The sequence below is a fragment of the Halorubrum hochsteinianum genome (assembly GCF_023702125.1).
Lineage (GTDB): Archaea > Halobacteriota > Halobacteria > Halobacteriales > Haloferacaceae > Halorubrum > Halorubrum hochsteinianum.
In genome coordinates, this window is the sequence record NZ_CP098416.1 from 57048 (window position 1) to 101378 (window position 44331).

At 56.6% G+C, this 44331-nt stretch carries 37 protein-coding genes and 1 pseudogene; 24 read left to right on the forward strand and 14 right to left on the reverse strand.

Translation table 11 applies throughout. From position 1 onward, the window contains the following. Nucleotides 1-56: 56 nt before the first annotated feature. Entirely contained in the window at nt 57-629 is a 573-nt protein-coding gene (locus NAF06_RS15255) for a hypothetical protein (RefSeq protein WP_008580586.1), read from the forward strand. Nucleotides 630-642: 13 nt separating this feature from the next. Here the strand turns inward: NAF06_RS15255 and NAF06_RS15260 are convergent, their stop codons facing one another. Further along, nucleotides 643-2007 (reverse strand): restriction endonuclease, encoded by a 1365-nt coding sequence (locus NAF06_RS15260; RefSeq protein WP_008580589.1) that lies wholly within the window; start codon nt 2005-2007, stop codon nt 643-645. Between the two features lie 119 nt (nt 2008-2126). Between NAF06_RS15260 and NAF06_RS15265 the strand changes: the two genes are divergently transcribed. The 8 genes from NAF06_RS15265 (at nt 2127) to NAF06_RS15295 (ending at nt 7444) form a co-directional block, all read left to right on the forward strand. Continuing rightward, nucleotides 2127-2813: a DUF6166 domain-containing protein gene (locus tag NAF06_RS15265; RefSeq protein ID WP_049908476.1), complete on the forward strand. Its 687-nt coding sequence runs from the start codon at nt 2127-2129 to the stop codon at nt 2811-2813. Continuing rightward, nucleotides 2813-2944: a hypothetical protein gene (locus tag NAF06_RS15510; protein ID WP_008458061.1), complete on the forward strand. Its 132-nt coding sequence runs from the start codon at nt 2813-2815 to the stop codon at nt 2942-2944. Before NAF06_RS15265 ends, NAF06_RS15510 begins: the two co-directional genes overlap by 1 nt. Nucleotides 2945-3060: 116 nt before the next feature. Beyond that, nucleotides 3061-3606, forward strand: coding sequence for a hypothetical protein (locus NAF06_RS15270; protein ID WP_174955913.1), 546 nt, complete (start codon nt 3061-3063; stop codon nt 3604-3606). Next, complete coding sequence (locus tag NAF06_RS15275) at nt 3603-4145, forward strand: hypothetical protein (RefSeq protein WP_080507124.1); 543 nt, start codon at nt 3603-3605, stop codon at nt 4143-4145. The genes NAF06_RS15270 and NAF06_RS15275 overlap by 4 nt, the downstream gene beginning before the upstream one ends. A gap of 126 nt (nt 4146-4271) precedes the next feature. Then, complete coding sequence (locus NAF06_RS15280) at nt 4272-5477, forward strand: hypothetical protein (RefSeq protein WP_192813786.1); 1206 nt, start codon at nt 4272-4274, stop codon at nt 5475-5477. 97 nt (nt 5478-5574) lie between these two features. Then, nucleotides 5575-5886 carry a hypothetical protein gene (locus NAF06_RS15285; protein ID WP_008580596.1) on the forward strand — a complete coding sequence of 104 codons (312 nt, stop codon included), beginning with the start codon at nt 5575-5577 and terminating at the stop codon, nt 5884-5886. A 139-nt stretch (nt 5887-6025) separates the two neighbouring features. Then, on the forward strand, nt 6026-6247 hold the full coding sequence (locus tag NAF06_RS15290; protein ID WP_008580598.1) for a DUF8129 domain-containing protein: 222 nt from the start codon (nt 6026-6028) through the stop codon (nt 6245-6247). Between the two features lie 123 nt (nt 6248-6370). Continuing rightward, a complete protein-coding gene (locus tag NAF06_RS15295; protein ID WP_008580600.1) occupies nt 6371-7444 on the forward strand; it encodes a DUF6610 family protein in 1074 nt (357 codons plus the stop codon). Between the two features lie 124 nt (nt 7445-7568). Here the strand turns inward: NAF06_RS15295 and NAF06_RS15300 are convergent, their stop codons facing one another. Continuing rightward, nucleotides 7569-8801, reverse strand: a complete 1233-nt coding sequence (locus tag NAF06_RS15300) for a hypothetical protein (RefSeq protein WP_137692898.1) — start codon at nt 8799-8801, stop codon at nt 7569-7571. A 210-nt stretch (nt 8802-9011) separates the two neighbouring features. On the opposite strand from NAF06_RS15300, the gene NAF06_RS15305 reads away from it, so the two are divergent. The 3 genes from NAF06_RS15305 to NAF06_RS15315 all read left to right on the forward strand — a co-directional run bounded on the left by NAF06_RS15305 (nt 9012) and on the right by NAF06_RS15315 (nt 11827). After that, nucleotides 9012-9821 carry a helix-turn-helix transcriptional regulator gene (locus NAF06_RS15305; protein ID WP_008580602.1) on the forward strand — a complete coding sequence of 270 codons (810 nt, stop codon included), beginning with the start codon at nt 9012-9014 and terminating at the stop codon, nt 9819-9821. A 9-nt stretch (nt 9822-9830) separates the two neighbouring features. After that, entirely contained in the window at nt 9831-10652 is an 822-nt protein-coding gene (locus NAF06_RS15310) for an IS5 family transposase (protein ID WP_008580603.1), read from the forward strand. Nucleotides 10653-11344: 692 nt separating this feature from the next. After that, entirely contained in the window at nt 11345-11827 is a 483-nt protein-coding gene (locus NAF06_RS15315; protein ID WP_080505575.1) for a hypothetical protein, read from the forward strand. A 249-nt stretch (nt 11828-12076) separates the two neighbouring features. Here NAF06_RS15315 and NAF06_RS15320 read toward each other — a convergent pair whose 3' ends face one another. Next, nucleotides 12077-13390 carry an RNA-guided endonuclease InsQ/TnpB family protein gene (locus NAF06_RS15320; RefSeq protein ID WP_008580604.1) on the reverse strand — a complete coding sequence of 438 codons (1314 nt, stop codon included), beginning with the start codon at nt 13388-13390 and terminating at the stop codon, nt 12077-12079. A gap of 38 nt (nt 13391-13428) precedes the next feature. On the opposite strand from NAF06_RS15320, the gene NAF06_RS15325 reads away from it, so the two are divergent. Next, nucleotides 13429-13572 (forward strand): hypothetical protein, encoded by a 144-nt coding sequence (locus tag NAF06_RS15325; protein WP_158413898.1) that lies wholly within the window; start codon nt 13429-13431, stop codon nt 13570-13572. 640 nt (nt 13573-14212) lie between these two features. Here NAF06_RS15325 and NAF06_RS15330 read toward each other — a convergent pair. The 3 genes from NAF06_RS15330 to NAF06_RS15340 are packed head-to-tail and all read right to left on the reverse strand — an operon-like array spanning nt 14213 to nt 15659. Continuing rightward, nucleotides 14213-14866, reverse strand: coding sequence for a hypothetical protein (locus tag NAF06_RS15330; RefSeq protein WP_137692896.1), 654 nt, complete (start codon nt 14864-14866; stop codon nt 14213-14215). Continuing rightward, entirely contained in the window at nt 14866-15333 is a 468-nt protein-coding gene (locus NAF06_RS15335; protein WP_152418717.1) for a hypothetical protein, read from the reverse strand. The genes NAF06_RS15330 and NAF06_RS15335 overlap by 1 nt, the downstream gene beginning before the upstream one ends. After that, a complete protein-coding gene (locus NAF06_RS15340; RefSeq protein ID WP_160162863.1) occupies nt 15291-15659 on the reverse strand; it encodes a hypothetical protein in 369 nt (122 codons plus the stop codon). Before NAF06_RS15340 ends, NAF06_RS15335 begins: the two co-directional genes overlap by 43 nt. 140 nt (nt 15660-15799) lie before the next feature. Here NAF06_RS15340 and NAF06_RS15345 point away from each other — a divergent pair, with 140 nt between their 5' ends. The 4 genes from NAF06_RS15345 to NAF06_RS15360 all read left to right on the forward strand — a co-directional run bounded on the left by NAF06_RS15345 (nt 15800) and on the right by NAF06_RS15360 (nt 19363). Further along, a complete protein-coding gene (locus tag NAF06_RS15345; protein WP_137692894.1) occupies nt 15800-16576 on the forward strand; it encodes a hypothetical protein in 777 nt (258 codons plus the stop codon). A gap of 498 nt (nt 16577-17074) precedes the next feature. Then, nucleotides 17075-17422, forward strand: a complete 348-nt coding sequence (locus NAF06_RS15350) for a DUF8013 domain-containing protein (protein WP_008580607.1) — start codon at nt 17075-17077, stop codon at nt 17420-17422. Nucleotides 17423-17509: 87 nt separating this feature from the next. Then, nucleotides 17510-18457, forward strand: coding sequence for an ArdC-like ssDNA-binding domain-containing protein (locus NAF06_RS15355; protein WP_049908502.1), 948 nt, complete (start codon nt 17510-17512; stop codon nt 18455-18457). A gap of 90 nt (nt 18458-18547) precedes the next feature. Further along, nucleotides 18548-19363 (forward strand): hypothetical protein, encoded by an 816-nt coding sequence (locus NAF06_RS15360; protein WP_008580610.1) that lies wholly within the window; start codon nt 18548-18550, stop codon nt 19361-19363. Nucleotides 19364-19374: 11 nt separating this feature from the next. Here the strand turns inward: NAF06_RS15360 and NAF06_RS15365 are convergent, their stop codons facing one another. Next, complete coding sequence (locus NAF06_RS15365) at nt 19375-20178, reverse strand: DUF6036 family nucleotidyltransferase (RefSeq protein WP_049908482.1); 804 nt, start codon at nt 20176-20178, stop codon at nt 19375-19377. Beyond that, nucleotides 20175-21101: a helix-turn-helix transcriptional regulator gene (locus NAF06_RS15370; protein WP_008580613.1), complete on the reverse strand. Its 927-nt coding sequence runs from the start codon at nt 21099-21101 to the stop codon at nt 20175-20177. The genes NAF06_RS15365 and NAF06_RS15370 overlap by 4 nt, the downstream gene beginning before the upstream one ends. A gap of 138 nt (nt 21102-21239) precedes the next feature. On the opposite strand from NAF06_RS15370, the gene NAF06_RS15375 reads away from it, so the two are divergent. Both NAF06_RS15375 and orc4 read left to right on the forward strand, forming a co-directional pair. Next, complete coding sequence (locus NAF06_RS15375; RefSeq protein WP_008580615.1) at nt 21240-21563, forward strand: DUF6788 family protein; 324 nt, start codon at nt 21240-21242, stop codon at nt 21561-21563. Between the two features lie 633 nt (nt 21564-22196). Further along, entirely contained in the window at nt 22197-23429 is a 1233-nt protein-coding gene (gene orc4 / locus NAF06_RS15380) for a DNA replication protein Orc4 (protein WP_049908483.1), read from the forward strand. A 139-nt stretch (nt 23430-23568) separates the two neighbouring features. On the opposite strand, the pseudogene NAF06_RS15385 reads toward orc4, so the two are convergent. Together NAF06_RS15385 and NAF06_RS15390 are read right to left on the reverse strand one after the other, a co-directional pair. Next, nucleotides 23569-23757 (reverse strand): annotated as a pseudogene (locus NAF06_RS15385) (DNA polymerase domain-containing protein); the annotation flags it as partial. 320 nt (nt 23758-24077) lie between these two features. Beyond that, nucleotides 24078-26324, reverse strand: coding sequence for a hypothetical protein (locus NAF06_RS15390; protein ID WP_049908486.1), 2247 nt, complete (start codon nt 26322-26324; stop codon nt 24078-24080). A gap of 302 nt (nt 26325-26626) precedes the next feature. Between NAF06_RS15390 and NAF06_RS15395 the strand changes: the two genes are divergently transcribed. Further along, nucleotides 26627-30748 carry an AAA domain-containing protein gene (locus NAF06_RS15395; protein ID WP_008580621.1) on the forward strand — a complete coding sequence of 1374 codons (4122 nt, stop codon included), beginning with the start codon at nt 26627-26629 and terminating at the stop codon, nt 30746-30748. An 87-nt stretch (nt 30749-30835) separates the two neighbouring features. Here the strand turns inward: NAF06_RS15395 and NAF06_RS15400 are convergent, their stop codons facing one another. Next, nucleotides 30836-35521, reverse strand: a complete 4686-nt coding sequence (locus NAF06_RS15400; protein WP_008580622.1) for a sacsin N-terminal ATP-binding-like domain-containing protein — start codon at nt 35519-35521, stop codon at nt 30836-30838. A gap of 45 nt (nt 35522-35566) precedes the next feature. Beyond that, nucleotides 35567-37015 carry a hypothetical protein gene (locus tag NAF06_RS15405; RefSeq protein WP_008580624.1) on the reverse strand — a complete coding sequence of 483 codons (1449 nt, stop codon included), beginning with the start codon at nt 37013-37015 and terminating at the stop codon, nt 35567-35569. 192 nt (nt 37016-37207) lie between these two features. Here NAF06_RS15405 and NAF06_RS15410 point away from each other — a divergent pair, with 192 nt between their 5' ends. Continuing rightward, nucleotides 37208-38542, forward strand: a complete 1335-nt coding sequence (locus NAF06_RS15410) for a hypothetical protein (protein WP_049908490.1) — start codon at nt 37208-37210, stop codon at nt 38540-38542. A gap of 8 nt (nt 38543-38550) precedes the next feature. Here NAF06_RS15410 and NAF06_RS15415 read toward each other — a convergent pair whose 3' ends face one another. Next, nucleotides 38551-38865, reverse strand: a complete 315-nt coding sequence (locus tag NAF06_RS15415; protein ID WP_008580628.1) for a hypothetical protein — start codon at nt 38863-38865, stop codon at nt 38551-38553. Between the two features lie 305 nt (nt 38866-39170). On the opposite strand from NAF06_RS15415, the gene NAF06_RS15420 reads away from it, so the two are divergent. From NAF06_RS15420 to NAF06_RS15430, 3 genes are all read left to right on the forward strand, one after another. Continuing rightward, a complete protein-coding gene (locus NAF06_RS15420) occupies nt 39171-41144 on the forward strand; it encodes a DNA cytosine methyltransferase (RefSeq protein ID WP_008580629.1) in 1974 nt (657 codons plus the stop codon). Between the two features lie 250 nt (nt 41145-41394). Continuing rightward, nucleotides 41395-42705, forward strand: a complete 1311-nt coding sequence (locus NAF06_RS15425; protein WP_008580631.1) for a hypothetical protein — start codon at nt 41395-41397, stop codon at nt 42703-42705. Nucleotides 42706-42807: 102 nt separating this feature from the next. Next, a complete protein-coding gene (locus tag NAF06_RS15430; protein WP_008580633.1) occupies nt 42808-43194 on the forward strand; it encodes a hypothetical protein in 387 nt (128 codons plus the stop codon). A gap of 25 nt (nt 43195-43219) precedes the next feature. On the opposite strand, the gene NAF06_RS15435 is transcribed toward NAF06_RS15430, so the two are convergent. Continuing rightward, entirely contained in the window at nt 43220-43870 is a 651-nt protein-coding gene (locus tag NAF06_RS15435; protein ID WP_152418718.1) for an HhH-GPD family protein, read from the reverse strand. Between the last annotated feature and the right edge of the window lie 461 nt (nt 43871-44331).

Sequence of the window (44331 nt, forward strand, 5' to 3'; positions counted from 1 at the left end):
AGAGGTTGTTTCTGCGCCGGCGATGGGTGCCGGCGCACAGGCGTCGGCGGTGATCGATGTCGACACGAAGTCAACTCCGATTCATCCAACGGAGCGAGACCGCAGGCGAACAGTCCGATACCGACCGCATCGCACAAATCTACCGACACTCGGACGGCTATCCCGATAGCGTCCTCCATGACCTTAATCAGCTGAAGCAGCTGCTCGACGAGACACGAACAGAGCGCGGGCCTGCGTACGCCGCTGCCCAGTTCCTGTTCCTCGACACACTTTCGACGATGACCCTCTACGTGGACGAAGGGCGTGATCGGAGCATCCACGCTGACCACCCCTCGGATCTCCTCGAGCCGGACAATATGGAGCACCTCGACCAGCCGATGTTCCTGCTCGGACACGGCGTCGAGAACCCAGCCGACGGCATTCACGGCGACGAGGAGTACCTCTACGTCGTCGAGCTCCCGACCCGGAACCCGTTCGAGGAGCCGTCCGAGTGGACCGTCAAGGTGAGTGGTCATTCCGCGTTCCCCCGGTGGGATGGTCCGACCGAGGAAGCCTTCGAGCGGGCTAGCTGGCAGTTCCACGGCCCGCTTGAGCACGCGCTCGAAGAGCTGGTCGCTGAGCCGGCGTAAACACCGAGCCCGCTCAGATGATGCCGCCGATGACGAGTAGTCCGACGACAAGCAGCACCGTCGCGACAACGCTCCCCCCGGCCAGCCACTTGTTCTCCATCGCCTTTTCGTGAAGCGGCATGTCGGCGTACTCCTCGCTGAACGCCTCGAGATTCTCCTCGTCGTAGAAGTACTTCGTCTTCAGCGCGAACCGTTCCGTCACCGCACAGCCTGTACAGATCGGCTCGCCTTCCAGCCGCTCCGTTTTGATGTGGCTGGAGCAGGCGATTGCCCCGCAGTTCGAACAGTAGGTGTACGTCTCGTCGCCGCCGCTTGTGTCACAATGGACGCAGCGGTGGATGCCATCCTCGGCTGTCACTCGTGACGGACCTGCCGCGTAGTACTCGTAGGGGTAGGTGTACTCCTGGAGGTCGGTCGTGTGCCGAACCTCGGGGAGGTATACGGGCTCGATCGACTGCACGGAGATGTCCGAACGATTCGGCTCGCAGGTCTTGTTGTACGTGACGTTGTTGTCGCCGGTGTAGGTCACCGTCGTCGTGTGGTGCTGCTGGAGGCGCTCGACGGCCCACTCCTTGTACTCCGTCTGAGTCTGTCCGAACCGGCGCTCCTCGACATCGTCGAACACCTCGCCGAACTGCTCGGCGTCGAGGTCGACCGTCGCGTGGAGGTTCTCGGTGACCAGCGTCGCGACGTCTTCGTCGACGACCTGTGGCTGCCCGCGCTCGGCGTGGGCGACGAATCGCGTCCGGTCGTTGATCCGGTGGATGACGCCCACCGACGTCTCGAAGACGGCGTTCGTGTCCGCGGTGACCGCGACCACCGGGCGGAACGTTACCGACGAGTGCGGTTCTGGCAGGTCGACGGCCTCGATGTTCTCGACGTCGCGGAACGCCTCGATGACGGGCGCGTCGACGTCGGCAGCCGGGTCGTGCGGGCGGAGCGTCTCGTCGCAGAGAATCTCGATGCGCCCGTTGTAGAGGTCGAGGCCGATCTCATCGGCGATCTCCCGGAGGTCCTCGCCGTCGAGCAACTCGATTGGATGGGGGTCGTCGTTCTGCTGAAGGCGGTCGGCGTACTCCCGAGCGGGGTTCGTGAACCGGCCGGTCGTGACGACCATTCCGCGTTTGGGGCCGTCGAAGTCGAACGTCGCGATCGCCGAGTGGAGCTTCTGGACGACCGGCCGTCCGACCGTCCCCGTGTGCTTGCACTCAACGATGATCGCACGCCGCGTGCCGTCGACGACCTCCTCCATGATGACGTCGCGACCCTCGTCAGCCGTGCGGTCGGCCTGGCGGACGTTCTCGTAGCCGAGGTTCCGGAACACGTCCTCCATCACGTCCTCGAACTCGAACCCCGAGAGATCGTCCAGTACAGCCATCCTCAATTATGTGGACAGTACGTTGCAACTGCCAAATACGTTGCCGAACGCTACGCCGTCCTGTTTGTTGAACCCCCTGAGAGGGGTGCGGGGGTCACCGAACCGCCCGCGAGCAACGAATGAACGGGAATGTACCTGTAGCCAGTTCGGAATCGGTTCCAGTCGCATCGCCAGGTCAGGCTCACCGAGACGCAGTCGAATACGTCGGCTTCCGCGTCGACGGCCAAGCCGTCGTGCTGAACCTCTCGGAGCATCGGCGACTCTCCCTCGAGCGCAGTCTGGACCTCGTCAACCACAGTCCAAGCGGGTTCGAGTGGGGGTACAGTGGTAGCGGGCCCGCCCAGCTCGCGTGCGCGCTCCTCCTCGACTACTACGACGATGAGCAGTTCGCCCGTGAGCACTACATCGCGTTCCGGAATCAGGTAGTTTCGCAGCTGGAGTGCGACAGTGCCGCGGCGTGCTGGCACCTCCCCGGCGAGGAGATCAACGCCGCGATGGCGACCCTTACCGACGACGTCGTCGCCCTCACCGACGGCGGACGGCCGTCACCGACGCTCCCCGAGAACTGGCGAGCCGTCTCTCGCCAGGACCGGCGGGTCTTCCAGCGCGCTGATCGCGACCACTACATCGTACTCGGGGATGGAACCGACGAGTGGCTGGTCGTACTCTGCAGCCAAGGCGACCGTGCATATCCTGCCCCGCTCGCACATCGGACGGTTGCCGAGGATGCTGACGTGGAACAGGTAATCCGGGAACTCGCCGAAGTGAGCAACGACCTCATCGAACCCCCGGAGGGGGAGCACTGATGGAGACGCTTCGACTGGCGCGAGCCACCCATCAGCTCCTCGAACGTGGTGTCGAGGCGCTCGAGAAAATCGGGCGTGAACTGGAGCGATACAACGACCGACAGGAGCGCACCGACGACACCGACTCGTGACCGAAACTCACTCTCTAGACCAAATACGGAGTACCGGCTTCCAATATACGCCTACCCCCGAGGGGTGCTCGTGTCCCATCCATCGGGAGGGGCAGCCGGTCACGGCGCCGCTCGGTTTGCGGTTCGCAGAGCGCGTCCATATCGAATCGATCCCGCGCCATGTCGCCGGCGCGATCTACGAAGCACATCACTCCTATATGGACGATGTCCCCCGGACGAATCTCGTCCATCACGGACTCTGTTACCAGGACCAGCTACTAGGTGCGATTACGTGGCGCTATCCGCTGATTCGCTCGCTGGAATACGACGGGACGCGATTCGAGGGTGACGAAATCGTCGAGGCAGCACGGATTTGCATCGGGGTCGATTTCCCCAATCTCGCCTCTGCCGCCCTCGCCCGGTCGATGGAACGATTCGTGCGTCGTCACGGTCGGCGACGAGGCGTTCGGCTCCTGCTGACGTTCGTGCGAGCCGACTTCGACGGCTCGATGATCAAAGCGCTCAGAGACAAGGGCTGGCACTGTGCCGGTAAAACGGACCCCGGCCAAGCGGGAAATCGCCCCGATAAGCAGATCCGAGAGCAGCCAAAGTGGCGGTTTCTCTGCGAAGTTCCAGCTGAGTCCGACCGGGAACAGGCCTCACTCGGGAGGTGGTCCCCGTGACCACGAAAGCCAGTCTCGATGAATTCGTAGCGGAGGCTGATTCGGACGGCCATACAGATGACGGCCCATCGGTCGTCGACCAGCTTTTGAAACCGGTATCGCCGTCGCTCGGACTACGGCTCGTCCCGGGCAGGGGTGACCCAATATACCTCCAAAACAGGGGGACCGAACGCTACCTGTTCCGAGATGACCACGAGCGATGGTTCATCCTCCAGCCCTCAGCCAAGAAATCGGTCGACGACTTCGTTCGCTGGGTGTATCTCCCCGAGGACAAGCCAACCGAGATCGCCCGAACAGCAATGGGTCAACGGACGGTTCTCGGCTACAGGTACGTTACGCGGAGCGAGGCTCCCGAGCCGGTGGCGACGACGGTGACAGCGATGTTCGTCAGCGAGCCTTGGCCCGACGCCACCTACGAGTGTGGATCGTGTAGTAGAGAGTTCGACTCACCGCATAGTCACGCTCGGCATTGCTGGGAAGCACACCCCTGGATTCCAAATCCTGAGCAGGTCCGGGTACGGAGAGACGAATCTGAGTAGTTCCGACATCTGATCCGAGCCTTGGACTGGATCTGGATTAACCAACACTCCCCGCCATTTAGAGAGGGGCGTTGGTTAACGTGGTGTTGTTTTTGCGCCCGGGAGAGGGGCGCAGGGCGCGAGACGATGCAGTCGCACGTCGACGAGGATTCCTTAAGTGAGGTGACTGAGATGAAAGATCCAGAGTCCAGAACCATCTTCGCTGGCGTCGATGGGCGTACCGACACCGAACTACCCGAGTGGTACCGAGAGCGTCACGGGGATGCAGACCCCGTGACCTTCGGCGAGGCGGTTCGTGATCTTCCGCAGGCCGTCGAGACGACCGTGGCGTACCAGAATCCCTACACCGACGAGTGGGTTGAGACGGAGCGGTTCAACGCACTCGTCGAGCCGAGTCGCGCTCGGGAGCAGGCCCGAGATGAGGACGCGGACACGGACCCGTTGTTCCACGTTCCCACTGACAGCTACTCGATCATCAACCCGGTCGACGTCTACGGGCCGCTGGAGGAGGTTCTCCGCGAGGAGACCATCGACGGGACGCCGCTGGGTGACGTGATGTTCGGCGAGATTCGGCGCTACCGGGGCGGCGGCGAGGTGCATATGGACATCATGTTCGACGGCCTCGAGGTGCGCCTCCCCGGCCGGTCGGATCCGATCACGATGGGCGTCACGTCGGGCTACGACTTCTTCGGCGAGCACGCCGTCTACGTGGAGGGGTTCGCCCAAGACGGCTACTGCTCGAACACGATGCGTTCGCTCACCGACAAGGAGGTCATCAAACACGTCGGCGACGTCCGGAACTTCCGGACCTGGTGGGAGGAACTCCTCGCACAGGTCGAACTCGTCGCCGATGACCTCTTCGAGTTCATCCGGGACGCCCAGGACATCGACCTCGACTTTTCGGAGCTCCCGTTCACTGTCACGGAGTTCTACACCCTGCTGGGCTTCCCGGACTACCTGGCCGAGCGTGCCGCCGGCGATGCAGAAGCCAATGCGGCGTCACCCTTCGAGATCGATATGTGGACGCTGCATTCCGGCGCGACGTACGCTCTCACCCACTTCTTCCAGGGGAAAGAGGGGGCATCCCTCGATCAGTACGTTCGGATCGCCAACGACATTCTGTTCAACCCGGAAGGCACGATCGAGCGCGTCGAGCAGGCGTACGAGCAGCAGCTAGAGGCGGACGGTGACGACGGGTCACAGGCGTCGCTGGCCGGCGAGCGAGCGCTGGCGAGCATCGAGCGCGTCAGCGACGACCTGCAGGAGAAAGTCGAACAGTTCGAAGAACGCGAGGACGCGCTGCGCGAGCGGTTCCAAGAGGCGATGGGCTAAGAGCAGTCGAAGAGAAGATTCGCCAGGCGTGCTTCCGTTCTAGCGGCTGGAATCCACTGCTGACAGTATTAAGTGAGTAGGGGCGTACCCAGAGACCATGTCTATTGAGCATAATCCGACTCACGACGCGCGAGAGCCACAGCAGGGGGATATAGAGACTTTTGAAGAGTTGGAGTCTGGTGACTCGGTCAAATTCTTTGAATGGCCCGTCGAGCCGTTGACCGTGATCGGCTGGGAAGAAGACGATAATGTCGGGAAGCGGGTACGAGTTGAAGCAGAAGGCGGCGAGTCGTTTCTCTACCAGGTAGACGGCCACCTCTGGCATTACGTCCCTGAGGACGAGTTCGCCGGCGAGAATAACCCATACCCTGTTCAGAACCTCGTTTTGCTCGAATCCTCGGAAGCCTGATTGGGCTTCGAGACAGCGCGAATCCTGTCGTGAAGGCCTCTATTTTGATGGCCCCATTCGCAGTGGGTGCACCTTCCCAAGATCTACTGCTTCAATTCTCTGCTGTTGCTCGTGCCCTCGATAGGTGGAGGCATCCGTTATGGGTACTTCTACAGACGACTCAGAGGCGTCAGACGAATTTCCACCTGAAAAGCGGCTTGAAGCACCGAACACGCGCCTGATCAAGGCAGGGATCGCGACGATTCCGGATATGGAAACCCTCCAGGAGTGCGTTGCCTACGAGAACGCCCACCAGAATCGAACGCAGATTCTGCGCCGGCTCAAGTGGAAGGCTGAAGAGCTACGTGAGGGCGAAGAGTAAGTTCTGGTCTTAACCAACATATTCCGCGTGGATTTCCTTATTGTTGGTTAATTGCCTGAGTCTCGGTTTTTCGGGCCCCTGAATGGGTGCGGGGCAGCCAGCAGCGGCCTCGCGAGCCTAATCATGTCCCTCGAGCTGAGATCCAGCGCCAGCACCGCTCGCGAAATCGCCGCCGCCAGACAGGCAGACTACGTGGCGTTTCTGCATCGAGCCCCGTTTGTCGTCGACGCTGTCGACCTCGGCTTCCTTCCCGGCTTTCGCGAGGATTGTGGGTATCAGGAGGCGCAGTATCAGAACCTTAGCCTCCCCGTCGGGATGCTCGACAACGATTTCCGGAATCCCGATCTGGAGCGGTTCGTCGACCGTTTCTTCGAGTACGAACCTCAGGTCGGGGTCATCGGGGACGTCGACGAAATCGACGACGTCGACGCCCACGTCGCTGCTGCTCGTGAGATCCAAGCGAGCTACCCCGAGGCCGAGCTCATCGTCGTTCCGAAGTCGCGGGCGGTAATCGACGCGATCCCCGAGACCCTCGTCCTCGGATATTCACGAGGATACGCCGACCGCCTGGCCCACGAGTTCTCCGACCCAGCCGATTGGAGAGGGCGGCGCGTCCACATCCTCGGCGGGAGTCCGCCCAAGCAGCTCGATGCCATTCGACAGCTTACCCGACCGACACTCACGGACGAGCCACCAGCCGACATCGTCGGCGTCGACTGGAACGGGCTGCATCGCGGCGCACAGTTCGGTGAGTTCTGGACGGCCGACGGCTGGGACGACAGCGGTCGCGACGCCGACCACGTCACCGTCCGAAAGACGGTGCGCCACAGCCTCGCTCGCGTCCGTGAGTTTTGGAGGGCCCACGGAATCTGGCCCGAAACGACACCGCAAAACGAGGGGCTCAACGTCGAGTACGAGGGTCCGAGTCCTGCCGATCTCGAGGACGCTACCTGTACCGAGTGCGGGACGAACGTCTGGCGAACTCGCCGCGGCCCGTACGTGGCCGAATACGATACCGGCGCAAGCTGTGGATACTGCAGCTACGAAGGCTACTTCAGCCACCGCCACCGGAACAACCTGGAGGAGATCGCCAGCGAGCAGAGCGTCTACCTCCCGCCGGCGTGGCTTCGCGACCTGTTTTTCGTGCCCCCAGAGAGGGGTGCGGGGGTCACCGCCCGCGAGCAACGATGCTGTTGAATGATTATTCTGTGAAATAAGACGTCAAGCCAAGCAATCATCAAAAACGTTAATTCTCGGAGAACCTAGCACAAACAAAGCTTATTACAGAGTATTTTTATAAACGCTCATATCTAATATTATTTTAAATATAGGTGTACCCTTTGTTATTCTTGATAGAGTAAGCTGATTGGCCATATACGATATATCTATTAACAGGGTCCCACCCGTTACAAGTTCCAGCAACAGCAACTTGATCACTTCCCACCTTCTGATAGACTATGGATCCGCTATCACCCGGGTCAAAGTCACCATCATCTTTTCCCCATTTCACTTGATGATTTCGGAAACCGCACCCTATGTCAACAGGCCCAATATATCCATTAGCCGATCGGATCTTTCCAGTAGTTTCACAGGTTTTAACACCTCTTTTGGTCAATTCTTCATCATTAGCTACTTTATCATGAAGCGCATTTTTTGTAAACTGCTCAACGATAGTTAGGTCCGAAAGGGTTCCATTGGGATCTGCCAACCTATATGTCGGTGTGTGGCCATTGATTGGCTCAGCAACAACAAAATCGTACGTGCAGTATGATTCTATAACGTCACCAATCGCAGCATCATCATCTTGATTGTACAACTTTCTTGATTTAGGATCGTCATTATAAAATATATGCTGGCATGTCGAAAAGTATGAGTTCCCGTCCTTGTTCAGTTGCGCTCCCATAGTACAATAACCGGTCTCATATCCGACCTCCATTTCGGCACCTGCTGGGACACTATCGCCGTAATCGTATTCGTAGCAGCCGTTTCTAAACTCAGTGACTTCGTGGACATCAACTGGAATTCGCTCAACTTCTGTAGGAATCTTGTCTTTTGCCTCCTGAGTAGAGGGAAGATCAGGATGAGCTGAGCCGTCGGGATTCTGAATGACTCCAACCTGAATTTGTGGTCCTGCTCCACCGTGTATTGGTGGAATCAGATCAACCTCACCTACATATGGTTTTGATTCAAAATTTTTTCTCTTACGGACTTTTTCACTCCTCTTGAGCGAACGGTACCAGTCTCGAGGAACTCTCTTAGTCCGTTTTGTGATTGCGGAGGTTGGGTCTCCTGGCTCTTCTCGACGAAGTGCGTAGTCGATTTCTTTTTCATCTGATTTTTTCTCAGAAGATGCGACACCCACCCGTGAAAAGCCAAATGAACCCACTCCAAGTATACCGACGGTTTTTAATGTGGACCGTCGACTAGATATTGTCCGTTTCTGAGTATCTGTTGAGCACTCTTCATTTCTGCGCGAGCTACTCTCAGTAGTGGTCGCTTCATTCGACTCGTCTTGATTTTGACCAGCTTGAACGTCTTTTTGTTTAGTGGCCATGTGATCACACCACACACAAGGAATAATGCCATGTTATATTCACCTTACCGGCCGATAATTTTTTCATATAATGAGATACCACCCTACATATTGATGCCCACTCCTCCAGTTTGATTTTCTTGAATATAGTGAATAGTATTATTTTACTCCTAGTGAATTAACCTATTTAAATGTGAAAAATTTAACTGATTGCTGGACTAAGGAGTAAGTATGGGTTATTCATCAAGCGATGACCCCGACAGTGTCCTCTCCGAACGCTACTCGTTCCTTCACATCCTAATGGATCAGCCTCGCTCAAAGAGCGAACTGGAAGAGGTGGTTGATGTCTCACGTTCTACGCTGGACCGCGCTTTGCGTGACCTCGCCGATAGTGAGTTCGTGGTCTACAAAGACGGCGTGTGGAAACCTACGCCACTCGGAAGGTGTAGTTACAGGGCACGAGAAGCATATCTGGGTCGGCTGGAGAGTCTTGTTGAGGCAGGTCCACTAATCAACGAACTTTCAACAACGGATATGATTGATTACCCGTTTCTTGAGGGGGCAAGTGTCAACAGAGCTGACCCGTCGATGCCAGATGCCATTATACAACTGTTGCTAGATAGTGTCGAAACTGGTAAATATATTACCATTATTACCCCAGTCGTGATTACTGGCTTCGCTGAGGAGCTCTACGAACGTGTACGCAGTACTGAAGATTACTCTCTCGATTTAATTATCCCACCCGACGTATTTGAACGGATGCGTGCCGTATTTTCATCACTTACAAATAAACTACAAGACGACAGTAATGTCAGTTTACACACTGCTACGATGCCGTTTAGTTTTGGCCTCTGGATTGTTGATTCGTCTGAGGCAGGTGTCATCATTTTCACGGAACAGGGAGTGCGTGGAATTCTCATGAATGATACCCCAGATGCGCTTGATTGGGCGGAAGATCAATACAATCGCGTGAAACAGGAAGCTAATTCGGATTTTCTGGCTCTGTTGAAATCCTCAGGGAGTTACATGTTCGCCATGTAATTCGACGAGATGAAGTCCCTCCCGAAGTCGCAGATTCTTCGTTTTACTGAGAAGGCGATCCATCTGGCACGCCGAGCGGTCTCTCGATACTCCTCGAAGTTCTCTAAACACCGCTACACACTTCCCCAGCACGTTGTTCTGCTGTGTCTCAAAGTTCGGAAGAACACGACATACCGTGGCCTGCTTGACGAACTGATCGAGATGCCACGCATCCGACGAGCTCTTGGATTAGCCGAACTTCCGACGCCATCAACGCTCTGTAAGGCGTTCAATCGACTTGGTATGGCCGTGTGGCGTGTTATATTGACTCTCTCAGCGACGCTACTTCCGACGAGTGGAGTTGTTGGAGTTGATGCGTCAGGGTTTGACCGCAGTCACGCTTCGAAACACTACACGAAACGAGCTGAACTCACGATTCAGCAGCTCAAAGTGACGCTGCTGGTCGATACGAAAGAGAACGCAATCCTCGATCTCCACGTGACGACGACACGAAAACACGATAGTCAGATCGCTCCGCCGTTGATCAAGCGTAACCCGGAAAACATCGATATTCTGCTCGGTGACAAGGGCTACGACGACCAGAAGATCAGGCGACTTGCCCGGCAACACGAGGTTCGGCCACTGATAAAGCATCGTGAGTTTACATCGCTTCACAAGGCATGGAACGCGCGCTTAGACGCTGATCTCTACGGCCAGCGGAGTCAATCCGAGGCGGTCAACTCAACGCTCAAGCGGAAGTACGGTGCGTTCGTCCGGTCACGACGCTGGTGGAAACAGTTCCGTGAACTCACCATCGCCTGCCTCATTCATAACGTAGAACGATCACTCTGAACGGTCAAGACAGAAGAACAATGAACCACACAGTACGGGCAGAGGGTTGCCAGATGAGGATATATCTGAAGGAGAAGATTCAATGGAGCCAATCAGCAACAACCTTACTAAAATCCGACTTTTCGCAACGGGTACCACAGTATAAAAGGGAGAGAGACCCCTGCGAGAACGATTAGTAAGAAGACTGTTGAATCTGTAAGGCCGAGCTCGTTCTTACCGGTCGTCACAATTGTGGCGTTCACGACCAAGATAGCAAGCCCGATCAATCCGTAGCCCGCAATACGATGGTCAAAATCGCCATCGGCTTCTCGATATTCCTTTCTGTAGTCTTCAATCAAATTTTCGAACATTGAACTAATTAGCTTTACTCCCCGTAACCGGAACAGCACATTTCACCTACTGTAGATTTCAATGGAGCCATCTCAATCACTATGTACTAATTCTACCCCACTGTGTATATTCTCTTTGCCGTTCAGTTCACAGCTCTCATCGACCGGCTGTTTCAGGTGAGAATATATTTGAAGAAGAGGATTTCAACAGAGCCGATTTTCTTTGAGTCATCATCTGAAAGAAAATAGGGGTTGTTGAATTCTTGTAAAACACCTCAACAGAGTATCTCGCCTGAAACAGGCGGTCGACAGGAATTGCGCACTCGGCCAAACAACTAATAATCCGGAAGTGAAACAAAGGGTATGAGACATCTCAACAATGGTCGGGTCCGGAGACACATCCTCGGTGACCGTCTCCCTCGTTGGGCTGTTATCGGTTCTGTTGTCGGTCTTTTGAGTCTCGCGTCCGTCGCGTTCCTCCTCGGTGTGGGTGTTCGCCTCTATGAGTTCTGGGGCTGGCTTGTGATTGTTCCGGGAACTGCCGTCATTGCGGGGATATTCGGTGCGGGCTTAGTCCCAACCGTCGGCACACTATGGCTGGTTAGCCTCTGGGGGTACGCTTTTCCACCACTCGTCGGTTATCTCTCTGGTGAGTGGATGGGGGCAGGCCGGTACACCTCGCCGAGAATGTCGGGGTTCGCATACGGGTCTGCCCGCGCCGAATTACTTGGGGGACTCGAAACAAGCGTCAATTTTGGCCTAGCGCTTGCGGTCATCATCGGAACAATCGGCTACGTTGCGGGGTCCGGCATCAGATGGATGGCGACGCGTATACAGTCGGCTTAATTGTTGAACAGCCTGTACTGTCCGCAACGCAATAGAAACGGTCACTTCTGAGGATTCCAACGGAACCAATCTAGTTCAAAAATCACGCCGGCGAACAGAGCGTCTACCTCCCGCCGACGTGACGTCGCGACCCGTTTTTTGTGGCCCCAGAGAGGGCAAGGACTCCTTCAAAAGCTCTCAGAGGTGACTTCCAGTGATTGACATCCTCCCACCCCTGAAGGGGTTGGATTCCTCCGGTGGGGATGTTGGCTATGCCGTCTCCACGGAGGCAAGTTTCCCCGTGCGGGTACTCCGGTTTGTGCGCTCCTCGTTGGGACTGGCCCTCTCGGGAGAGCGTGGTGACTCCGACCAGTTGTGGTCGTCCCACATGAGGCGCACGGGCCGTGCCATCGACCCGACTTCGGATTCGCCAGCCTGTCGTTCAAGGAATGTCCGTGACGCACCGAGGTCGGCGTGCCCCTCGTAGCCACACAAACAGCGGAACACGTCGCCGTCCCGCTCCGTCATCTCTCGTTCGCCACACACTGGACACTCCGCCGTCGTGTATGCTTCTGAGCGGACTTCGACCGTGATACCGTACTCCTCGGCGGTAGTCGCAAGCCGGTCGATGAACGACCGGTATGCCCAGAACTGGTGGTTTTTGTCGTTCACCTCTGCGGACCAGTGCTTGGATAGCACGTCGGTGAGATCGCCCACATATACGGTCGCAACGCCTTCTTCAAATAGTCGTTCGATCAGGTCGCGGACGAGCGCATCCTGTGCGTGGTCGCGTCGGCGTGTCCGCTTGCGGTACAGGCGTCGAATCCGGCGACTGCTGTACCGACCCTCACGGAGTTTGGACTGTAAGCGGGCGATCTCCTCGGTGGTTTCCCGGAAGCGGGCGAACAGATCGCGGCCCTCGTAGAGGTACTGCTGGCCGGTCGTGGTCGTACAGGCGACGAGGTTGTTCGCGCCGACATCCAAGGCAGCCGATTCCTCGGCTAGTGGTGAATCCCGTCGAGAATCAGGTACGGTGACGGGTTGAATAGCCCTGAACGTGTCATCGACCTCGTCGTAGTACAGTTCTAACCGGCCCTGTTCGCCCTCCCAGTTTGGGTCGCCAGCAACTTCGAGGCGCAGTCGGTCGTGGTAGCCAAGCCCGTACTCGTTTTTCAGGTCTTGGCCGATGGGGATTTCGAGGCGGCTCCGCTCGCCGGTTTCGAGGGTGTACTGGTCGTTACGGATGTACGTTCGCAACTCCCTGCCGTCGTCCTCGTTGCCCCAGTAGCCGGGCGGGGCGGTGTCCTCGCCATCCTCTCTGGCTGCGAAAAAAGACCGCCACGCCTCGCTGTTCTTACGGATGACCTGTTGAGCGGTGGCGGAGCCGAGGACGCCGACATACTGCTTGCGATAGTCGGCGGTATCCCACACACTCTCGCCGTCGAAAAAGTTCCGGCGACGCTCGTAGTTCAGTTCGTTCCAGAGGCTGGCAGAGGCGTCTAACAGTTCGCGGAGCAACTGCTCATCCTGCTCGGAGAGAGGGCGCACCGCGAACGTATTGGTTCGCCTCACGACAACAGACATTTGTTCTTGACTGTCTAAATGTCTTTTGGACATTAACGATGCGACCAAACATCGACATCTCGCACACGCTGAACGGGCGCGTGAAAGACTACGCCGAACAGCAGGACGTGACTCTCGAAGAAGCCTATCGGGAGATCATCGAAGCGGGGTTGGGAGCGATAGAACATCCAGACGAGCAATAGAGCCCGGATTGCCGAGCCATGCTGTCGGTTACACCCTTTTAGGGGTGGCTTTCGCTCGCCATGTGTCACCTTGCGACCGACACGCCTGGTGACGTCGAGCGGTTCGACGAGTTCCTCGAGTACCTCGTCTCGGTTGGCTTTGCGGACGAACGTCACGAGCTCCGCTGACCGACAGAGCGGTTTTTTGAACGCCCCTGAGGGGTGCGGCGCGGTCTGAACAGACGCAGTCGCCGGGTTGGCGCTGATCTAGGTCGGCGCGACTCTGTTCGTGGCAGTACTCTTTGATCTAGAGTTTGCGAGCCGACAGCTTGGACTTCCAGCACCCATCCACGATGTATTGTAACAATTGCTGGCCAAGGCGGTCGGTGTCAGACTTTTAGCGGTGATCACCACTGCGAAGACGTACGCGTTCTATTTCCAGTTTGAAGGCGTTACTAAACGGACGGACACAGACTGGGCGCCCGCACGGACAATGTACCACATCCTCACGGTACTGGACCCTTTGTACAGACAACGGTATACTTCCCGTTTCACCGGCCATAGTCGGTGTCTACGTACTCGACAAAAAGCGGAATCTCGACCAGCCCACGGTCAATCAGCGGCCAAGTTCGACGACGTTTACCCCCACCTGTTCAATATGCTACAAGTTTTGATCCATATGATACCTGACGGCGGTATGTGCGCAACCGTGTACATTCCTAGTTCTAACTTCTTTTTCACCTTCGTCATAACACTGGTTTGTATCGTCGGCTATGGAGACCATTAACGAAGTTTCGTCATCATTATATATTCCTCCATCGGAGTGAACCGCATCATACAGGTGACAAACCTCATGGAATGAGGTCCCATAATACTCAACCTCATCAAAGAAATTGCTTGGGGATCCACCCTCAAAGGGTTCCATATTGACTATTCCAGTCTTGTTTTGGCTATCGCCCGCTGTCCCAATGTAAGCATATCCGAGGAGACCATCAGAGAGTGATTTATAATCAATAACCAAAACAGCGTCACACTCATCGTAATATTTCCAGTTGTTTTGGAGCCAATTATCAGCGTCTGTCCTTCGCTGTGACAACGATGAGTTTGAGAGTGTAGACTCTGGAATTTGACCTCCGCGCGCATTCCAATTAGATTCGTATCCTAATTCTTGGTCAACCCAATCAGACCAAGTCACCTCACACCAGTCTGCGATATTACCCATCAGAGATGCCGGATATTGTTCGGGCCACTGACTAGAGTCGTAGTTATCATAGTAGTTCTCCGTTCCAACGAGGTAGATATCCGTAGATGGCATTATTTCAACACCTCATTGGGAATCACGACAAATGAAGGCCCATCGGGGATGTTAAGATTGCTAGCCTTTTCGAAATAATCAACGATCGACCGTCCAAATGGATCTCTTGTGTCCGCAGGGACAATCGCGTTGTTACGACTGCCATAGATATCAACCAAACCATGGTTAAATACGTTGAGAATAGGCGTCACTGATTCTCTCACTACTTTAGTGTCTCCATTTTCATTCCGTTCCAAAACGTTGATTTTCTGATCAGAAATTTCGATTTTTCTTTCCTCACCAGGAGAGACATCTATTACTTGATCATCTACTTCAAATCGGATTTTTCCATCGTCCCTTTCCTTGGTTACTACTGTTGGAGTGGAGTATTCATCTTCAAGTGTTAGTGTAGTTTCTTCAAGATAGCGGTAATCTCGGTCAATAATCAGTGATTTTTGAGAGGGGGAATCAAAATCAACGCTTCCCAATTTATTGTATTTTTTTCCGGTGGTGACGATAGTTTTATTATTTTTGATTGTTTCAATGGGAAATTTATTAACGAAAGTAATGAATCTTCAATAATATAATCTGCTACATATCGATGCCCCTGCGATCTCGGGTAGTCGGGAGCACCTTTATGTGTCACTGAAGTTTCGATGAATCCTCGCTTTCCAAGGCTAAACCGATCAACCGCCTCGTCGGAGGCTTCGACAACAGTGACGCTTGTTCCAGCAAGTGTCGCTGTCGTAGCGAGGAAACTCCGTCTGCCGATCTGTACAGCTTTCTTCCGCGAGGATCTTTGGTTAGATCCCATGAAATCTTATTAGCAAACTAACTACTTATAATTTACGGGCAGAATCTAGTACATTAATTAATTCGAACGTAGATGTAACTATTAGACGTGTAAAAATACATTCTACACAAAATATAAGAACCGGTGGGAAAAGAATCTGTATGAATCGTCGAGCGTTTCTCGCAACATCGGCGATTGGGACTAAAATTGCGCTCAGCGGCTGTCTATTCGGTAGACCGTCTTCAATTGAATCGAAGGAGCATCCCGAGGCTCCAGATGAGTTAGATGAGGAGTCTGCCATTCGGTTCGCAAAAATGTATGAAGAAGTAACCAGATATAATGAATATATCCAGAATGATAGCAATATAATTGACCTAGATTACGATTGCTACGCCGCTATTGAACGCCAGAGCGGAAATGCGTTCTGCGTTGTTGTACAATGTGCCTTTTCGGTCGAGTCTCGTGATGAAAGCGGACGGTCAACTGGCGAAGGAATTACCAACCCGACTCTGTACTACCTCACCCGAGGAGAATTCATACGAGCAGAGACTAAGCGCATCAGGGCCAGGACCCCGACTGAGTCGAGCAACGACAGATACCGTGGGATTCGATTAGTCAACTTTAGCCAGAAAGAGCAAACAGTAGAAATTGAGATAGCACCAGCTAGCAGTCGAACGGATAGTAGGAAAACACAGTTTTCCGAAACCTACACTGTTAGACCTCATAATGGATTCACAATAGAACGTGCCGCAATAAGCGATGGGATCTACTTTGTAACTGTAACCTCTGATAATAGCTTGTCTGTTACTCACGAATGGGAAGTACCTGGTCAGGACGGTCCAGATTTGGGAAGGATGTGGTCCAGTACTGAGATTAATCTCGGGGCATACATCTTACCAAACGGAGAACTCGAAGTACGCGACATTCCAGAGCAATAACGACTTTCGTATCGGCGCTACAGACGACATTCTTTGATTGCTCTCCAGCGCCCACGACACGGAATTTCCGAACCTTGTCGTCGATGTCCCGTGTATCAGTCACTCGACGGTGTGGCTGGCTGTCGAGCTTCTCAACAGTATCGGTGCGATTCCCATTCAAGAGTCTCCGGAGCTGAATTACACTACGAAGGGCTCAGACCGGTTTCAAAAAACGATCCGATTCTTGCCATTCCACAGTCAGAGTTCCATATACCGAATTGTCCGTACGTTATTCGCGTCCAAGCCACTCTCACCGACGCCGACTACGTTAACAAAATCCCGGTATAGTTATCACCGGGAGAGTCGCTCGGGGCAAGGCAGACCTACAGTGCGACATCGATTGGTTGGTCTTCATTGATGCTGACCGGTCAAAAGCCCTCCCACGTAACTGGGTGGCCTGTTTTTCGTGCTCCCGGAGAGCGCCAGAGCTTCTTCGAAAGCTTTCCGAGGTGACGTCCATTGAGTCAACAACAGAGTCCCGACAACGTCTCGATCGACGAGATCCCAGTCGATATCGACACCACGCAATCAGCGGAGGTCGATCCCGCCGACGTCCCCGACGAAATCGAATCCATCACCCGTGGGCTCGCCGGTGAGCAGCCGCCGACGAATCCCATCGTGGTTCTCAAGGCGGCTCGCTGGTGGTATCTACACGGCAAGGGCGGCACGGATCCCGCCTTCCAGTGGGCCATCGAGTGGGCGCGTCATCTTGCGACCGACACGCCCAGTGACGTCGGGCGGTTCGACGAGTTCCTCGAGTACCTCGTCACGGTCGGCTTTGCGGACGAACGCCACGAGCTCCGCTGACCGACAGAGCGGTTTTTTGAACGCCCCTGAAGGGTGCGGCGCGGTCTGAACAGACGCAGTCGCCGTGAACTCGATTCGGTGATCACGATGTCTACGACCAGAGACTCGTCGGTCTCCTTCGACCAGACCGACACGCGATCAGACGAGATGAACAGTACCATCGAACAGTGGATCGACGACCTCGTCGCCGGCGTCGACGACGCGCAGTCCAGCGCGGAGTTCCAGGAGTGGCTCGATGTCCAGAGTCGTTTCCACGACTACTCCTACCGGAACACGCTCCTCATCAAGCGGCAGTGTCCCGAGGCGAGCCGGGTGGCGGGCTACCGGACGTGGCAGGAGGAGTTCGACCGCCACGTCAAGGAGGGTGAGTCGGCCATCTGGATCTGGGCGCCGATCATCACCAAGCAGTGCCCGGAGTGCGAGAACTCGCCGAGCTACCACGAGGACAGCGACTGTGAGTACGACGAGACGCCGCCCGAGGAATGGTCGGAGGGCCTAGTCGGATTCAAGCCTGCGCCGGTGTTCGATGTCTCCCAGACCGAGGGCGAACCGCTTCCTGATCTCGACACGGAAGCGACCGGGGACGCCGGCGATCTCGTCGAACAGTTGACTGCCGCCGCTGATGAGCTCGGCGTGACGGTGCGGATCGTTCCAGTCGAGGAGTGGACACACGGCGAGGCGAAGGGCATCTGTGAGCAGCTGAGTCTCGTCGATATGCAGCCGCGTGTCGAGGTTCGGGATCGGGAGAACGAGGCCGACCTTGCGCGGACGCTGGTTCACGAGTACGCCCACGCCCTGCTCCACTTCGATGTCGACGACGACACCGAGCGGGCGAAACGCGAAATCGAGGCCGAAGCCGTCGCGTACGTCGTCGGGCGCTACTGTGGGTTGGACACCAGCGGGTCGGCGTTCTACCTCGCTGCGTGGGAGTCGGACGATTCCGAGGTCGTTCGCGAGCGCCTCGGCCGGATTAGTCGAACGGCAGAAGAACTCATCGACGTTCTCGAGAGCGAATCCTCGTCCCAACCTGATTAACCAACAGAGTGATGGGCCCCTTCCGTTCTGTTGGTTAATTTTTTCTGCGCCCGCGGAGGGGCGGAGGCGCGTTCTGACCTCCGTCGAATAATGACTGAACCCTATCTCACGACGGTCCTCGAGGAAGCCGAGTACGTCGCCGAGCAGCACGAGCAGGTCGCCCGAACGACGGACAACCAAGCCCACGAATACCTTCGATACGCTGTCCTCCGGATACTCGAGGGACAGGCAGACCACCTCCCGACGGGCTGGACGCCGATCGACGGCGTCACGGTGGGCTACGGCAGCGACGACGCGATGTTCGACAGCTGGAGCGCCAGCGAAGATTGGTGGGAAACTGTCCCGCCCCAGGAGGCGTGTACCCGCTTCCGGGTGTTCGTCCCGGACGACCACCAGACGGTTCCCCGCGACATCGTCGACGTGATGGCCGCGCTCGGGGCCTGGCGCGTCTGGACCGGGAGCGCAGCGGCGTGCGGCTCCTACGACCATCGCGAGCGCCACGAGGTCCACTACCTGTGGCCGGAAGGCCATCCGGTGGAGGAACTGCTCCACGAGCGGCTCAGTGGCCCTGCGGAAGCCGTCGCTCCGGACGGGGGTCGAACGGGCGACGTTCGCGACCGACTGGTCGTGGATGAGAACGCAGAGTCACAGGACGATCTCGAGCCCCGAACGAAGCGTGCTGTCGCCGAAGCGATGGACGTCTCGCTCCTCTCGAAAGGTGGCCGCTACGAGGTGCAGTCTGCGTCCGGGAACCGGTACGAAGTCGACGTCATCGACGAATCGTGTACCTGTCCCGACTGGCAGCAGCGCTCACCCGAGGGCGGCTGCAAACACCTGCGTCGCGTCGATCACGAGATCAAACGGGGCCGTGTACCCCGACCAGACGGCCGCCTTCCCTCCCCGTAGTCGTGACCAGACTACTCCACGGGACGGACTGTGTCGCCATCCTGACGGACCCGGTCGAACGTTGAGAGATACGCGATCCGGTCGTGAACTTCGTCGGTATCCAGTTCCAGTTCGGCGGCCAGTTCGTCGACGGTCATCGGTTCATCGAGTGCCTGGAGGACTTCGAGCCCCCGGTAGTACCTGTTCGTGAGTTCCTGGACGCGGGCCTCGATCGGCGTGGTCACTCCGTACCGCTCCTCGAGTTCGACCAACGCCTCGTTCGCGAACGTGGCGAACTGATCGTCCCCCAGGCGTTCGATCTGGGCTTCGAGTTCATCCCGGACGACGTCGTAGTCGAGGCCAGCCTGTACGAGCATATTCATATCCTCGATGTCGTCATCCCGACCGGCGATCGCCTTGAACAGGAAGATGTCCTCGTTGCTGACCAGCCGGACCGTCAGTCGATCCGTGTCGAGGAACGGGTCGCTGCGCTCTTGCATCCCGTCGGTTAGTACGAGCTTGTTCGCGACCTGCTGGTTGAAGATGTCGATGCGACACCCATCGTCGTTCTCGACGCAGCTCGTCGCCCCCAGCGCCCGATAATCTGGACCCAACGACTGGACCTCCGCATACCCGAGGTCCATCAGGACGGCCCACAGCTGGCCGTACGCGTCGCCATCCGGGACGACCAGGTCGATATCTTTCGTCCCCCCCTTGAGGTCGCGCAGCGACATCGCGCCACCACCGATCAGGTAGACCGTAAGCGGTTCAGATAGCCCGTCTCCGATGCGCCGGAATTCGTTCTCGATGTACTCACGTCCGAATGTTGGTCTCATTGTGGTAGTGGAACCTCGTAGTCAGCCGCCAGCTCTTGGAACACGTCCCACTCCGGGAGCCGGTCGTCGTCGACCTCGCCGTGCGTCTCGAGGTAGCGGAGCAAGGCGTCGATCTCGTCCTCGAGTCCATACTTCGCCGCCTGCGCTCGGAGGTCCTCCTCGTCGACGTCGACGTGGCTGAGCAGGAGGAGACAGTACGAACGGTGGCGGCTGCCGTCGTCGATCAACAGTGTGTGACAGCAGAGCTCCGCCGGCGAGACCGCGTCGAGTTCCTCGGAGTAGACGTAGTAGCGGTGGCCGGTGAGCAGGAACTGGAGCTCGAAGGCCGCAAATTGAGCGAGCCCGGTTTCGTGGAACCCGTCTGCGTCGATCTCCGTCTCGGCCTGGGCGAGGAATTCGTCGTAGTCCTCCCAGAGAATCGTCCCCTTCGGGGCGACGGCTTCGAGGCGTTGGCGATGCAGATGGTGGGCGAGTTCACGGGCGAACTCGTGGAGGCGGTCGAAATCGGCGTTGAAATCATAGCGGCCGTCAGTCGTCCCGACGAGTCCACGGTCGCGGAATCGCTTGAGGACGCGGTTAACCGTGTTGCGGTAGTTGTCGCTCCGGTCGGCGATCTCGGAGACAGTTCGTGGCTGGTCGAGGTAGTACAGCACCTCGAGTGCCTTCCCGGTCAGCAGCTCGGGGAACTCGATGTGGGAGTGCTGGCGGACGAGGTCCCGATAGAGTTCGACGGCGCGAGCATCCGACGGGACGACTCGTTTTCGCCGGCCGTCGCGTTCCGTGTACACGAGTCCCTTCTCGACGAGGTTGCCGACGGCACGGGAGAGATAGCTCTCGCTGTGGTCGAGCTTCGTCGCGAGCTCGGAGATCGTGTCGCCGCGGTCGACCGTGGCGAGGACCTCAAGTTCGATACGCCGGAGCACGGTGTAACATAGTACGAAACTACTATATAAAGAAGTTTCGAGTAGTGTTACAGACAGCGGTCGCGAGAACTGCCACCACCGTCTTAACCAACAAAACTATTGTTTCGTGGGGCGTGTTGGTTAACACGAGAGTAGCCGATGTCCTACGAACCCCCGACCCCACCGGCGAACCTCCCGACGGAGATCATCAACACGCTCAACGAGTCGGACCCGGAGCAGCTCCGAGACGTTGCGACGTACGCTGAAGCGCTCGCCGAGTACCAGGAACGAGAGGCTCGTCTCGAGGAATCGGCAGATCAAGAAGAGGTCGAAGAGCGACCAGACGATCTTCCGGATGACGTCCCGGCCAAAGCGACGATCACGATCAAGGAGATCAACGACAATCGCTACTACTACTGGCAGTGGCGGGAAGGTGATTCAGTGAAGTCGAAGTACAAGGGCCCAGTCAACCCGGACGAGTGAAAACTCGATGATGGAGGACACCCACCCCACGTTTCCGTCGTAACTGGATGTTGATGGAGGGGGTGAGGCTGATTTCGACGGGGACACACCCCCCGGATTTCCGTCGTTTCTCCACGACAGCGTAGGGAGAGCTTACGGCTAGTACTATACAGCAACTAATTATGTTGACCTAAAACCAATCTAGAGATGAACCAACTCCTGCAACACATAGATTAAAGTAGGATAGCTGAGAAACGGACATTAAGTCTACTTCACCCAAGGAGGGGGCGAAGTACTTCGCCCCCCTCAAGTGAAACAAACCTCTCCAACTGCTTCTATAGACGGCCAGCTTTGGACGGCTAGGCCGCTCTCGTCTGTGGTATCTCGGCGTGGACGTCTTCTTCGAGTCCCCTCCCCACCTGTTCAGTGATTACGACGGAAACGTGGGGTGTGTGGGTTCGGGATTCGAGATCGAGGCGACGCTTCCGTCCCCGGGTTTCCTCCTTCACGTCGGAAACGCGGCTATACTGTCAGCAATCCAATTCCACCGAATCACGGTATTTTCACGCTGATATCGGACAAGGAACGTCGGAAACGTGGGGTGGCGTTCTCCACTAGATTTATACTCCCCCCGCACCCACCGTGTGATATTCAATGACGCCCGACTCTTCATCCAGTTCTGTCGACGATCCACTCTTTGAATCCGGGCATCGCATCTTCGCGAACAAGGATCTCCTGAAGATCGGTCACGTTCCGGAGGCTGACCGAATCGTCGGCCGCGACGAGGAAATCTCGAAGCTCGCGAAACGTCTCAACGGTGCTGTCCACGGGTACTCCCCGGAGAACGTGATGATCTACGGGAAAACGGGGACCGGTAAATCTCTCGTTTCAAAACACGTCTGCCAACGAGCTCAAAATGCCGCCCAGGATGGCGTCGAGATTGGAACAGCGTATATCGACTGTGCTGAAGACAACACGGAGACTCAGGCAATCTCCTCACTTGCCGCGAAGCTGAACGATGAATCTTCGACTGGAATCTCCGTCCCACATACCGGCCTCAGTACGTCGAAATACTACAAACTCCTCTGGAAGACGCTCGACGCTCAATTCGATTCTGTGATCATCATCCTCGACGAGATCGATCTGATGAACGACGACAGCGTGCTGATGAAGCTCTCGCGCGCTGAGGAGGCGGGGAAAATCGACTGTAGCGTCGGCGTCATCGCGATCAGCAACAAGATCCAGTACGTCGACAACGTGAACGAGCGCGTGAAAAGCAGCTTCCAGCACAAGGAGCTGTTCTTCAAGCCATACGACGCCAACCAGCTCCGGGAGATCATGTTCAACCGTGAGGACGCCTTCCAGGACGGCGTCCTTTCCGAGGACGTGATTCCGCTCTCGGCGGCCTTCGCCGCGCAGGAACACGGCGATGCTCGGAAGGCGATCGACATTCTTCGCCACGCCGGCGAGGTCGCCTACGAGGCCGGGGCAGAGCAAGTGACGGAGGAGTACGTCCGCCAGGCACAGCAACACGCCGAAAAGGACCGGTTCAGAGAACTCGTGAACGGCGCACCCACGCAGGCGAAAGCGGCGTTGCTGGCGCTCACGGAACTGAGTGTCAACAGCAACGACGATGCGTTCCTCACGAGCCGGGTGTACGACCAGTACGAACGCATCTGCAACCATCTTGATATGGATATCCTCTCCGTCCGCCGGTTCCGCGACATCCTGAAAGAGCAAGCCTTCCTCGGGGTTGTCGAAATCGAGAAGATCAACAAGGGAAGTGCGGGCGGCATCCATCTCCAGAATCGACTCATCGAAGATCCCCAGGTTGTCCGCGAGACGATCCTCGAGGACAGCCGGATGCAGGACTGGACTCGCGAGTAGCAACCCCCTACTACTGAGTGGGTGCGGACGACGGAAATCCGGGGTGGGGCGTGAGGAAACGACGGAACCGAGGGGGGTCGAAAATTACGTCGGAAACGTGGGGTTGGATCGAAACGACGGAAACCAGGGGTGGGGTCCACTACGACAGTTCGTTGGTGGCTCCGAACGAACTCAAAACGGCATCTCTCTCACCGGAGAGCTCTCGACGGATATCGGTTCGGTCCCACCCGAGCGGTGAAAGCACGCTCTCGACCGCTCTGACCAGCTGCGTCTCGATCACTTCGTGGGCGAGTGCGACACGGTCTTGTGAGGATTTCTCGTTGTCAATGTCGATGTCTGGGACCACTCAGATGGACTAGGCTGGGGTAGAAGACTCTCGTTGTGTTCTTGGTAGTGGCTCGACAGGACCCCCTCGGTCGGTTCGACCGTGCGGATGGTGTCTTGGTGGAGAACAACGGCTGTGAAAATGAGGGCTCTGCCAGCTGTGATGGAATCAGGGTTGGGGGACTCCAAAAGGCGTCGGTGACTACTGTGACGGATACGGTCGCGTTCGAATCAGCCCCAGGCTGTGGTGGGCCAAGTTTCAGATCTGTATCGATGATGCAGTTCGACGTCTGGTTCGGAATCGGCCGTGACTTCGTCAGGCAATTAGTTGACGTCCACTATCTTCTCGTGATACTCTAAGAACTTGTCCGCTCGCTCCTTGAACTCCTCCTCATCAAGGTGGTTCCGCACGTCGATAAACGGCTGCTTCCGCTTGAGTTCGTTCACCGATCTTTTGATCATCCGGAACTCTTCTTCGGTGATGGTCTCTCCATCTAGCGGGTTGCGTTCTTGATGATTATTGTAGTACCCGTTCATGATTGCCGTGAAGCAGTAGAACTCACCTAAGTCCGTTTCCGGGTCAAGTGAGTACGGCGCTCCGTGCATCTGCTTGATGAGGTCGTGTTCCTGATGCCCCCACTTCCCCCAGCGGGTTCTATGACCCTTCTTTTCCTTGATGCGAAAGTAGAACTCGAACAACTCTGGAATACGGTGGTACGTCTTCCGAATGCATGTGTTGTAAATAGCCTCGAACGTTTCATGGTATTTCTCGTGGTCCTTGGCAACGTCGTATGTCATCGCAGCGGCGTTAAACCGCAGATCCTGCTGCTCACGTTTGATCGTCTTCCGGACATCACGATTTCCGGTGTTTCTTGGGACGTTTAGCTTTCGCCAGGTTGTTCCGAACGTGCGAGGGTCCTGATTCTCGAACGCGTACTTGAAGATTTTATGCGCCTCTTCGAGTGCCGTCTCGCTGTAGCTGTTGATGCGAAAATCGAACTCGTCCAGCTCATCGAACTTGTCGAGATCTGCTTCGATACCGTTCCTAGTGGCAAAGCCGAGCCGCTCGATGAGCGTGTCGTTGAGTTCTACTGTGAGGCTATCCGGGACAAGGTCATTATGTAGTGAAACAGCGAAATAGAACCGCGAGTACAAGTTCATATATCGGCGGTATGCACCGAACAGCTCCCGGTCAGTGGTGTCCTTGGTCAGTTCTTCAATCAGTGTGATGATGTGGTTGGCGAACTCACGGTTCATCTCTCCGACTGCTTCCTCAAAGACATGGACGAGGATCTGGTCAAGATCATAGAAGGGAAGATCTGCATTGGTGTATCTGTGGTCCTCGATCAGGAACCGGGCTTCATCCAGCTCCTCGAATGAGTGGTGAACAACGTCCCGGTACTGGTCCATAAACAGAATGAATGGCCGTGTCATTGCATTCCTGACAATCCGCTTGCCCTCCTGATCGAGGAAGTCGGTTTGCTTGTAGATGATCCGGATAGTTTCTTCTCTGCCAGTTCCCGGCCGGGTCAGTATGCTGGCGTCCAAGATCGGGTAGACCGACTCCATCTCCTCATGGAAGAACTCTGAATCGACATAGAGTATCGATGAGAACTCCCTCAGGTTGTCACCGATCTTCACTCGGACCTCAACCGGCGTGGAATCATCCTTCTCTTCATCTTCACCCTCGCTACTGTCCTCATCTTCCTCTTCTTCCGATTGGTGCTTCTCGCCGATCCGGATGATTTCGTTGATACCGTAGACAAAGGTGGGTACGTGAATATCAGAGACGACACCGCTCAGCCCTAGGTCATCAGCTGATATCGGATCTGTTCGACCGGCGTAGTATGGATACAGTGTTTTCTCGGTGACGGCACGATCCGGCAGATCGTCGGCCAGGATTTGATCGTACTCGTAGATGGTGATGTCTCGCTGGATCTTCCTTGAGATGGTGTCTTTCAGAATGGTGTAGGCTTCCTCATCCGTATCGTCGGCCAAGACCAATCCGACTACGTTGCGGTAGACGGACAAAATCCCGAGAATGGTGACGGCGAAAATCCCGGACGCCAGATTTGAGCTGATCCAGCCTCCTCGGATATCTGGGTAGAGGATCAGCGCGGCAAGCGCCAAGTTGCTGAGAAGCGAGTAGACGAGGACGGGCATAACCCATGATTTTCGCAGGAATTGCTCTAATGCGCCTTCGATGAGGCGGCTTCGAGATACGATTTCCAAGAGGAAGACGAGGACGACGAAGCTCAGCCCGATGATGGTGGCGTGAAGCTGCCAGACGGTGTCGATGGTGAACCAGAATGGGTTTTCGAGCGGGGAGATGTCGACCAGTAGTGTGAGGACGATGGTGGCTGCGATTAGCAGAGCTGTGTTGACTGGGGTGTGACGCTGCTCATACAGCGATGCGGCGGCTTGTTTCCCCCGCTCGGTATCATGCCAGGATTTTGTGTCTCGTTTATGTTGGATGGTGACTGATCCAGGGTAAGGAAAGAACCCGAGCCGCCGATATACAGGTTTGAGAAGCCCTGTTGTCTTCAGAACGAGCCATCTGAGCTTCCCCATTAAAAACGACTTCCCGCCGGAATCCATGTAAGGTTTCGGTCACCACCTGGAAGCTGATCCGCAACGTCTTCGATCGAGGTAGTTCCACATGATGGAAGGTGGTCCCACTGAGATGTCTGAGATACGGCTGTATTCTTGGTCAGCACCGACCTTTATCACTGGTCCAAGAGTGTCTCCATAATATCAACTTCGAGGAGTCCGCCGCTATGCCCCCATACCCTATCAACGCCAATCAAATCGCACAGTACGTCCGGCATCACTCATGCAGCCGCCGGCTGCGCCTTTCATACGACAACTCAGAGGTGGCCCGCGACCAGTTACCGTACTTCAACCGTGTGTTCAACCCGCTGGATCCGGCCTTGCAGCAAAAGGGTAGCGAGCGGGAGGACGAATGGGCTGAAGATCTACGTGATGAGGGCGTGTCGGAGCTGGCCACAGATGGCGGGGACACGGCTACTCAAGCAGCTGCCGGCGGCGGTGCTGGCGTGGCAGACCCCGGCGATAACACCGATGACGGGGATAGTGACGATGAGATGGGGTGGACCGATTTCGTCGACCAGGTCTCCGCCCTCGAACGCGACGAGCAAGCATTTGCCCGCGAAGTCAAGCTCAACGGCCTGATCGGTGTCTTCGACGTCTCCGCACGTGTCGACTTCCTCGTGATCCGCCGCTCCGAGGACGGCCCGAAACTCCGCGTGGTCGAGACCAAGAGCAGCCGCGAGGACAAAACCTACCAGCGAATCCAGCTGGCAACGTACCGCGAACTCATCCGGCAGCGGCTCAGCGACGACCCATTGACCGTGGAACGCGGCGTGATCACCGAGGACGACATGGAGTGTGTCGTCGCCCGGATCGATAACTCAACCAACCGCATCGAGGACATCCTGGAACTCGACCCACTAAACCTCGAAAGCGAGACCGACGACCTGCATCAACTGCTCGAAGACGGCGGCGAGTTCGAGGACATCATCACGACAGATCCAGACGACATCGACGACCTGGACTACAAGCTCGGGCCGAAGTGCGACCAGTGCGTGTTCGACGTCCACTGCCTGCCCGAAAGCGCACGACAGCGCAAGCTCGAACTGCTGAGCCTGTCACCCCCAGCCGTCCAAGCGTTCCACGACCGTGGCGTTGAGTCGATCGACGACCTAGCAGAGCTGGACCTCGGGTCACCTCGGGCCGGCGAGCTGCGTCGCGACGACGCCATCAGCGAGAACTTGGCGGCCCTTCAGGCTCGCGCGGAGGCCCGGCGACAGAACCTGCCCGGCGGCGACCACGACGATGAGTGGGAGGTTGAGGGCTTGCCGTTCCAGCCGCAGACCCAGCGGCCGCCCCACACCATCGACGGCGATCAGGTCATCCGGGTCTACCTCAACATCACCTACGACTACATCGAGGACCGCGTGGACGCATTAGCAGCCCATGTCACCCGGAGCGACCACGAGCTGAACACCCCGTTCCGCCAGGACGAGGACGGTGACTGGGAGCCAAGCCCAGAAATCGTGGAGGAACACCCGGACACCGGTAATCGACGTGACCCAGGCCGAGATCCACTGGTACGGATCAAGCCGGGACAGTGGCGTGGCGAACACGATGCCGATACCGAGGCCGAAGCCCAACTGATACAGGGCTTCCTGCAGGACCTCGTCGAGCGTATCGCCACGCTTGCCGAGCAAGACGAGGAGTACATCCACTTCTACGTCTGGTCCCACTCCGAGATGGAACACCTGATCGAGGCGTGTTCCCGATGCGGCACCGAACTCCTCGGCCACCTCCGCGAAATCCTAGGCTGCCGAGAACCGCTGGAGCAGATGATCTTCACCAGCCTGCAGTCCGACACTGAGAACCGGTATGCCCTGGGCTGGACCGGGCAAGGATTGGCCGTGGCGACATCACTCAGCTGGTTCGGCAGCTCCTACCACTGGGTCCGCAACGTCATGGGCGAGGAGGTAGACCTGTCACGGGCGCACGAGCAGGATATCTTCGACTTCAAAACCACGCTGGGCCTGGACGACGAGAACGAGTGGACGGACCGCAACAGTGCTGACCTGGTCGAACGCTTCGAGATGCGCAGCCGGTTCCACGACGACCTGCCGATGGGCTACATGCAGAACGTTTGGGGTGAGCTGCCGGACCCCGACGACTACGGGGGCGACCCGCAGCTCCGCGGCGTCTTGGACCGGTACCAGCGGTCGGACCGACCGAAGCTGAAAGCCTATCTCCGAACTCGCACTCACGCGCTCCGCTGGCTGGACGAGCAGATGGGCGACTTCAACGACGACATCGAGAAGGCCCGGCTCAGCATCCCGGATCTGATCGACTACGAGCTGGACGTCGAGGACGCCGCCCAGGCGGGGATCGACTTTCTCCTCTTGGACCACCACGTCGGGACGAACGACTGGCTGGCCTCGAATATCAAGCCGCTCGCCCACCGCGTCCCGCAGGGTGAGGCACTGCCGTTAGCCGACGCGCACTGGATAGGAGATATGACGATCGAGGCCAGCCTCGACTTCACTGACTTCGAGATCGGGGCTGAGGAGTTCCGCCGCCGCGGCTCCTTCGAGGAGGACGACTTCATCCGGATCAGCCCCCGGTTCGACAACCCGGAACGTGGCCCGACCTATGGCTGGCTGAAGCAGATGGGATACACCTGTGTCATCGAGGATATCGACTGGGAGAACCAGCGCGTCGAGCTGGACGCGATCCCCTGCGGCGATGGCAACACGTACCGGCTGCCCAGCCGTGCTTGGTACGGTGACGCCGGCGACCCGGTCTACGACGACCGGGATCCTGTAATGGTGAGCAGCGTCTCGGACTACGTTGATCGCCGCGTGGATGAGCGGCTGCGAGCGAATCTCGGTGAACACGCATACCGGTGGTTGGACCCCGAGGCCCCGATGCTGCCTGAGGTTGACCCCTTGGACGAGGATACTCGTGACGACTACCGCCGGTTCCTCGAGACGCTGGAGATCGAGGACGGTGAGACCCTGATCCCGTCGCAGCGCGATGCTGTCCTGGACGGGTTGGAGACGCGGATGCAGCTGGTTCACGGCCCGCCAGGCACAGGGAAGACGACCACGACAGCCGTGGCGGTCATGCAACGCATCGTCGACCACTTGGAGGAAGGCGACATCATCCTGCTCGCCGGAAACACCCACCGAGCGGTCAACAACCTGCTGCTGCAGATCGAGGACTACCGCGAAACGTTCACCGAGCAGGCGGAGCGATTCGGGTTCGACGTCCCCAACGTGAACCTGGCCAAGGTCTCATCGAGTCACGACCAGAGCGATGCTCCCGGCGGCGGCATTCCCTTGCTGGATGCACGGAACGGCGGAGCGCATATCCAGCCTCACCGGGACGACGCCGTCCTGATCATCGGCGGCACGGTGAGTTCCCTGCTAAAACAAGTGGAGAACCTCGATGACGGCGGAGTCCTCGGCAATGGGCCGGACGGTTTCCTCGCTCCCGAGCTAATCGTCGACGAAGCCTCGATGATGGTGTTCCCGCACTTCCTCTCGCTGGCGAGTCTGGTCGAGGAAGACGGCCGGATCATGCTGGCGGGCGACCACCGGCAGCTGGCCCCGATCGTCGACCACGAATGGGAGGACGAGGACCGGCCACCGGTTCAGCACTACAAGCCTCACTCCAGCGCGTTCGAGGCAGCGCGTGCCCTGTCAGACAACGCTGACGTTGCCGACACGGCGATTCAGCTATCGGCTCTCCGGTACACATTCCGGCTGCCGCCGGCGATTCGAGCACTAGTCGGGCAGCTCTACCAATCGCACGACGAACTCGATCTGGAAGGCGCGACAGCCGATGACTTGGAGGTCCCGGATCCAGACGGCGACCTGCTGGAAGCGGTGTGGGAGGAGGAAACCGGGCTGTTCCTCCTGGTCCACGACGAGGATCAGTCACGGCTGAGCAATCCGTATGAGGCCGAGCTAATCTCCCAGCTGATCGAAACTGTGGATGACCCTGGCGAGGACTCGATCGCGGTCATGACACCGCACACGGCACAGCGCAGCAACCTACAGCTGGAGCTGGAGGAACACACCGATGACTCGGTCATGGTGGTCGACACCGTGGAAAGGCTGCAGGGCGGTGAGTGTGAGAACATCATCGTGTCGGGAACGGCGAGCGACCCGACGGATATCGGTGAGCGCGAGGACTTCCTGCTTGACCTGAACCGGTCGAACGTGGCGTTCTCACGCCCCGAGGAGCGGCTAATCGTGGTGTGTTCCAAAACCTTGGTGAACCACATCCCGCCGGATGTGGAGGACTACAACTCGGCCATGCTGTGGAAGTCCCTCCGACGCATCTGCAACGTCGAGATCGACAGCGATGAGATCGCAGGTGAAACGGTCGAACTGTATGCAGTTGATCCAACGGCGGACCCGATCCGCGACGTGATTGAAGAATAGAGGTTGCCGCTCTTCTCCAGTGGGCGCGAGGCATCCATCTTGGTCGCTGTCACGACCGCAATGCTGCTACAATCTTGGCTTAGTGGGCTACTCTCCGAAGCCGTGCGATTGGCGGTGATATTTGAGATACTGTTGGCCTGGTTGCCGTTGCTCTTTGTCTGGAAGACGAATCGAGTCACCCTCGTACTCGCTGAACTCCTCATATCCCGGTACAGATTCCCAGCCACGAACAAGGATCTCGTAACCGTTTGAGAACGTTATCCATCCATTTTCGAAAGCCCAGTGATGGAGCCTGCACAGCGCAACACCATTCTGAACTGAATCAGGACCTCCCTCACTAACCGGTTGAATATGCGCAGCCTCGATCTCTAGCTGCCCATCCTTCGTCTCTCGTTGCTTTCCACAGACTGCGCAGCTTCTATCATAAGCATCTCTCACCGCCTCTCGGAATTTACTGTCACGAACAGGGCGGCTTGTAAATGTGCGTCCCCGACGCGTTTGCTTTCGAACCTCTCCGTCATCCTCAACAGGTTTCGAATCGCACTCCCCGGACTGCACACCCTCATACCCCTCCTGATGCTGCTCCGCTGGGCTCTGATTAGAACCCTGCTTAGCGGAACTTCCTGGACTTGGCTCTGGCGACGAACCCCCTACAGGGGAGATCTCCTTATCGCTGCCAGGGGTCTCGCTTTCCGGTCCGGCCACGACAGCTTCAGGGGTTCCACCGTGGCTTGAGCCGTCAGCTTGAGCTTCCACCTCCGAATCTACACCTCCGTTGCCTGAGAGAGCTAGCTCCTCCGAGCTGGTGGGCTCCGTCTCAGCGCCCTTGTCAGACTCTACCCCTTCGTTTACCTCTTCATCTGTCGAGTCGCTGGGTTCTTCGTCAATAGCACTTGCCGGCTGAATTTCCGCCTTGATTGAGCGGCGTTCAACTCCAAAGGTCTCAAGGAACGAATCAAGGAAGCGTTCTCGCTTCCCAAGAGCTCCTGACAGGATGGACTCCAGTTCTTCTGACTCGGATACTGTTAGCGGGAGTTCATTCGGAAGGCGTTGGGTGAATTCCTGCAAGGAGGCAGTCCCCTCTGTTCTCCGGATTTGCTGGTTTTCCTGGTCCAGATAGCACTGGACGTCGAACTCATCGGTTACTGGCTCGTCTTCTACAGATAGATATTGGCATTTTACTGATTCATGGACGGCAATCTGGTACTCGCTGAACATCTGGAGGAGCTTCTCTTGTGCCCCCTCATGCTCATGATTCAAGCAGAAGCTATAGGCGACCGTAAACAGCTGGGTGAACTCTTCTGATTCAGCCACAGCCTTCCCTTCTGAGACAGTGACGTTGTGGCCAGAAAGTGACAGCGTCGCATTAGCAGTGAGGTCCTCAAGCTCCAACACCTCCCATGCGTCGGCCACCGTCTCCTTCGCGTAATCCCGTCCATCATAGGGCTTCACAACCCGGTTTTCAAGCTCTGAGCGTAGATGATTGCAGATGGTTTCATCGTGACAGTAGGACTCCAGTTGATCCAGCGACGCCATCTCGTTCGACAGCGCCAGCAAGCTTCGCTGGGTTAGCTGGTCTCGGACCTCGGAATCCAGCTCTTGGAGTGATGCAACTTCAGAGGTTTCGTCAATAAGCTGTCGAACTGTGCGTCTCCAAACGGTGTCTCGATGCTCACTACTGTCCCAGGCAGCATCGGCGAGATAGTCAAGGTAATCCGTCAGCTGGATTGAACTCCGGACGTCGACCGCTTGAAGAAGATCTTCATATTTCCCGTATTCTCCCTCAATTGAGATGATATGTGATCCCAGGTTTTGGCCACTCCAGACAACTTCGGAAGGCGATCTGAACTCTGGATCCGCCCCTTCAACATAGATGAACCGTGCATCAGATAACGAAGATCGAATCTGCTCCACATCAGAGCCATCGTCCCGCAGTGCCTGCTGCAGCGTATCGAGCCGGCTGGTTAGTTCTTGCCGAATAGTCGGTGGATCTGCATCGCTCCACACACTGGGGGCATTGGACAGCTGCTCGAGGGTAACATCAATGCCGAGCTGTGTTTTAACCCCTAATGGAGTGAGATAGGGACTATTCTCATGAGCAACGTACATCTGCTGCGGCTGGTTTGCAGTTGCAGGATTCTCAACTAAGAGCGTTCGCGGCTTCGCGAGAGTTTCCCCCTTTGTAAGGCACCAGGGTGTGCTTCGGAGATGCTGACCGAAGGTTGAGTAGTGATCTGTCTGCTGCTTTTTGACACCAAAAGCCCGCCCCTTAACAACATAGTAAAGTGGACGGCAAAGCGTCTCCTGGTAGTAAATCCAGTGGGCTTGAAGCATCTGATCAAAGGCTTCTGCTCTGTCGATCTGTGTCTCTCCATCTCCTGAAAATTGATCTAGCACGTCACTGAACCAGTCACCTGGGACATAGTCAGAAAGGCCATACTGCTTACCTTGAGGGAACCATTGATCTTTCGCACCTCCTTTCTTCCGGGAATCTGGAATTGACCACCCCTCCTTGAGATTGGCTTTCGTAATGTCTGAAAGGTCCTCTTTTAGCTCCTCTCTGTAGGTACAGAATGTCCGCTTCCTTCGGGACACCTCATTGACCGGTAGACGGTCTAAAACACCGAACTCAGTGAGGAATTGCTTCCACCTTCGGGGCTTCTCCTCCCCGGTGAGTGATTCATACTCTTCGGATACGAACGTTGCATCTAATCCCTCAAGTACGTCCTCAAGACTGTAACCAGATGCTGTACCCTGTTCTTGCGGATCACAGTAGACATCTGGCAGGAATATATCGGTGCTATTCGGGTCTTGATAGACCGGCTTGTTAGCATCGCTCCGCACCCGGAACTTCAGATCAACGTGCTTCTTCGCGGCTGACCAGCGGCTTTTGTTCGAGAAAATATACTCCAGGAAGGTGTCTAAAGTGTCATTGTCGGTTGTTTCTACGTTCTCAAACGCAGCAGCTACAACATCTTTCAGCACTACTTCTGCTCCGACTGTCTCAATTTCTAGGACATTAGAGTAGAACTTGCGAGCGGTCTTGACGATGTCCGCTACATTCTCCGGATATTCCTCGGGGATGGCAGCAGAATCAATCTGGACCAGCTTGAATTCGTCCTCGAAGATGTCGTATGCTTCTTTGTTCTGCTTTGGTGGAAGCAGTGGGCCATCATCAACCGCAGAGATGGCAACCCGGTCTCCATTTTCCAGCGGAATCAGCGGGGTCTCCTCTACGATGCGCTTGAATTCGTCCCGATTATCCTTCTTGCTGCTGAACGTGCTGAGGTTCCGGTACTCATCTTTCCAGTACTCCCAAAGAGCTGCGGCAAATGCGAGCAGATGAGCGGTGCTTGCTTCAGAAAAATCCTCCCGTGCTGAGGATTCACTCCGCTTTAGCAGAGATTCGACCGATACCTCTTCAATAAGATCCCTTTCCAGCAACGTGTCTAGCAACGGCTCATCGATCGATTCAGCAGGGTATTCAACGGCTTGATTGAGGAGATGCCGTACATCCGACTTGGTGAAGACACTTTCAACGTGAAACGTGGGAACCACTATCGCATTCGCACGATGGTAATCACCGTCTTGGCCCGGGATTGACGCCTCCTCGCTGAGAGCCCTGAGTACAGATTCTTTTGCGACCTCAGTATGGTCTAAACCGTGAGACTGAGATGGTAACAGCAGTAGATGTCCGGTAGTTGTCTCATCATGGCCTCTATAGTATTTGATGGCCTTCCGATAGGTCTCTCCGACCCGGTTGAGGAGCCACTGGTTGTATGGCCCGTCTTTCCAGGCCAACTCCCTCCGGTTTGGCTCTAAAAGGAAGTCAGCATGGACGTCGAACGGGAATCCTGACCGCTCATCCGTCGGTAGAAAGTTGAACAGGTAGCAATCTTTGGCCTTTGAGCAAGGTCGGTGGCTATCGTCAACCTCGAAGGAAAGAGTAACAGACACAGGTGACTCTCGCACAGTCTCCTCGTCGTCGATTTGTCGTTTTTCAGCGAGCTGCTCAAAGGCTTCACCCGACGGTTTATCATCTGTGGTGAAGACTAAACGCCGCTCCAGTACTTCATCGTCCTTGTAGATGATCCGTTCCGGAGATTCAGAATCTGATTCTCGACGATAGACCGTTGTTTCCCCCTCTTGAGTGATTTCAATTTGGGAAATGTTACGGAGGTAAGTCAAGAGGCGATGAACCTCATCCAGACGTTCTTGAAGTTGCTCACGCCTTTCTGCCGAAAGGTCCTCTTTCAGTGGAAGTTCGATTTCAGTTCCCTTCACCGGCGTAGAGACGTCATGGATCTCGGGCACAGTCAGCCGGTCGCTATCGAACTCAAAATGGAAATAGCCAGATCGAACTCGGGGACTGTCAGAAATGCTGAAAACAGACTTGAATCCAAGACCGAAATGACCGATATACTCTGGATCCTGCTTTGTACTCTCGCCAGCTGCACAGAGGGTGTCCACCTCCTCTGATTTCATTGGCCGCCCATCGTTCCGAATCCGGAGCGTGTCGTCGGTTAACTCTATCTCAACCGTGTTACAGGACTTAATGTCGTCAGCATTCTGAATCAGCTCCGGCAGGACTTGCGCAGGATGATCCAGTTGACGTTGAATGTAGTCATGGAAGCTCTGTGTCCGCTTTTGCCGACGTTCGAAATCATCATCAACGACTTTGAGTTCCTTCTCCCGGATGTCTCGCAGTATCTCGTAAGCTTCCTCTACTGAATCCGGGTGGTCGTCGAGATCGATAGTAGATTCCAGCTGCAAGCTTGGAGACGGATAAGCTGTCTGTAAATAAAACCGTTGTCCAGGCTACGAGAAGTCCTCGATACCTGACTGCAGCTCATCCGGTGTGTCCGACTCACTGGACGTGACATGACCATCGACGTCGTCATCGACCTCCTCGCCTGTCTCGTCCTCGATAAGCTCAACCAGTGATTCGAGCCAGGTCACCGGGGACTGCCTGACCAAGGCTCGATCCATCCGCTGCCGTCCCAACGTCTCCACGTACGCTACCAGCCAGTCCCTTGGTTCGACCGACACCTCCGCGTTGTCGACGTAGTCCTCGCGAAACTCAGTTAGTGAGAGGTACTCGACGTCGATGCCGAAATCGTCGGCAATGTCCTCCTCGAGTTCTGCGGCGTCATCATCGACACCGGGCTGCTCAACTGCCACGAACCCAGCACGTTCGACGCTGAGGTTATTCCGCAACTTCTCGGTAAGCCCCGACAGCTCACTGCGGTCCACGTCGACGTACTTCGCGTCCCACGTGTGGAGGAGCGATTCATCCTCCGGGTCCTCGATCTCGATGTCGCCCACGTCCTCGGCTTCACGCGTTGATGTCCCACCCCTGCGGTTCGCTGCCGTCAGCTCCTCCAACCGTTTCAACGCACCAGGAAGGCCATCAGCATCCTCCACTGCTTGCAGCAAGCTGTGAGCGGCGACCTCCAGCAGTTTGGCCTGCCGGTCAGCCTGCTCCATGTGGTCGATAAGAAGCTGCTCAACATCACCGATAGCGGGATCGGTGTCCTCGAACAGCTCTGCCGCGGCACGCGCCTCGGTGACTCCCTCTTCGATGACTTCCCGCTCGTCGAACAGCCGTTTGAGGAAGTACAGCAGCCCTGCTTCAGCATCGATGGCATCGTTCTCCAGTCGTTCGACGATCTCAAGCCATGATTCGCGGGGCCCTTCCAGCGCCATACCGAACAAAGGGGTGTATGGCTCGGATTCAGCGAGGGCTCGGGTCATCACGCCCCCTCCCCGGGTGTTGCTGAGCAGCAGGTTGTGTTCGTCCAGCTCGACGCCGATCGCTTTCTCGCCGAAGCTGTCGTCGAGTGTTCGGAGTGACCAGCCGTGGACCCAGGAGAAGTTGCTTGGGTCGTTGCTGCCTTTGTGGAGGCGGGTGGAGAGCCGTGGTTCCACGGTTTTGACGAAAAGCTGGACGCAGCAGACGCGGGCGATACCTCGGCCGTCGCCATGGATCCCCATCACGACGTCGTCAAGCAGTTGCTGGTTCCCCTCGCTCAGGCCAGGCACGTTATCGTCGTCGTGCAGGTCCTTGGCGTCCCGCAGATAGCGCCGGAATTGATCGTCCTCTAAGGCCTGTCGTACATACTGGTACTGCTGGTGGGTTTCGTCGTTGCGGGTACCGAACGGATACTCGTAGACGTTCTCATCCTCATCGACGTAGATGTGGCCGTCCTCTGTTTTCACGATCTTCGGAAGCTTGGCCCAGTCGTCGGGCGGGTCGATATCAGGCATAGATGAGCGGGGCAGTGTGCCGGTTTAACCCGGGTGTAACGGTGTGATACTCCATATCGATACGCTATAACCTGAACCTAGCAATGTACTGCCTTGAAACTTGACGCCTTGAAGTGGACACTAACTGCTCGGCAATCCGCTGTCATCTGTCATCCCTAGGTATTTCCTTTCCTCATTACGTAGCCCCAGTCAATGTCTAACTGGGATCAAAGTTCTGAGGGCGAAATAGAGCCCCATATGCGTGTCTACGAGGACAAGGTTGAGTTCGTGGACGAGGACGGCGACGTGGAAACCTATCGTGTCGGAACACAGACGACACAGGCCCGCGACCGGTACGAACGCATCCAACGCGAACTCGAGAACGGGTTCCTCACCGACCTGATCGACCGAGTGACCGACGTCGAGGCCGACGTCGAGATCGATCTCGACGAAGACCACCAGGAGATCATCGACAAGATTGTCGACTCCATCACCAGTGAGCGCGGCCGAGCCATCGCCGGGCTGAGCGCGATGCAGCTTGCCATCAAATCAATCGCCCCCGAGCAAAGCATCAGGCTGCACAAGGGCAGCAAAAGCAGCGCCCACTTCAGCTGGGAGGAGGGGCTCTCCATGCGGAGCATCGACAGCACCTACATCAGCCCAGTCCTCCGAGAGTACGACCTGCTCCGGGTGAACAAGGACGGCGTGATGATGACTCGGTCGCTCGCTGAGAACTACCCGTACTCACGGTTCTATCAGGCCAACATCCGCGGGGCGCAGGATGCATGGGCCGATCTCATCGAGACGCTTGAGGACCCGGACTCGGGGATCGACCCGGAGGAAGCGCTGAAGTACATGATTACCGCGTTGTCGGGTCGTGGTGAGCGGGCGGAGGAGATCAACGAGGCGACCTTAGAACTTGTCTCCGATCTCTCCGAGCGAAACCCGGAGCGTGAAATGGTTAAGGGTATCATCAAGTCACATATCAATACGTCACCGCACTCGGCCCGGATCTACGAGGTCGCACTGCACAGCCTCTACCAACTGATGGAGGAGGCCAACCTGCTGGACGGCGAGCTGAAAGAGCTGACTCAGATGCGGTCAGCCGACAAGAAGCATGGGAATGTTGCTGACATCGAAGTGGTCGATCCCAGCGATGAGTTCCACATCTACAGCGCGTGGGACGCGAAACACGGGAAGAGCTACCTCCGGAACGAGCTCCAAGAGATCCGTGGAAAGCTCAGCAACCACCCGGAAACCCAGACGGTGGGGTTCATCACCAGCTCCGAGCCGGAGCGGGACAGCCAGCTGGAGCAGCAGAAATCGAAGATCGAGGAGGAATTTGATGTGGAGATTGAACTCGTCACGTTCGACGAGTTCTGCGACCGGACTCTGGACGATCTATCGACGAAGATGGTGTCGCCATCAGCGTGGTTGACCGCGTACGCGGAGACGCTGTGCCACCGCAGGCGTGATCGTGCGCCGATTGATGAGCCGACTCAGGAGTGGGTGAGCGACTTGGGCGACATCGTGGAACAGCGGGCATAGCTCAGAAGCTACTCTTCTGGACCGAGAACCAGATAGCCATCACGCTCGACAAGCGCCAGCTCGGAATTAAGGAGGCCGGCAGCCACCGCTACCTGCCGGGGAAAATCAAGCTGGACCTGTCCATTGCTCTTGACCGTTAGTGACCGGACCACCCCGTCGGCTTCATCGTCATCTGCGACGGGAGTGATGAACGCCACTGGGCGCCCGTGTTCGCAGGTGAGACGGACACTTACCTCTTCAAAGTCTGTAAGGTTGAGAGTGTCCCGCAGTTCAGCAGGGATGTACAGACGGGCGCGGTCATCGCCCGCCTCTTGGAGTTGCATATATCTGTGCCTTTCCGGCTATGCCGGTAAAGAAACCTAGGACTGCCCTGCATCACCAAGAGATATGCCACTAGGACCAACATCCGAATTCCAGTTATTTAGACTACCCTTCTAACCCCATTTTCGGGGGTAAGTTTAATGACTCCTCGGCTCCTTCCAACGGATATGCCAGCCGAATCAGACAAGTACCGGCCGCTCCATGGTCTCACTGTGTCTATACGGTCTCCACATATTGAACCGAAAAACATACACTCCAATCTGGGGGAATCTACGAATATGCAGGATTTGACGAGCGGTGATCTTCTATGACTGACAAAATCCGGGTCGCCAGCCTATTCACCGGAGCTGGCGGGCTTGATATCGGATTTAGTAATCTCTCCGAATTCGAAGTTATCTTCCATCTCGACATCATGGATGTCGCGGTTCAGACGCTGGAAACGAACGCCAAAGCCGACACAGACTACGTCGAAGAGGACTCGATCATCCGTCACAAGGACGTCACCGAGTACGACGGTGAGGACTTGGGCAAGGCCGACGTTGACCTCGTTATCGGTGGGCCGCCATGCCAGCCGTTCTCCGCTGCCGCACGTCGGGCTGGGGGAATCGAGGGCACGGAAAGCGACGAGGGATCGCTGTTCCGTGCCTATGTGAAGCTGCTGAAGGAGTGGCAGCCGAAAGCCTTCCTCTTCGAGAACGTCTACGGCATCACTTCAGACGAAGAGGATTGGCAGATGATCGTCGACGCCTTCGAGAACGATGCTGGCGACCCCGGCTACCATCCGAAGGCACGGACCTTGGATGCTGCTGATTACGGCGTCCCACAGCACCGTGAGCGGACATTTATCGTCGGGATTCGGAAGGACTTCGACGAGGAGTTCCAGTTCCCGTTCCCCACTCACGGCCCAGACTCACCATTCGACAACGAGCAGGTAACCGCCGGTGAAGCGCTGAAGGACATCGACAGCGAGGGAGCAAACGATGACCCCACCTATGAGGTTACGTCCAAGCACGCGTACCTGCTGGACGATATCCCACCTGGACTGAACTACAGCTTCTACACAGAGAAGCTGGGGCATCCAGAGCCAATCTTCGGCTGGCGATCCCGGTTCTCTGACTACCTCTACAAGGCAGACCCTGAGCAGCCGGTTCGGACGTTGAAGGCCCAGCCTGGCGCGGCGTCGGGACCGTTCCACTGGGAGAACCGCAAGTTCACCGAGGAGGAGCTGAAGGCGTTGCAGACCTTCCCTGACGACTACATTTTGGAAGGTTCGTACAGTCAGGTCGTCAAGCAGATCGGGAACTCGGTGCCGCCCCGCATCGCGGAAGTCATGGCGATGGCCATCTCCGAGCAGCTGTTCGATGCTGGGGAGTCAGATTACGAGGAAATGGAGCCGATGCCGGACGACTACGACCTCAACTATCGGTCGAGGAAGCGGACAAACAGCGAAGAGTACCAACGGAAAGCACGAGAACGCCTCGAGGAGCTTGGTCTGTGGGAACCCAGCAACGAGCGCAGCGGCAAGCAGCACGGCCTTGAGGAGTTCGCCGGGTCTGGTGAAGGAGGTACTGAACAGCCGAAGCATTCGCTGATGGAGGAGCGACGGGCCACCTGGAATTACAAGAGCTACTTCGACAGGGAGAAGTTTTCTTACGGTACCGAGCCAGATCTTGGGGATGAAGCGCGTGCGTTCAATGAGGAAAGCCACCTTGAGAACGACATCCTCAAGATCGATATTGAACGGCAAGGTAGCCACGACGGCGGCGATATCCACATCACGCTGATGCCAGATGAGGGGCTCTGGAATGGTGTCGGTGGGCTGGAGATTCATGCGTCGAACGTGGAGCTGTCGGACGTGTTCTACATCTGGGATATTGGGGCAACGGAGGTCATCGACCGGACTCGGTATGAGAAGTTCATTGACGTGGTCGGTCACTACTCGACGACCCAGCTGGACTACACCTCCTCGATCGAACTCGACGGGATCGAGGACTCGGTAGTCGCGCGAGCGCTACGGTTCTTCAGTGATGCGTCGAACTGCAATACGGAGTATACCTTGATTGATTTAGCCGATAAGCTGGATGCCGACCCCGACGATGTGGTGGACGCGATGAAACAGCTGCGTGAGTGGCGGTACGAGGTCAGGACACCGGCAACGCATGCGACGATGCCGGAGGGCCAGATCCTATGCACGTATCCGTTCCCGGATATGGTTGAGACATCTCACTTTGATGCGAGTATCGAGCTCGACTCACTGCGGCAGCGTGTTGAGGAAGCCTGACGGGTCTGACCTCTTTTGGTTGGGTTGCGGCTCGGATTTTGTTTCTCGCGGTGATCGGTGAGCGTGGCTGGTAGAACACTTGCAACGATAGGGGGTCTTTGCCAACTGTTTCACCGCCGCGCACTCTACTTTATATACTTTTACTGCTACAGTACACTAAAGCTTATGTGATCAGACCAATAACGTGCTATTGATGGCGCCCAATCATCCCCGCAGCCCTCCAGGCGAGCAAGACAACGACGAACCGCGAATGATCACGTACAGCGACTACACCGCCATCATCGACGCTGACGGAACCAAACACACCTTCGAAGAAGGAGTCCAGACCGACAAGGCCCGGCAACGCTACGAACACATCCAAAAAGAACTCGACGACGGCTACCTCGAGGAGCAGATTCACGATGTCGCCACTACTGGCACCCACCTCGACACTGAGCTGAGCGAACAGCACCAAGCCCTCATCGACGACCTGATCGACGGTGTCAGCGACGGAGCTGGCCGGTCACTCGCCGGCCTTGCCGTCGTTCAGCTCACCATCAAAAGCATCGCACCCGACCAGAACATCCGCCTCCACAAGGGCAGCCAGCGCTCCGACCACTTCGGCTGGAAGGAAGGGATCTCCTTCCGCACTATCGACAGCACCCACATCGCCCCCGCTCTCCGCGAGTACGACCTGCTCTACGTCAACAAGGACGGCGTGATGATGACCCGGTCGCTCGCCGAGAACTACCCGTACTCGCAGGTCTACAAAGCCAGCCTTCGCGGCCCCCGCGACGCTTGGGGCACGCTCGTCGAAGCAATCGAACGCAGCGACAGCAGCCTCGCCCCCGAACCGGCCCTCCGCTACCTGCTTCTAGCCCTGGTGAACCGCGGCAGCTACGCCCAGGAAATCAGCCAAGATCTGCTCGATGCTGTCGAGAACCTGCGCAACAAGGGGACCTCCCCCGACCAGATCTTCGACGTCATCCAGCGCCACATTCGGCAGTCACCGCACAGTGACCGAGTCCTCAAAATCGCACTCCACGCCCTGTACCAAGTCCTCGAGGACAACGACCACCTGTCTGGTGTCAGTCCGACCGGCGGAACGCTCCAACCCCCCGAGTTCACCCCGCTGCCAGACGCAGACATCGACGGACACAACCCAGCGATTACCGTCACCCATCCCAGCGACGCATCGCACATCCATACCGCATGGGATGTGAACACCGGCCGGCTCGACATGGCCGCCAAACTCGATCAGCTGGAGGGCCTGCTCCAAGCCCATCCCGAGATCCAGCGACTCGGCGTCATCGTCGAAAACGGGCCCAGTGTCGACCCAGCTATCGATGACCGGCTGGCCACAATCGAGGACCAGCATAACGTCGAGATCTGCATCACCACGTTCGACGATCTCTGCAAGGAGTTGCTGGAGGAGCTGGTCAGCGCCGGTGTTGACTACTCGCAGTGGCTCATCGCCTACGCAGAGACGCTCATCCACCGTCGCCGTAACCGGGCACCGCTCAACGAGCCGACTAGAGAGTGGGTTGAAATCCTGACCGATGTTATCGAGGATGAATTCTAACACGGTCTAATCGGCAGCTGAGCTGTTCTGTGCCTGGAGCTGTGAATCGGCCCAAGTAGCCAGACCTATACCCTCGAACGCGCTACCTCTTATCAAGTAATCATGGACGGCGGTCGAACGCTCATTGTATCTGTCGGTGACTACTCGTTCGAGCAGGCGAAGGAGCGAGGGATCTACGCATTTCCGTCATCGTACGGCCGGGACCACTGTGACTATGTTGCCTTCTACCGGGGGAAGCCAATCGGTGCAATCACGCACTACGCCGGGGTCGAAGAGGTCCTGGAGGATGATACAGAGACGTTGTCCCAGCGCGACCGGATCATGATGTTTCCTGAGCGCATGGAGGAACCCGCAACAATCTTCAAACTCGGCGACCTCATCGAGCTGGACAACCCGGTGTCGAGCGAGGGCGAGAACTGGATTCAAAGCGTGATGTACCGGGATCTGGACGAGGTAACGACGGCTGATTCGATCGCGGACCTGATGTGACGAGCGAGCAGCCGCGGGCCGATGCCTACCCGTCGTCCCTGTTCTGATAGTAGCCGCAGTACTCGCTGGCAAAGCACTCATCGCACGACGGCGAGCTGTGGGTGCAAATGCTGTATCCAAAATCAAGCAGCCCGAGGTTGTACTGCCGCGCCTCCCTCTCCGGAAGCATGCACTCAGCCAGCTCCCAGAAATCGCCCTCATCGAACTCGTCGACACCGCTGTTCTGGAACACCCGGCTGTAGATGCGCTCAACGTTCGTGTCCATAATCGGCCGCTCCTCCCCGAACCCGAAGCACAGGGTTGCATTCAGGACATACGGCCCGACTTGTGGCAAGTCACTAAGGAGGTCCTCATCCTCTGGAAGACCACCATCCGCCGTCCGCTCACCAATCTCGATAAAGGCGTCGGCCCGATAGTTGTAGAGTCCCAGCGGCTGGATGATCTCGATCAGCTCCTCACGGTCTGCCTCGGCTAGAGCCTCGACCGTTGGGTATTCCTCGATGAACTCCTGGTAGATCCTGTGGACTGTCGGTGACCGAGTCTGCTTTAACATAATCTCCGCGATTAAGACCTCGTATGGCGTAGCATTATCCTCTCGCCACGGAAACGACCGCAGATTTCCCTCACTCCACTCAAGAAGATCTTGTTGGAATCGTTTCGCTATGTCCCCCTTCACAACTATGCCGAGTTACGATTGAGCAAGTCAAAAGCGTACTGACGATAGAATCAGGATAGCTGCTTGATGAACGGAAGAGGAGCGGTTCAATTGGGGCCGGATTAGATGACGGAAATAGAATTCGAACCATGCTTGACGGTAATCTGGTCGATTAAGCTTCTTTTCGACGATACGATCTTTTCGAGATGGTTTTGGCCCTAAGAGTGCTGGCTAACTAGAAACGAATAGAACGAACGAAACGAATAGAACGAAAGAATTTCGAGTAATGAATGAATTTACTGGAACGATCTGAACCGATGCTGGAAGAGAGTGTGTTCGGTGAACGGAACGAACAAAACGAGCAAAACGAACAATATGATAGAAATGAACCCACCCTCTTCAACGAGTGGAACGAACGGTTGGTTTTAACAACGTAGTAATCCTCTCACCGAGTGAAACACCCTCACCGAACGCACTGAAAC

What these genes read in the sequence shown, in the direction of transcription:
- NAF06_RS15255 (WP_008580586.1), top strand. Translation starts at nt 57, where the DNA reads ATGTCGACACGAAGTCAACTCCGATTCATCCAACGGAGCGAGACCGCA.
- NAF06_RS15260 (WP_008580589.1), bottom strand. Translation starts at nt 2,007, where the DNA reads ATGGCTGTACTGGACGATCTCTCGGGGTTCGAGTTCGAGGACGTGATG.
- NAF06_RS15265 (WP_049908476.1), top strand. Translation starts at nt 2,127, where the DNA reads ATGAACGGGAATGTACCTGTAGCCAGTTCGGAATCGGTTCCAGTCGCA.
- NAF06_RS15510 (WP_008458061.1), top strand. Translation starts at nt 2,813, where the DNA reads ATGGAGACGCTTCGACTGGCGCGAGCCACCCATCAGCTCCTCGAACGT.
- NAF06_RS15280 (WP_192813786.1), top strand. Translation starts at nt 4,272, where the DNA reads ATGCAGTCGCACGTCGACGAGGATTCCTTAAGTGAGGTGACTGAGATG.
- NAF06_RS15285 (WP_008580596.1), top strand. Translation starts at nt 5,575, where the DNA reads ATGTCTATTGAGCATAATCCGACTCACGACGCGCGAGAGCCACAGCAG.
- NAF06_RS15290 (WP_008580598.1), top strand. Translation starts at nt 6,026, where the DNA reads ATGGGTACTTCTACAGACGACTCAGAGGCGTCAGACGAATTTCCACCT.
- NAF06_RS15295 (WP_008580600.1), top strand. Translation starts at nt 6,371, where the DNA reads ATGTCCCTCGAGCTGAGATCCAGCGCCAGCACCGCTCGCGAAATCGCC.
- NAF06_RS15300 (WP_137692898.1), bottom strand. Translation starts at nt 8,801, where the DNA reads ATGGCCACTAAACAAAAAGACGTTCAAGCTGGTCAAAATCAAGACGAG.
- NAF06_RS15305 (WP_008580602.1), top strand. Translation starts at nt 9,012, where the DNA reads ATGGGTTATTCATCAAGCGATGACCCCGACAGTGTCCTCTCCGAACGC.
- NAF06_RS15310 (WP_008580603.1), top strand. Translation starts at nt 9,831, where the DNA reads ATGAAGTCCCTCCCGAAGTCGCAGATTCTTCGTTTTACTGAGAAGGCG.
- NAF06_RS15315 (WP_080505575.1), top strand. Translation starts at nt 11,345, where the DNA reads ATGAGACATCTCAACAATGGTCGGGTCCGGAGACACATCCTCGGTGAC.
- NAF06_RS15320 (WP_008580604.1), bottom strand. Translation starts at nt 13,390, where the DNA reads ATGTCTGTTGTCGTGAGGCGAACCAATACGTTCGCGGTGCGCCCTCTC.
- NAF06_RS15325 (WP_158413898.1), top strand. Translation starts at nt 13,429, where the DNA reads ATGCGACCAAACATCGACATCTCGCACACGCTGAACGGGCGCGTGAAA.
- NAF06_RS15330 (WP_137692896.1), bottom strand. Translation starts at nt 14,866, where the DNA reads ATGCCATCTACGGATATCTACCTCGTTGGAACGGAGAACTACTATGAT.
- NAF06_RS15340 (WP_160162863.1), bottom strand. Translation starts at nt 15,659, where the DNA reads ATGGGATCTAACCAAAGATCCTCGCGGAAGAAAGCTGTACAGATCGGC.
- NAF06_RS15345 (WP_137692894.1), top strand. Translation starts at nt 15,800, where the DNA reads ATGAATCGTCGAGCGTTTCTCGCAACATCGGCGATTGGGACTAAAATT.
- NAF06_RS15355 (WP_049908502.1), top strand. Translation starts at nt 17,510, where the DNA reads ATGTCTACGACCAGAGACTCGTCGGTCTCCTTCGACCAGACCGACACG.
- NAF06_RS15360 (WP_008580610.1), top strand. Translation starts at nt 18,548, where the DNA reads ATGACTGAACCCTATCTCACGACGGTCCTCGAGGAAGCCGAGTACGTC.
- NAF06_RS15365 (WP_049908482.1), bottom strand. Translation starts at nt 20,178, where the DNA reads ATGAGACCAACATTCGGACGTGAGTACATCGAGAACGAATTCCGGCGC.
- NAF06_RS15375 (WP_008580615.1), top strand. Translation starts at nt 21,240, where the DNA reads ATGTCCTACGAACCCCCGACCCCACCGGCGAACCTCCCGACGGAGATC.
- orc4 (WP_049908483.1), top strand. Translation starts at nt 22,197, where the DNA reads ATGACGCCCGACTCTTCATCCAGTTCTGTCGACGATCCACTCTTTGAA.
- NAF06_RS15390 (WP_049908486.1), bottom strand. Translation starts at nt 26,324, where the DNA reads ATGGGGAAGCTCAGATGGCTCGTTCTGAAGACAACAGGGCTTCTCAAA.
- NAF06_RS15405 (WP_008580624.1), bottom strand. Translation starts at nt 37,015, where the DNA reads ATGCCTGATATCGACCCGCCCGACGACTGGGCCAAGCTTCCGAAGATC.
- NAF06_RS15410 (WP_049908490.1), top strand. Translation starts at nt 37,208, where the DNA reads ATGTCTAACTGGGATCAAAGTTCTGAGGGCGAAATAGAGCCCCATATG.
- NAF06_RS15415 (WP_008580628.1), bottom strand. Translation starts at nt 38,865, where the DNA reads ATGCAACTCCAAGAGGCGGGCGATGACCGCGCCCGTCTGTACATCCCT.
- NAF06_RS15420 (WP_008580629.1), top strand. Translation starts at nt 39,171, where the DNA reads ATGACTGACAAAATCCGGGTCGCCAGCCTATTCACCGGAGCTGGCGGG.
- NAF06_RS15425 (WP_008580631.1), top strand. Translation starts at nt 41,395, where the DNA reads ATGATCACGTACAGCGACTACACCGCCATCATCGACGCTGACGGAACC.
- NAF06_RS15430 (WP_008580633.1), top strand. Translation starts at nt 42,808, where the DNA reads ATGGACGGCGGTCGAACGCTCATTGTATCTGTCGGTGACTACTCGTTC.